The sequence below is a fragment of the Rhodococcus sp. 5G237 genome (genome assembly GCF_053764735.1).
The window spans coordinates 399434-457104 of the sequence record NZ_JBSNCD010000006.1 but is presented as its reverse complement, the minus strand read 5'-3'; the positions used below and the strand labels follow the sequence as shown (position 1 = coordinate 457104).

General features: G+C 68.2%; 48 protein-coding genes and 3 tRNA genes (2 of these 51 running past the window's edge). 35 read left to right on the top strand and 16 right to left on the bottom strand.

Annotated elements, in window-relative coordinates:
* The 3 genes in view from ACWPOC_RS17050 to ACWPOC_RS17040 are tightly spaced (at most 26 nt apart) and all read right to left on the bottom strand, a layout consistent with a single transcriptional unit that may run on beyond the window.
* Positions 1–812: the 5' portion of a glycosyltransferase family 4 protein gene (locus tag ACWPOC_RS17050; protein ID WP_120279771.1), read on the bottom strand. Its footprint begins 436 nt before the window's first position; 812 of the gene's 1248 nt are visible here — the first part of the coding sequence; the start codon lies at positions 810–812; the stop codon falls past the left edge of the window.
* Complete coding sequence (locus ACWPOC_RS17045) at positions 809–2329, bottom strand: 1,4-alpha-glucan branching protein domain-containing protein (RefSeq protein WP_120279770.1); 1521 nt, start codon at positions 2327–2329, stop codon at positions 809–811. The genes ACWPOC_RS17050 and ACWPOC_RS17045 overlap by 4 nt, the downstream gene beginning before the upstream one ends.
* 26 nt (positions 2330–2355) lie before the next feature.
* Positions 2356–3156, bottom strand: a complete 801-nt coding sequence (locus tag ACWPOC_RS17040) for a class I SAM-dependent methyltransferase (protein WP_120279769.1) — start codon at positions 3154–3156, stop codon at positions 2356–2358.
* A gap of 223 nt (positions 3157–3379) precedes the next feature.
* Between ACWPOC_RS17040 and ACWPOC_RS17035 the strand changes: the two genes are divergently transcribed.
* From ACWPOC_RS17035 to ligA, 8 genes are all read left to right on the top strand, one after another.
* Positions 3380–4165, top strand: coding sequence for an electron transfer flavoprotein subunit beta/FixA family protein (locus tag ACWPOC_RS17035; protein WP_019288406.1), 786 nt, complete (start codon positions 3380–3382; stop codon positions 4163–4165).
* 45 nt (positions 4166–4210) lie between these two features.
* Complete coding sequence (locus ACWPOC_RS17030; RefSeq protein WP_006554564.1) at positions 4211–5167, top strand: electron transfer flavoprotein subunit alpha/FixB family protein; 957 nt, start codon at positions 4211–4213, stop codon at positions 5165–5167.
* Between the two features lie 148 nt (positions 5168–5315).
* Positions 5316–6146, top strand: coding sequence for a GNAT family N-acetyltransferase (locus ACWPOC_RS17025; RefSeq protein ID WP_120279768.1), 831 nt, complete (start codon positions 5316–5318; stop codon positions 6144–6146).
* A 32-nt stretch (positions 6147–6178) separates the two neighbouring features.
* On the top strand, positions 6179–7033 hold the full coding sequence (locus ACWPOC_RS17020; protein ID WP_455408995.1) for a lysophospholipid acyltransferase family protein: 855 nt from the start codon (positions 6179–6181) through the stop codon (positions 7031–7033).
* Positions 7034–7090: 57 nt separating this feature from the next.
* Positions 7091–8326, top strand: a complete 1236-nt coding sequence (locus ACWPOC_RS17015) for a cysteine desulfurase family protein (protein ID WP_120279767.1) — start codon at positions 7091–7093, stop codon at positions 8324–8326.
* Positions 8323–9402: a tRNA 2-thiouridine(34) synthase MnmA gene (gene mnmA, locus ACWPOC_RS17010; RefSeq protein ID WP_120279766.1), complete on the top strand. Its 1080-nt coding sequence runs from the start codon at positions 8323–8325 to the stop codon at positions 9400–9402. Before ACWPOC_RS17015 ends, mnmA begins: the two co-directional genes overlap by 4 nt.
* Positions 9399–10424 (top strand): methionine synthase, encoded by a 1026-nt coding sequence (locus ACWPOC_RS17005; protein WP_120279765.1) that lies wholly within the window; start codon positions 9399–9401, stop codon positions 10422–10424. The genes mnmA and ACWPOC_RS17005 overlap by 4 nt, the downstream gene beginning before the upstream one ends.
* 37 nt (positions 10425–10461) lie before the next feature.
* Positions 10462–12570 carry an NAD-dependent DNA ligase LigA gene (gene ligA, locus ACWPOC_RS17000; RefSeq protein WP_159417951.1) on the top strand — a complete coding sequence of 703 codons (2109 nt, stop codon included), beginning with the start codon at positions 10462–10464 and terminating at the stop codon, positions 12568–12570.
* Between the two features lie 37 nt (positions 12571–12607).
* Here the strand turns inward: ligA and ACWPOC_RS16995 are convergent, their stop codons facing one another.
* Complete coding sequence (locus ACWPOC_RS16995; RefSeq protein ID WP_120279763.1) at positions 12608–13249, bottom strand: hypothetical protein; 642 nt, start codon at positions 13247–13249, stop codon at positions 12608–12610.
* Positions 13250–13468: 219 nt separating this feature from the next.
* Between ACWPOC_RS16995 and ACWPOC_RS16990 the strand changes: the two genes are divergently transcribed.
* From ACWPOC_RS16990 to ACWPOC_RS16970, 5 genes are all read left to right on the top strand, one after another.
* Complete coding sequence (locus ACWPOC_RS16990; protein WP_372473362.1) at positions 13469–14704, top strand: metal-dependent hydrolase family protein; 1236 nt, start codon at positions 13469–13471, stop codon at positions 14702–14704.
* A 58-nt stretch (positions 14705–14762) separates the two neighbouring features.
* A complete protein-coding gene (locus ACWPOC_RS16985) occupies positions 14763–15638 on the top strand; it encodes a hypothetical protein (RefSeq protein ID WP_120279761.1) in 876 nt (291 codons plus the stop codon).
* Positions 15639–15641: 3 nt separating this feature from the next.
* Positions 15642–17627 carry a YhgE/Pip domain-containing protein gene (locus ACWPOC_RS16980; RefSeq protein ID WP_120279760.1) on the top strand — a complete coding sequence of 662 codons (1986 nt, stop codon included), beginning with the start codon at positions 15642–15644 and terminating at the stop codon, positions 17625–17627.
* A 69-nt stretch (positions 17628–17696) separates the two neighbouring features.
* On the top strand, positions 17697–19076 hold the full coding sequence (locus ACWPOC_RS16975; RefSeq protein WP_225623580.1) for a glutamate decarboxylase: 1380 nt from the start codon (positions 17697–17699) through the stop codon (positions 19074–19076).
* 226 nt (positions 19077–19302) lie between these two features.
* On the top strand, positions 19303–21777 hold the full coding sequence (locus tag ACWPOC_RS16970; protein ID WP_455408994.1) for a LuxR C-terminal-related transcriptional regulator: 2475 nt from the start codon (positions 19303–19305) through the stop codon (positions 21775–21777).
* 24 nt (positions 21778–21801) lie between these two features.
* On the opposite strand, the gene ACWPOC_RS16965 is transcribed toward ACWPOC_RS16970, so the two are convergent.
* The gene (locus ACWPOC_RS16965; RefSeq protein WP_120279757.1) at positions 21802–22452 is read right to left on the bottom strand and encodes an ACT domain-containing protein; all 651 of its coding nucleotides are present in this window, start codon (positions 22450–22452) and stop codon (positions 21802–21804) included.
* 368 nt (positions 22453–22820) lie between these two features.
* Here ACWPOC_RS16965 and gatC point away from each other — a divergent pair, with 368 nt between their 5' ends.
* Together gatC and gatA are read left to right on the top strand one after the other, a co-directional pair.
* Complete coding sequence (gene gatC, locus ACWPOC_RS16960) at positions 22821–23120, top strand: Asp-tRNA(Asn)/Glu-tRNA(Gln) amidotransferase subunit GatC (RefSeq protein ID WP_006554549.1); 300 nt, start codon at positions 22821–22823, stop codon at positions 23118–23120.
* The gene (gatA, locus tag ACWPOC_RS16955) at positions 23117–24592 is read left to right on the top strand and encodes an Asp-tRNA(Asn)/Glu-tRNA(Gln) amidotransferase subunit GatA (protein WP_120279756.1); all 1476 of its coding nucleotides are present in this window, start codon (positions 23117–23119) and stop codon (positions 24590–24592) included. The genes gatC and gatA overlap by 4 nt, the downstream gene beginning before the upstream one ends.
* An 83-nt stretch (positions 24593–24675) precedes the next feature.
* Here the strand turns inward: gatA and ACWPOC_RS16950 are convergent, their stop codons facing one another.
* Both ACWPOC_RS16950 and ACWPOC_RS16945 read right to left on the bottom strand, forming a co-directional pair.
* Positions 24676–25980, bottom strand: coding sequence for an alpha/beta-hydrolase family protein (locus tag ACWPOC_RS16950; RefSeq protein ID WP_120279755.1), 1305 nt, complete (start codon positions 25978–25980; stop codon positions 24676–24678).
* A complete protein-coding gene (locus tag ACWPOC_RS16945) occupies positions 25977–26588 on the bottom strand; it encodes a hypothetical protein (protein ID WP_120279754.1) in 612 nt (203 codons plus the stop codon). Before ACWPOC_RS16945 ends, ACWPOC_RS16950 begins: the two co-directional genes overlap by 4 nt.
* A gap of 104 nt (positions 26589–26692) precedes the next feature.
* Here ACWPOC_RS16945 and ACWPOC_RS16940 point away from each other — a divergent pair, with 104 nt between their 5' ends.
* The 5 genes from ACWPOC_RS16940 to ACWPOC_RS16920 all read left to right on the top strand — a co-directional run bounded on the left by ACWPOC_RS16940 (position 26693) and on the right by ACWPOC_RS16920 (position 32525).
* Positions 26693–27922 carry a sensor histidine kinase gene (locus ACWPOC_RS16940; RefSeq protein ID WP_455408993.1) on the top strand — a complete coding sequence of 410 codons (1230 nt, stop codon included), beginning with the start codon at positions 26693–26695 and terminating at the stop codon, positions 27920–27922.
* Positions 27923–27933: 11 nt separating this feature from the next.
* Positions 27934–28611 carry a response regulator gene (locus ACWPOC_RS16935; RefSeq protein WP_120279752.1) on the top strand — a complete coding sequence of 226 codons (678 nt, stop codon included), beginning with the start codon at positions 27934–27936 and terminating at the stop codon, positions 28609–28611.
* A 103-nt stretch (positions 28612–28714) separates the two neighbouring features.
* The gene (locus ACWPOC_RS16930; protein WP_120279751.1) at positions 28715–29743 is read left to right on the top strand and encodes a 6-phosphofructokinase; all 1029 of its coding nucleotides are present in this window, start codon (positions 28715–28717) and stop codon (positions 29741–29743) included.
* Positions 29744–29785: 42 nt separating this feature from the next.
* Positions 29786–31294 (top strand): Asp-tRNA(Asn)/Glu-tRNA(Gln) amidotransferase subunit GatB, encoded by a 1509-nt coding sequence (gatB, locus tag ACWPOC_RS16925; RefSeq protein WP_024101389.1) that lies wholly within the window; start codon positions 29786–29788, stop codon positions 31292–31294.
* 25 nt (positions 31295–31319) lie between these two features.
* On the top strand, positions 31320–32525 hold the full coding sequence (locus tag ACWPOC_RS16920; protein ID WP_120279750.1) for a cation:proton antiporter: 1206 nt from the start codon (positions 31320–31322) through the stop codon (positions 32523–32525).
* Here the strand turns inward: ACWPOC_RS16920 and ACWPOC_RS16915 are convergent, their stop codons facing one another.
* Positions 32526–33671: a PQQ-dependent sugar dehydrogenase gene (locus ACWPOC_RS16915; protein WP_039585117.1), complete on the bottom strand. Its 1146-nt coding sequence runs from the start codon at positions 33669–33671 to the stop codon at positions 32526–32528.
* A gap of 77 nt (positions 33672–33748) precedes the next feature.
* Between ACWPOC_RS16915 and ACWPOC_RS16910 the strand changes: the two genes are divergently transcribed.
* A complete protein-coding gene (locus ACWPOC_RS16910; RefSeq protein WP_455408992.1) occupies positions 33749–34510 on the top strand; it encodes a DoxX family protein in 762 nt (253 codons plus the stop codon).
* Between the two features lie 83 nt (positions 34511–34593).
* Here the strand turns inward: ACWPOC_RS16910 and ilvD are convergent, their stop codons facing one another.
* Together ilvD and ACWPOC_RS16900 are read right to left on the bottom strand one after the other, a co-directional pair.
* A complete protein-coding gene (gene ilvD, locus ACWPOC_RS16905) occupies positions 34594–36435 on the bottom strand; it encodes a dihydroxy-acid dehydratase (RefSeq protein ID WP_120279749.1) in 1842 nt (613 codons plus the stop codon).
* 141 nt (positions 36436–36576) lie between these two features.
* Complete coding sequence (locus ACWPOC_RS16900) at positions 36577–37098, bottom strand: PH domain-containing protein (RefSeq protein ID WP_120279748.1); 522 nt, start codon at positions 37096–37098, stop codon at positions 36577–36579.
* Between the two features lie 266 nt (positions 37099–37364).
* On the opposite strand from ACWPOC_RS16900, the gene ACWPOC_RS16895 reads away from it, so the two are divergent.
* The 6 genes from ACWPOC_RS16895 to ACWPOC_RS16870 all read left to right on the top strand — a co-directional run bounded on the left by ACWPOC_RS16895 (position 37365) and on the right by ACWPOC_RS16870 (position 45561).
* Entirely contained in the window at positions 37365–39305 is a 1941-nt protein-coding gene (locus tag ACWPOC_RS16895; RefSeq protein WP_120279747.1) for an acetolactate synthase large subunit, read from the top strand.
* On the top strand, positions 39302–39805 hold the full coding sequence (gene ilvN / locus ACWPOC_RS16890; protein ID WP_120279746.1) for an acetolactate synthase small subunit: 504 nt from the start codon (positions 39302–39304) through the stop codon (positions 39803–39805). The genes ACWPOC_RS16895 and ilvN overlap by 4 nt, the downstream gene beginning before the upstream one ends.
* Before the next feature lie 50 nt (positions 39806–39855).
* Positions 39856–40857, top strand: a complete 1002-nt coding sequence (gene ilvC, locus ACWPOC_RS16885; protein ID WP_016691198.1) for a ketol-acid reductoisomerase — start codon at positions 39856–39858, stop codon at positions 40855–40857.
* A gap of 119 nt (positions 40858–40976) precedes the next feature.
* The gene (locus ACWPOC_RS16880; RefSeq protein ID WP_120279745.1) at positions 40977–42749 is read left to right on the top strand and encodes a SulP family inorganic anion transporter; all 1773 of its coding nucleotides are present in this window, start codon (positions 40977–40979) and stop codon (positions 42747–42749) included.
* Positions 42750–42877: 128 nt separating this feature from the next.
* The gene (serA, locus tag ACWPOC_RS16875) at positions 42878–44470 is read left to right on the top strand and encodes a phosphoglycerate dehydrogenase (protein ID WP_120279744.1); all 1593 of its coding nucleotides are present in this window, start codon (positions 42878–42880) and stop codon (positions 44468–44470) included.
* 80 nt (positions 44471–44550) lie between these two features.
* Positions 44551–45561, top strand: a complete 1011-nt coding sequence (locus ACWPOC_RS16870) for a 3-isopropylmalate dehydrogenase (RefSeq protein WP_120283497.1) — start codon at positions 44551–44553, stop codon at positions 45559–45561.
* 99 nt (positions 45562–45660) lie between these two features.
* Here the strand turns inward: ACWPOC_RS16870 and ACWPOC_RS16865 are convergent, their stop codons facing one another.
* Positions 45661–46857 carry an MFS transporter gene (locus ACWPOC_RS16865; protein ID WP_455408991.1) on the bottom strand — a complete coding sequence of 399 codons (1197 nt, stop codon included), beginning with the start codon at positions 46855–46857 and terminating at the stop codon, positions 45661–45663.
* Between the two features lie 110 nt (positions 46858–46967).
* On the opposite strand from ACWPOC_RS16865, the gene ACWPOC_RS16860 reads away from it, so the two are divergent.
* The 5 genes from ACWPOC_RS16860 to ACWPOC_RS16840 all read left to right on the top strand — a co-directional run bounded on the left by ACWPOC_RS16860 (position 46968) and on the right by ACWPOC_RS16840 (position 49916).
* Positions 46968–47744, top strand: a complete 777-nt coding sequence (locus tag ACWPOC_RS16860) for a fumarylacetoacetate hydrolase family protein (RefSeq protein ID WP_060651453.1) — start codon at positions 46968–46970, stop codon at positions 47742–47744.
* Between the two features lie 66 nt (positions 47745–47810).
* Positions 47811–49283: a glutamate--tRNA ligase gene (gene gltX, locus ACWPOC_RS16855; protein ID WP_120279742.1), complete on the top strand. Its 1473-nt coding sequence runs from the start codon at positions 47811–47813 to the stop codon at positions 49281–49283.
* Between the two features lie 246 nt (positions 49284–49529).
* Positions 49530–49601 (top strand) — tRNA-Gln (locus tag ACWPOC_RS16850).
* A gap of 86 nt (positions 49602–49687) precedes the next feature.
* Positions 49688–49760 (top strand) — tRNA-Glu (locus ACWPOC_RS16845).
* 83 nt (positions 49761–49843) lie between these two features.
* A tRNA-Glu gene (locus ACWPOC_RS16840) sits at positions 49844–49916 on the top strand.
* Between the two features lie 53 nt (positions 49917–49969).
* Here ACWPOC_RS16840 and ACWPOC_RS16835 read toward each other — a convergent pair.
* Together ACWPOC_RS16835 and ACWPOC_RS16830 are read right to left on the bottom strand one after the other, a co-directional pair.
* Complete coding sequence (locus tag ACWPOC_RS16835) at positions 49970–50482, bottom strand: pyridoxamine 5'-phosphate oxidase family protein (protein WP_060651455.1); 513 nt, start codon at positions 50480–50482, stop codon at positions 49970–49972.
* Between the two features lie 154 nt (positions 50483–50636).
* Positions 50637–51338, bottom strand: coding sequence for an IclR family transcriptional regulator (locus ACWPOC_RS16830; protein WP_120279741.1), 702 nt, complete (start codon positions 51336–51338; stop codon positions 50637–50639).
* A gap of 116 nt (positions 51339–51454) precedes the next feature.
* On the opposite strand from ACWPOC_RS16830, the gene leuC reads away from it, so the two are divergent.
* The 3 genes from leuC to ACWPOC_RS16815 all read left to right on the top strand — a co-directional run bounded on the left by leuC (position 51455) and on the right by ACWPOC_RS16815 (position 54392).
* Positions 51455–52882: a 3-isopropylmalate dehydratase large subunit gene (leuC, locus tag ACWPOC_RS16825; protein WP_120279740.1), complete on the top strand. Its 1428-nt coding sequence runs from the start codon at positions 51455–51457 to the stop codon at positions 52880–52882.
* 28 nt (positions 52883–52910) lie between these two features.
* Positions 52911–53507: a 3-isopropylmalate dehydratase small subunit gene (gene leuD / locus ACWPOC_RS16820; protein WP_016935315.1), complete on the top strand. Its 597-nt coding sequence runs from the start codon at positions 52911–52913 to the stop codon at positions 53505–53507.
* A gap of 171 nt (positions 53508–53678) precedes the next feature.
* On the top strand, positions 53679–54392 hold the full coding sequence (locus tag ACWPOC_RS16815) for an HU family DNA-binding protein (protein ID WP_088897189.1): 714 nt from the start codon (positions 53679–53681) through the stop codon (positions 54390–54392).
* 95 nt (positions 54393–54487) lie between these two features.
* Here the strand turns inward: ACWPOC_RS16815 and ACWPOC_RS16810 are convergent, their stop codons facing one another.
* The 3 genes in view from ACWPOC_RS16810 to cofC are tightly spaced (at most 13 nt apart) and all read right to left on the bottom strand, a layout consistent with a single transcriptional unit that may run on beyond the window.
* On the bottom strand, positions 54488–55444 hold the full coding sequence (locus ACWPOC_RS16810) for a bifunctional NUDIX hydrolase/histidine phosphatase family protein (protein WP_120283495.1): 957 nt from the start codon (positions 55442–55444) through the stop codon (positions 54488–54490).
* Between the two features lie 13 nt (positions 55445–55457).
* Positions 55458–57653: an RNA degradosome polyphosphate kinase gene (locus ACWPOC_RS16805; protein WP_120279739.1), complete on the bottom strand. Its 2196-nt coding sequence runs from the start codon at positions 57651–57653 to the stop codon at positions 55458–55460.
* A protein-coding gene (gene cofC, locus ACWPOC_RS16800) for a 2-phospho-L-lactate guanylyltransferase (protein WP_120279738.1) crosses the window boundary here: on the bottom strand, positions 57650–57671 show its 3' end. 680 nt of this gene lie beyond the right edge of the window; 22 of the gene's 702 nt are visible here — the last part of the coding sequence; the start codon falls outside the window, past its right edge; it ends in the stop codon at positions 57650–57652. Before cofC ends, ACWPOC_RS16805 begins: the two co-directional genes overlap by 4 nt.

Genomic DNA, 57671 nt, shown 5'->3' with positions numbered 1-57671 from the left:
ACGCGGTGCACGCGTGCCTGCTCGCGCAGCCACTCGAACTGGGTGCCCTCACCGGCGACCACAAGGGTCGTGCCGGGATGCGAGCGGCGGATGCGGGGGAGCGCGGCGATCGCGTCCTGCACACCCTTCTCGTATTCGAGGCGACCGACGTACAGCAGTCGTGCCGGCCCGGGACGCGGTTCGCGTTCGCGGTACGACCAGGTGGTGATGTCGATGCCGTTGCGGATCACCGAGATCTCCGGCAGATCCGGACCGTACAACTCGGTGACCTCGTCGTGCATCGACGCCGAACACGTGATGAGACGGTCGGATTCGTTGGCGAGCCACCACTCGACGGAATGCACCTGCCGGTTGATCCGGCCCGACAGCCAGCCGCTGTGGCGACCGGCCTCGGTCGCGTGCAGGGTCGACACGAGCGGCACGTCGAAGTACTCGGCCAGCGCGATCGCCGGGTGGGCGACGAGCCAGTCGTGGGCGTGGACGACGTCCGGATACCAACCCTCGCCGATACCGCCACGGCTCAGTCCGATCCCGGCGCGGACCATCGCGTGGCCCATCGCCAAGGTCCAGGCGATCATGTCTTCGCCGAAGTCGAAGTGGGGTGCGTCCTCCGCGACCGCGACTACGAGCACGCCGTCGGCGATGTGGCTGATCGTGGGGTGGGTCGAGGCATCGGTTCCGGTCGGGCGACGTGACAGCACCACCACTTCGTTGCCTGCCGCGGCGAGTTCGGTGGCGAGGTGGTGGACGTGTCTGCCCAGGCCGCCGACGACGACGGGTGGGTACTCCCATGAGACGAGCAGGATCTTCATCGCGGGCCTCCGTGGCGTCCGGGCAGTCGTCGGGCGTCGAGTCCTGGGAAGAGATTGTCGGCGCGGTTCCATCCGTCGGCCAGACGCTGTGCCGTCTCGGTGCGTCCGGAATCCACCGCCTCGGCGATCTCACGCAGGGCGTGGGCGTGTTTGTGCGCGCGGTCGCGGGCGTAGGCGGCGGCGGTGTCCTTGCTGACCATGAACGCCCAGTCGCTGGAGACCGTCAGCAGCGCTTCGCGCACCATCTGGTCGTGCACGCGGTTGCGGAGCGCGACCGACGACGTGCTCTGCTCGCGGGACTTGTCGATGCTGTCGAGGGTCGTGCGCACCACTTCGTCGTTGAGACGCACGAGATCGGCGACCTGGTCGCCGGCCCAGACCCGCCAGTCCTTGCCCGACCCCCACGACGAGTTCTCGAGATCGACGGAGGCACCGACGTATCCGCGGTCGCGCGCATCGGCGAGGGTACCCACCTCGATGCCGGCCTCGGGAAGAGCGCGGAGCAGTCGTTCGAGGAAGATCGGGCCCTCGAACCACCAGTGGCCGAACAGTTCCGTGTCGAAGGCCGCGACGACGAGTGCGTCCCGGCCGATGCGGTCGGATTCGCTGCGCAGTCGCTGCCGGACGGTCTCGACGAAGTCGGCGACGTGCCGGTCGACGGCCTGTGACGCGAGTTCGGGGTCGTATGGGGCCTTCTCGTGGGAGGGCACCGTGCGGCCCGTGACGCGGGACGGCTTGAGTCCGGTGTCGTGGCAGTAGGTGTGGAAGTCGCGGTAGGCGGAGTGGCCGGGATAGCCGGACTTCGGCGACCACACGCGATACGAGACTTGCAGGTCGCGGCCGAAACATACGACGTCCGAGTCGCGGACCGTGCGGCCGAGCGAGGTGTCGCCGCGCAGCGCGGGACCGTCGACCATGAAGTGCTCGACTCCCGCTGCGGCGTAACCCTTCTCCATGCCCGGGGTGTAACCGCATTCCGGACCCCAGATGCCGCGCGGGCGATGGTTCCAGCGGGCGTGCGCGTCGGCGAGACCCTCGGACAGGGAGAAGGCGCGCAGTCGCGGGTCGAGGAGGGGCTGGAACGGATGGGCGAGGGGGCCACCGAGCAGTTCGATCGCGTCGGCGTCGATCAGTTGTCGCACGACGGGGGATCCGCCGTGGCGCCAATGGGTTTCGAAGTCCTCCAGTGCGGCAGTGGCGGCGCGGTGCTCGCGGGCGCCGAGCGCGCGGTAGGACTCCTCCCGCATGCCGGCGGCCTCGTGCGCGCGCAGCTGCCAGTTGCCGAGCCAGTGGTGCATTCCGGCGAGGCAGTGCGGGTCGTCGAGTTGCGCGGCCAGTACCGGGGTGATGCCGAGTGTGAGCATCCGGGTCCGGCCTTCGGCGGCGAGCCGCCGCAGGACGTCGGTGACGGGCAGATAGGTCGCTGCCCACGACTGGTAGAGCCATTCCTCGCCGACTGGCCACCGGCCGTGATGGGCGAGCCACGGGAGGTGGGAGTGGAGGACGAGCGCGAACATGCCGGGTTCGCGAGATGATGCGGCACTCACGGAGCGGTGTCCTTCGCTGCGGGGTCCTTCACGGCGATCGCGACGAGATCGAGGCTGGCGTCGATGTTCTCGGGGACGATGGTGAAGTCGTCGGTGGAGACCATGGCGACGTCGGCGGTGAGATCGTCCGGCCACGGTTGTCCGGCGAGGGCGCGTTCGATCTGGGCATCGATGAACGATCCGCCGTGCTTGGCATCGAGTGCGCGCAGCGTGGGGCCGTGGTGCACGCCGGTCATGAGTTCGACGCGGAAGCCGGCGTCCTCGAGAAGTTCGGTCAGTTCGGCAGCGTTCAGCTCACGGGTGTGGAAGGGGTTGAGCGGGGTGTCGCGGCCGGGGGAGAAGGTGATGCGGTTGGGAGTGCTGATCAGCAACTCGCCGCCGGGAGTGAGAACGCGGTGACACTCGCGTAGGAACTGTGTCTGATCCCACAGATGCTCGATCACCTGGAAGTTCACGACCGTATCGACCGATTCGTCCTCGAGGGGAAGTTCGGCGAGATTTCCGTGCCGGATGTCCACGCGGGGGTAGCGCGCGCGGATGTGTGCGACGGCGCTCTCGTCGTAGTCGAGGCCGATCACGCGCGTCGCCACGTCGGCGATCATGTCGGCTCCGTAGCCTTCGCCGGCACCGGCCTCGAGCACGGTCCGGTTCTCACAACGGGAGAGAAAGTGCTGGTAGACGACCTCGTGACGTCGGAACCAATAGTTCTCCTCGGCGATGCCGGGGACCGTCCGTTCGCCGGTGAGGGGGAGGGTGTGCGCGTCATCGGCGCGGGCGGGGGTGTCGCTCACCGCCACGACATTAGACCTCTCCCCGGAGGGGTGGTCTCCGGTGTTCCAGATCACAGGTTTCGTCGTCCTTTCGTACGGCTATGGTGAACCGGGAATCCCGTCAAGTTACTGGCTGGTAACTTAGCGGCTGATAATCTATCGCACACGCCGTGCGAAAGACACGAGTGCTCGGTTCAGGCAGCGCCTTGCCGACCAAAGGCAGCTACACACAGGAGGTCGACGCAGACCCATGACGAACATCGTCGTTTTGATCAAGCAGGTCCCCGACACGTGGTCCGAGCGCAAGCTCAGCGACGGCGACTACACGCTCGACCGTGAGGCCGCCGACGCCGTGCTCGACGAGATCAACGAGCGCGCCGTCGAGGAAGCTCTGCTCATCAAGGAGCGCGACGGCGGCGAGGTCACCGTTCTGACCGCCGGCCCGGACCGCGCCACCGACGCCATCCGCAAGGCGCTGTCCATGGGCGCCGACAAGGCGATCCACCTCAACGATCCCGCCATGCACGGCTCCGACTCGATCCAGACCGCGTACGCGATCGCCGCTGCACTCGGCCAGATCGAGGGTGTCGAGCTGGTCATCGCCGGTAACGAGGCCACCGACGGTCGCGTGGGCGCCGTGCCCGCGATCATCGCCGAGTACCTGGGCCTGCCCCACCTGACGCACCTGCGCAAGCTCACGATCGCGGACGGCAAGGCCTCCGGCGAGCGCGAGACCGACGAGGGCGTCTTCGGCATCGAGGCTCCGCTCCCCGCCATCGTCTCGGTCACCGAGAAGATCAACGAGCCCCGCTTCCCCTCCTTCAAGGGCATCATGGCCGCCAAGAAGAAGGAAGTTCAGACCCTCACCCTCGCCGATATCGGTCTCGATCCCGAGATCTTCGGTGTTGCGAACGCTGCGTCCACCGTCACCGGTGTGACCCCGAAGCCCCCGCGCACCGCGGGTGAGCGCGTCACCGACGAGGGCGACGGCGGCAGCAAGATCGCTCAGTACCTGGTCGGCCAGAAGATCATCTGATCGCGCCCCGCGACAACATCTGACATATCTAGGAGAGAAGTAGTAATGGCAGAAGTACTCGTGCTCGTCGAGCATGCCGAGGGCGCGCTCAAGAAGGTCAGCACCGAACTCATCACCGCCGCGCGTGTGCTCGGCGAGCCCTCCGCCGTCGTCGCAGGTGCCCCCGGCACCGCCGACGCGCTGCAGGACGCCCTCGCCGCCGCCGGTGCGGTCAAGGTCTACGCCGCCGAGTCCGAAGACGTCGACAACTACCTGGTGACCCCGAAGGTCGACGTCCTCGCGTCGCTCGTCGAGTCCACCAGCCCCGCCGCCGTCATCACCGCCGCGTCCGTCGAGGGCAAGGAGGTGTCGGGCCGCCTCGCCGCCCGCATCGGCTCCGGTCTGCTCGTCGATGTCGTCGACGTCAAGGCCGACGGCTCCGCCGTGCACTCGATCTTCGGTGGCGCGTTCACCGTCGACGCCAAGGCCAACGGTGAGGTCCCCGTGATCTCCATCCGCCCGGGTGCCATCGAGGCCAAGCCCGAGGCTGCCGCCGCCGAGCGCGTGGCCGTCGAGGTTCCGGCCCAGGAAGAGAACGCCGTGAAGATCGTCTCGCGCGATCCGATCGTCGGCGGCGACCGTCCGGAGCTGACCGAGGCGTCGATCGTCGTCTCCGGTGGCCGCGGTGTCGGTTCGGCCGACAAGTTCTCCGTCGTCGAGGAGCTCGCCGACTCGCTCGGTGCCGCCGTCGGTGCTTCCCGCGCCGCCGTCGACTCGGGCTACTACCCGGGCCAGTTCCAGGTCGGTCAGACCGGTAAGACGGTCTCCCCGCAGCTGTACGTCGCGCTCGGCATCTCCGGCGCCATCCAGCACCGCGCCGGCATGCAGACGTCGAAGACCATCGTCGCCGTCAACAAGGACGAAGAGGCTCCGATCTTCGAGATCGCGGACTACGGCGTCGTCGGCGACCTGTTCAACGTCGCTCCGCAGCTGACCGAAGAGGTCAAGAAGCACAAGGGCTGATCCGCTCCGGCAGATCGATCCCTGCGCGGCCCCGCTCCTTCGAAAGGAGCGGGGCCGCGTGCATTCTGCGGGAGTGTTCATCGGCGATGCATCGCCGCGACACCCCGTCGCCGCCGACGCGCCTCCCACGGTCGTTACACCTTGGGGCATGACCACATCGCCGGTGCTGTACCGCCCGAGTGGATTCACCGCTCCCGTCCTGTCCGGCCCCCGCTACTCCCTCGTCGTGTCGACCGAAGCGTCGGATCGCCTGGCTGCGCAACGTCTTCGGTACCGGGTCTTCTCCGGTGAACCCGGCTTCCGGATCCCCGATGCGGGGGACGGATCCGACGCCGACCGGTTCGACGAGTTCTGCGACCACGTGCTGGTGCGCGATCGGGTCACCGACGACGTCGTCGGCTGTTACCGGATGCTGCCGCCCGAAGCCGCCCGCGAGGCCGGTGGGTACTACACCGCCACCGAATTCGATCTCTCCGCACTCGACCCACACGGGCGCGGCCTGGTGGAGATGGGCAGGGCCTGCGTCGATCCCGCTCACCGTTCCGGGTCGGTCCTGACCCTGATGTGGGCCGGCATCCTGCACTATCTCGAGGCGACCGGACACAACGAGGTCGTCGGATGCGTCTCGGTGCCCATGCGCACGACGCCCGACGAACCCGAGGCATCGAACGTCCGGGCCGTGCGCGACCTGCTGCTCGAACGACACGCCGTCGAACCCGCAGCGCGGGTCCGACCGCTGAATCCCGTGATGGTCGACGGCCACCCGCTCGACGAGATCGTTCCGTTGCCGCGCCCGGTCGTCCCACCGCTCCTGCGCGGATACCTGCGGCTCGGTGCCCGGATCTGTGGTGAACCGGCCCACGACCCGGACTTCGGGGTAGCCGACTTCGTCGCGGTCCTCGCCGTGGACCGGGCGGACACCCGTTATCTCGCCCGCCTGCGCGCGGCCGCCGAGCGTGCCGAGCGGGGGTCGTGGTGACTCGGGCCGGTACGACACCGGTGCACGCGTGGATGCCGTCGAGTCCGTGCGGGATCCGGTGCCTGCCGGACAGGACGGACCGTGTGGGTCTGCCGACGGTGTGGTTGCGCATCGCGATCGTCACGGTCGTGCTGATGATGGTGCCGCTCCTGCCGGCCGGGCGGATGATTCCCGCGACGTGTCGGGAGAGCGCGGTGCGCCGCAGTGCGCGCGTGTTGTTGTGGTGCGTAGGCATCCGTCCGACGATCGACGACCGGCATGACCGGCGGGCGCACGCAGGGGGCGTGCTCGTCGTTGCGCCGCACGTCTCGTGGACGGATGTCCTCGTCCTCACCGCGGTCGCTCCCGCGGAGTTCGTCGCACGAGCGGATCTGCTCGACTGGGGTCTGCTGGGCGCACTCGCACGCCGGATGCGTGTCATCACCATCGAACGGGAACGATTGCGACTGCTGCCCGACGTGATCGAGCGAGTTCACACCCGCCTGGTGGAGGGTGGACGCGTCGCGGTCTTCCCCGAGGGCACGACCCGATGCGGCCGGTCCCACGGCGGTTTCCGCCCCGCACTGCTGCAGGCGGCCGTGGACGCGCAGTGCCCCGTCCAGCCCGTGGGCCTGCGATACGGCGAGCGCGGGGGAGAGCTCACCGCCGTGCCGGCCTTCGTCGGCGACGAGACGATAGGTTCCTCGATCCGGCGGATGATCCGGAACCGCGGTGTCGTCGTCGAAGTCGTGCTCGCTCCGCTCGAACATCCGGGTCGGGACCGGCACGATCTCGCAGCCCGATGCGCCCGCGCGGTCCGTGACGAGCGCCCGGTCGAGGCCGTGACGTTCCTGCCGGTCGGCGGCTCACCGGTCGGTGGAGCGGCACGGACGGTGGACGCCGCCTGACGGGCGACCCCCTGAGCGCGGCGGGCACCTGCGCCGACCCGCTATCCTGGATCGGTCATGACCTCGCCCGCCGCCGGTCCCTCCGGTACCTCCACGACCGTCTACCTCGATCACGCCGCGACGACGCCGATGCTTCCTGCGGCCGTCGAGGCGATGACGTCGGTCCTCACCACCGTCGGAAACGCATCCTCCCTGCACGGATCGGGGCGCGCAGCGCGCCGGCGCGTCGAGGAATCGCGGGAGTCGATTGCGGCCGCCCTCGGCGCCCGACCCTCCGAGGTGATCTTCGTCTCCGGTGGCACCGAGGGCGACAATCTGGCCGTCAAGGGCATCTATTGGGGACGCCGCGCCCAGGACCCCCGGCGTCGCCGGATCCTCGCGAGTGCGGTCGAACACCACGCCGTGCTCGACGCCGTCGAATGGCTCGTCGAGCACGAGGACGCCCAAGTGACGTGGCTGCCGGTGGACGGGTCCGGCCGCGTCGATCCCACCACGCTCCGCGAGGAACTCTCGCGCCACGCCGACGAGGTCGCCCTCGTGTCCGTGATGTGGGCGAACAACGAGGTCGGCACCGTCATGCCGATCACCGAACTCGCTGCGGTCGCCGCCGAGTTCGACGTCCCGATGCACAGCGACGCCGTGCAGGCGGTCGCGCATCTCCCGGTCGACTTCACCGCGAGCGGACTGGCGGCACTGACCCTGGCCGCTCACAAGTTCGGTGGTCCGCAGGGAGCGGGAGCGCTGCTGCTCGGCAGGCAGGTACCGTGCGTGCCGCTCGCCCACGGTGGGGGCCACGAACGCGACGTGCGGTCCGGGACGCAGGACACCGCGTCCATCGTGGCGATGGCCGCCGCGCTGCGCGAGGTCACCTCGGATCTGCCCGGCCGCACCGCCGAACTCGCGCACCTGCGCGATCTTCTCGTCGCGGGTGTCGAGGCGGCGATCCCCGACGCGATCCTCAACGGTCCTCGCGAGGCCGGACGACTGCCCAACAACGCGCACTTCACGTTCCCCGGATGCGAAGGGGATTCGCTGCTGATGTTGCTCGACGCGGCCGGTATCGAATGCTCGACCGGTTCGGCGTGCACCGCCGGGGTCGCGCGGGCGAGTCACGTACTCGTCGCGATGGGGGCGGACCCGATCACGGCACGCGGTTCGCTCCGATTCTCGTTGGGGCACACCACAACCCGCAGTGACATCGACAAACTGATCGAAACTCTCCCTTCCGTGGTGGACAGGGCTCGCGCCGCCGGACTGGCGAGCGCCGGTGGACGAGGAGGTGACCGGAGATGAGGATTCTTGCGGCAATGAGCGGCGGTGTGGACTCGGCGGTCGCCGCCGCCCGTATGGTCGAGGCCGGACACGACGTCGTGGGAGTGCATCTCGCGTTGTCGACCGCGCCGGGCACACTGCGCACCGGCTCGCGCGGATGCTGCTCGAAGGAGGACGCCGGCGACGCCCGCCGAGCCGCCGACGTGCTCGGAATTCCCTTCTACGTCTGGGATTTCGCAGACCGCTTCAAGGAGGACGTGATCGACGACTTCGTCGCGTCCTACGCCGCCGGCGAGACCCCGAACCCGTGCCTGCGCTGCAACGAGAAGATCAAGTTCTCGGCGCTCGCCGACCGTGCCGTCGCGCTCGGCTTCGACGCCGTCGCCACCGGTCACTACGCGCAATTGAACGACGGGGTGCTGCGTCGCGCCGTCGACGCCGACAAGGACCAGTCGTACGTGCTCGCCGTGCTCACCGCGGAGCAGTTGTCGCGCGCGGTGTTCCCCGTCGGCGACACCCCCAAGAGCCGGATCCGCGAGGAGGCCGCCGAACGCGGACTCGCGGTGGCGAACAAGCCCGACAGTCACGACATCTGCTTCATCCCGTCGGGCGACACCCGCGCCTTCCTCGGGGCCCGGATCGGTGTGCGTCCCGGCGCCGTCGTGGACGACCGTTCGGGTGAGGTGCTCGCGCAGCACGAGGGCGTGCACGGTTTCACCATCGGCCAGCGCAAGGGACTCGGTATCGCCGGGCCCGGGCCGGACGGCCGCCCCCGCTACGTCACCGCGATCGAACCGGAGAGCGGCACCGTCCGGGTCGGCAGCGCCGAACAGTTGAAGGTCGAGTCGATCCGGGCCGAACGCGCCGTGTGGACATCCGGCACCGCTCCTGTCGGACCGATCGAGTGCGTCGTCCAGGTCCGCGCCCACGGTGGCCTGGCCCCGGCCGTCGCCGAAGCGGTGGGTCCGGGCATCGAGATCTCGCTGCGCGAACCGCTCACCGGTGTCGCCGCCGGTCAGGCCGCCGTGCTGTACCGGCCCGACGCCGCGGGCGACATCGTCCTCGGCAGCGGCACCATCACGGCAGGGGACCGGTGACCGCACCTGCCACCGGCCGCGAGGTGTGGTCCGGTCTCGCGACAGGCATCGGTTCGTGGCCCGGGACGGACCCGCGTGAGGCCGCGGCGGTCGTCGTCGGCGAACTCATGGATCTGCCCCACCTCGTCGAACTGCCGGCACGCGGCCTCGGTGCCGACATGATCGGGCGGGTCAGCGCCCTGCTCGTCGACATGTACCTCGACACCTCGACCACCGGCTACCGCCTCGTGTCGCGACGCGGCGGCGTGGCCGCCCGGGCGCGCGACCTGCTCGCCCAGGACCTCGACGCGCTCGAAGAGGCCTGGGAACGCGCCGGACCGGCCGCCGACCGTCCCGTGAAGGTGCAGGCCGCCGGGCCGCTGACCCTCGCCGCTCACGTCGAACTCGCCACCGGACGACGGGTGCTCACCGACCGTGGCGCCGTCCGCGACCTGGCCGAATCGCTCGCGGAGGGCCTGGCCCGACACGCCGCCGAGATCACCCGCCGGCTCGGGGTGCGCGTCGTCGCGCAACTCGACGAACCGTCGCTGCCGGACGTGCTCGCCGGGACGCTGAAGGGCCGGACCGTCCTCGAGACCGTCCCTGCCGTGCCGGACCCGGAAGCGCTGGACGTGCTCGACACGACGATCCGGGGCACCGGGCTCTCCGTCGCGGTGCACTGCTGCGCGGGCACCTTCCCGGCCGACTTCCTGCGACGCAGCGCTGCCGACGCCGTGGCCTTCGACGTCGGACGCGTGCGACGCTCCGAACTCGACGGACTCGGCGAATTGTTCGACTCCGGCACGGTCCCGATCCTGGGGATCGTGCCCGCCACCGCATCGGCCTCGACGGGCTGGCGCGAGTACGCGGCACCGGCCGTCGAACTGATCGACCGGCTCGGCTTCCCCCGGAAGGTGCTGCAATCGGTGGCGGTGAGCCCGGTCTGCGGGCTGGCCTCGGCCTCCACGGAGGGAGCACGGACCGCTCTGCGTTCGCTGCGCGACGTCGCGTCGGCCTTCGCCGAGGAAGCCGACACGCTCTGAGTATTCCGGTCGGTCCCCTCGACTAGGCTTGCAGGCTGTGAGTGAACCGACGGACGCACCCATCACCGCTCCTCCGGAGGCGCGTGAGCGCTGGCAGGATCTCGCCGAACAGGTGCGCGAGCATCAGTTCCGCTACTACGTGCGCGACGCCCCCATCATCTCCGACGGTCAGTTCGACGCGCTCCTCGGCGAACTGCAGGCACTCGAGGAGCAGTACACCGAACTCCGCACGCCGGATTCGCCCACCCAGCTGGTCGGCGGCGGCTTCGCCACCGAGTTCGGTGCCGTCGAGCATCTCGAACGCATGCTCAGCCTCGACAACGTCTTCGACGAGGACGAACTGCGCGCGTGGCTCTCGCGCGCCGAGGCCGAGACCGGCACCCACCCCGACTATCTGTGCGAGGTGAAGATCGACGGCGTGGCGCTCAGCCTCGTCTACGAGAACGGCAAACTCGTCCGCGCGGCCACCCGCGGCGACGGGCGTACCGGGGAGGACGTCACCCTCAACGCCCGCACGATCGACGACGTTCCCGAAAAGCTCACCGGCACCGGCGAATACCCGATTCCGACATTGCTCGAAGTGCGTGGCGAGGTGTTCTTCCGGCTCGAGGACTTCCAGACTCTCAACGCCGGGCTGGTGGCCGAGGGCAAGCCGCCCTTCGCGAATCCCCGCAATTCCGCCGCCGGTTCCCTCCGGCAGAAGAACCCGGCCGTCACCGCGCGCCGGCGTCTGCGCATGTACTGCCACGGCTACGGCCGCATGGAGGGCTTCCAACCCCGCTCGCAATCCGACGCCTACGCGGCCTTCGCGGCCTGGGGCCTGCCCGTCTCCCCGCACACCGTTCGCGTGCAGGGCGCCGAGGCGGTCGTCGAGCGGATGCGCTACTGGGGCGAACACCGCCACGACATCGAACACGAGATCGACGGCCTGGTGGTCAAGATCGACGACATGGGGCTGCACCGCCGTCTCGGTGCCACGTCCCGCGCCCCGCGGTGGGCGATCGCCTACAAGTACCCGCCGGAGGAGGTCACCACCAAGCTCCTCGACATCCGCGTCAGCGTCGGGCGCACCGGACGCGTGACCCCCTTCGCCTACATGGAGCCGGTCACCGTCGCCGGGTCCACCGTCTCGCTGGCGACGCTGCACAACGCGTCCGAGGTGGCGCGCAAGGGCGTGCTCATCGGCGACACCGTGGTCATCCGCAAGGCCGGCGACGTGATCCCGGAAGTGCTCGGCCCGGTCGTCGACCTGCGCGACGGTTCCGAGTACGCCTTCGAGATGCCCACGCAGTGCCCCGAATGCGGTACCACCCTCGCCCCGGCGAAGGAGGGCGACGTCGACCTGCGCTGCCCCAACTCGCGGTCGTGCCCGGCGCAGTTGCGCGAGCGGGTCTTCCACGTCGCGGGCAGGGGAGCGTTCGACATCGAAGCGCTCGGCTACGAGGCGGCCACGGCACTGCTCGAGGGGAAGATCATCGTCGACGAGGGCGACCTGTTCTCCCTCACGACGGAAGATCTCGAACGTATCCCGTTCTTCCGCACCACCAAGGGTGTGCTGTCGAAGAACGGCGAACGCCTGCTGCAGAACCTCGACAAGGCGAAGGAACAGCCGCTCTGGCGCGTGCTCGTCGCCCTGTCGATCCGGCACGTCGGACCTACCGCTGCGCGTGCGCTGGCCACCGAGTTCGGCAGCCTCGACCGGATCCGGGCCGCGTCCGTCGACGAGCTCGCGGCCGTCGAGGGCGTCGGACCGACGATCGCCGCGGCGGTGACCGACTGGTTCACCGTCGACTGGCACGTCGCCATCGTCGACAAGTGGGCGGCAGCCGGCGTGCGGATGGCCGACGAACGCGACGAATCCATTCCACGAACCCTCGAAGGACTGTCGATCGTGGTCACGGGCACGCTCGCGGGATTCTCCCGCGACCAGGCCAAGGAGGCAGTCCTCGCGCGCGGAGGCAAGGCGGCCGGATCGGTGTCGAAGAAGACGGCTTTCGTCGTCATCGGCGACAACCCGGGTTCGAAGGCCGACAAGGCCGCCGATCTCGGAGTACCCGTGCTCGACGAGGACGGTTTCCGTATCCTGCTCGACGAGGGACCGGACGCTGCTCGCGCCTATCTCGAAGGGCGCGAAGGGGAGAACTGAGACGCTTTCCGCCGGCAGGTGCCCTGTCGGCGGATTCTCAGGTGGCCGTTGCGGATTCGGTTTCCTCGGCGCTGCGCCTGCCGAGGAACACCGCCGCGGCGAGCAGGAAGCAGATCGCCCCGACGAATGTGCCGACGTTGGCCAGGCTCGGGTCGAGAGTGTTTCCGTCGTCGAGGACGAACGAACCGACGGCGGAGACCCCGAAGGCGATCGATCCGAGCATGTTCAGCCACCCGCTGATCCAGTCCTTCGAGCCCGGCGCCCAATGCGAGCCGGACCGCCAGAGGATCGCGCACGCGATAGCGCTCGACACCAGGAAGCACAGGGACCCTTCGAGATTGGGGTTCCACACCAGGTGCATCTCACCCTTGACGGTGTGGGCGTGCAGGGCTGCTCCCGTGCTGACGTTGAACAACAGTGTCCCGATGAACTGGATCAGCGACGCGAGCCAGTCGGCGCGGATCGCCGGGTTGCCCTTGTCGGAGACGGTGGCCGGCCCGCTGAGCATCAACTGGACGAATGCTGCACCCGTGAAGAACCAGGAACCCACGAAGAACGAAGTATTTGCACCGGCGGTGCCGAGAAGCGTTGCAATTCCGGGTGCCGAACCCAATGCGAACAGGGCGGCCCCGATGGCGAATCCCCAGGACTGCATGCGCAATGTCGGGTGAATCAGCATTGGCGCAGTATAAGTCGGAGATCGGAAATTTGTGCGTTTTCGGAAAAAGCTATCCGATCGGATAGGTGCTGTTCAGAATGTTTTTTCGAAAAAGGGTGAACGGGTGGGGTGAATTGGTTCGGGATCCTTTCGGTTGGTCGGAAGTCGTGTTCGATGCGCGTTAGCGTCCCAGCCATGACGGAAACCGGCAAGTCCCCTCATCGAATTCTTTTTCGTAATGTGCGAGTTTTCGACGGAATTTCCGGAGAGCTCGTCACCGGCGACGTACTGATCGACGGAGACCGCATCGTCGCCGTATCCGAATCGCCGATCGGCGACGAACCCGGCCGCGAAACCGACGTGATCGACGGCGGCGGACGGGTCCTCATGCCCGGCATGTCCGACGCGCACGTCCACCTCGTCGGCAACGCGAACTCCTACATCGACATGGTGATGGGCAGCGAAGCACACATCGCGCTCAACGGCCTCGCCGAGGCCCGCAACATGCTGCTGCGCGGCTTCACCGCCGTCCGCGACATGGCCGGCGACACCGGCAGCATCAAATCGGTGATCGACCGGGGACTGTTCGACGGACCCCGCATCTACCCGTCCCAGGCCGCGATCTCGCAGACCTCCGGGCACGGCGACTTCGGCTTCGTCTACGAATGCCCCACCGCCCTCGGCGGAAATCAGGCCCGGGCCGAACAGATCGGCTTCATGCGGGTCGCCGACGGTGAGGACCGGGTCCTCGCAGCCGTGCGCGAGCAACTCAAGAAGGGTGCATCGCAGATCAAACTGATGGTCGGCGGCGGAGCGGCGTCCATGTACGACCCGCTGTACACCGTCCAGTTCATCGACAGGGAACTGCGGGCCGCGGTCCAGGCCGCATCCGACTACGGCACCTACGTGGCCACCCACGTCTACAACGTCACCGGCATCCGCCGCGCGGTCGCGGCCGGGGTGAAGTCGATCGAGCACGGCCATCTCGCCGACGAGGAGACCGTCGCACTGCTCGCGGAGAAGGAGGTGTGGTTGTCGATGCAGCCCTTCGCGCTCGGCGACCACCACTATCCCGATCCGGATCGTGCGGAGAAGGACAAGCAGATCTGCACCGGCACCGACCAGGTCTACGAGTGGGCACAGAAGCACGGTGTGAAGACGGCCTGGGGAACCGATCTGCTGCTCGAACCGCAGATCGCGCCGCGCCAGAGCGAGATGGCCGCGCGGCTCGGCGACCACTACAGCAACCTCGACGCGCTGAGGATGCTCACCTCCGGCAACGCCGAACTGTTCCGGCTCGCAGGCGAACGCGATCCCTACCGTCAGGCCCGATGGGGTGTGATCGACAAGGGCGCCTGGGCGGACGTGCTCCTCGTCGACGGCAACCCGCTCGAGGATCTGAGTCTGATCGCCGATCCGGCAAAGAACCTGTCGGTCATCGTGAAGAACGGTCACGTCGTCAAGAACAGCCTGTGACCGTGGCGGCGCATCGGACACGGCACCACGCCCCACTCGCTCGGCGCAAGGACGGTCGGTGACTCATTACGGACAGCACAGCGACGCAGAGGCATGGGACGAGTTGTCGGACGAGCAACTCGAGGATCCTTTCGTCGCGGACGGAAACTACGGCGGAACACCGGTGGGCGCAGCCGAACCGGATGATCTCGAGACTCCGCCGTACGGCACTCCGGTCGTGCAGCGGGCAACCGCACGGCAGACGCCGGGCACACTCGTGTCGGCGCGCGGGATCGAACTCCACGGACCGTGGGGTCATGTCTTCGGCCCCCTCGACCTGGACCTCGACGCCGGGGGAGTGACGGTTCTGGCCGCGCAGGCCGGTGCTGCGCGGACCGCTCTGCTCATGGCTCTGTGCGGACGGATGCGACTGACCCGAGGATCGCTGACGGTTCTCGGCGAGGACAGACCGCAGAAGATCATCGCGCGGTCGGCGATCGCCTGCATGAACGAACTCGACGAGGTACGCCCATCGGTCACCGTGCGCGATCTCGTCACCGAGCAGAAGCGGTGGGATTCCCCCTGGTACCGGTTCGTTCCGCGGGTCCGTGAGGACGGTGTCGCCGAGATGTGCGAGGAGATCTTCGGCGACGTACCGCTGCCACCGCTCGAGGCGTTCGTCGACGATCTTCCCGAACTCCAACAGTTGCTCCTGCGGATCTCGGTGGCGAACACCCGGCGTCCCCCATTGCTGGTGGTCGGCCGGATCGATCGGATCGCCGACGACGTCGAGCGTGCCACCCTGCTCGACCGGCTCGTCGCACTCGGCGAGAACCAGTCGGTGATCATCGGCGACGTGAACCCCGTCGAACCCGGTGTCCGGGTGCGAGCCGTGGTGGACATGCACGATCTGCTCGGACCCGGTGACATCGGCGTCCTGACGAAGAGGAAGTGACGAGTGCTCGCAGGCGTCTCTCTCGGTAGCGACTCGAAGCGATATTTCCGCGGCACGATGCCGCGCATCGCGATCGCGACGATCATTCTCATGCCATTGCTGTACGGCGCCATGTACCTGTGGGCCTTCTGGAACCCGTTCGGTGCGGTGAACAAGATTCCCGCGGCGATCGTCAACAACGACACCGGTCGTTCGTCGACGGGGGAACAGGTCGACGCCGGCGATCAGGTCGTGAAGTCCCTCATCGCATCCGGCCAGCTCGATCTGGCGGAGGTGTCGGAAGAGGACGCCGTCGCGGGTCTGGCCGACGGAAAGTACTACTACACCATCACGATTCCGGAGAATTTCACCGAAGCGGTCGAATCCCCCAACGGCGACAACCCGGAGAAGGCGAATCTGGTCTTCACTTTCAACGATGCGAACAACTATCTCGCGACGATCATCGGGCAGGACGCGTCCGAACAGGTGATCGGACAGGTGAACTCCACGATCGGTGCCCAAGGTGTCGGGACCGTGCTCACCGGTCTCGAGAGCGCAGGCTCGGGTCTGAAGCAGGCCGCCGACGGTGCCGGGCAGCTCGCCGACGGCATCGACACGGCCAAGAGCGGCGCGGACCAGCTCGCCTCGGGATCGCAGGAGCTCGCGACGAACATGGTCACGGCGCGAGACGGGTCGGCGCAGCTCGCCGCCGGCGCGAACGAACTCGCGACCGCGATCGACGGCGTGGCGGGTCCGCTGCTCAGCGCGCTCGACAGCGGTGCCCTCTCGGGTGTCGCCGGACAGGCGGCGGAGCTGCGGGCCTCGCTCGACGCCCTCGAATCGCGGGTACCGCAGACCACGCAGTCGACGGTGAACCAGGCCGTACAGCAGGTCGTCGACATCCTGAACCGGAGCTCCGATCCGGTCGTGCAGCAGGCGATCACCGCGTTGACACCGCTGACGGCGCAACAGGCGGCCTCCGATGCCGACGCCCTACGCGCTGAGATCGTGCGTCTGCAGGCAGACGCCGAACAACTCGAGTATCAACTCGGCAACCCGAACAGTCCGCTGCAGGGAGCCCTGGCGACGTTGTCGAACGGGGGACTGGCGGCGGAGGTGAACCGACTCCGCAGCGGTGTCGACGAACTGAGCTCCGGTGCCGCCACGCTGAACTCCGGTCTCGTCCAACTCACCGACGGCAGTGTCCAGTTGGCCGACGGAGCAGGAGAGCTGTCCTCGGGGATGGTCGAGTTGCAGTCGGGTTCGCAAGAACTCGCGCAGGCCTTGAGCCAGGGTGCCACCCAGGTGCCGAGCTGGACGGACGAACAACGCACCGCCACCGCCGAGACGTTGTCGACTCCGGTTGCTCTGCAACAGAACTACACGAACGAGGCACCCACCTTCGGTACCGGTTTCGCCCCGTTCTTCCTGTCGCTCGCCCTGTTCGTCGGCGGCATCATCACCTGGATGCTGCTCACCCCGTTGCAGTCGCGGCCCACCGTCGCGGGACTCGGTGCCTACCGCACGGTCCTCGCGTCGTACTGGCCGGCTCTGCTGGTGGGCATCCTGCAGGTGGTCGTGATGTACACGGTCGTCCATTTCGGCGTCGGACTGGACGTGAAGCACGTGGTGGGGACGATCTTGTTCCTGATGTTGATCTCCGCGACGTATCTGGCCATGATCCAGGCATTCAACGCGATCTTCGGCGTCGCCGTCGGTCGGGTGGTGACCTTGGCCTTCCTGATGCTGCAACTGGTCTCGGCCGGCGGTATCTACCCCGTGCCGACCACCGCGAAGCCGTTCCAGTACATCCACCCGTTCGACCCGATGACCTACACCGTCAACGGTCTGCGGCAGCTCACCGTCGCCGAGAACATCGATTCGCGATTGTGGACCGCAATCGCTGTCCTGGCCGGAATCCTGCTCGTATCGTTGACCCTGAGTGCCCTGTCGGTCCGGCGCAACCGCCGCTACACGATGGAGAGGCTGTACCCGCCGATCGAGGTGTGAGGACCGCCCGAATACCCCGACGTCCACCGGATCGGACGAGTGTTCGATGCGCGAAAAATGGAGGTAGCCATGTCAGATCCCACCGCTCCGAGCGAGACACTCGCACCCGCCTACACGGGCCGGCTCGGTACCGACCCGATTCCCGCTCTGAGACTCCCGAAGTCGGAAACCGAACCCGAAGCGGCGTACCGGTTCATCCACGACGAGCTGATGCTCGACGGCAGCTCACGGCTCAACCTGGCCACCTTCGTCACCACGTGGATGGATCCGCAGGCCGATCGCCTGATGGCGGAGACGTTCGACAAGAACATGATCGACAAGGACGAGTACCCGGCGACGGCGGAGATCGAGACCCGGTGCGTCAACATGGTGGCGGCACTGTTCCACGCCGAGGATCTGTCTCCCTCCGATCCCGCGTCGGCGACGGGTGTCTCGACGGTCGGATCGTCCGAGGCCGTGATGCTGGCCGGTCTCGCTCTCAAGTGGCGCTGGCGTCAGGCACGGCAGGCGGCCGGCAAGGATGCGACCAAACCGAACCTCGTGCTCGGCAGCAATGTTCAGGTGGTATGGGAGAAGTTCTGCCGCTACTTCGATGTCGAACCGAAGTACCTGCCGATGGAGCCCGGCCGCTACGTCATCACCCCGGAACAGGTCCGCGACGCGGTCGATGAGAACACCATCGGGGTGGTCGCGATCCTCGGCACGACCTTCACCGGTGAACTCGAACCCGTCGCGGAGATCGCGGCGGTGCTCGACGAACTCGCCGGTTCCGGTGGTCCCGATGTGCCCCTGCACGTCGACGCCGCCAGCGGTGGATTCGTCGTCCCGTTCCTCCATCCGGAACTCGAATGGGACTTCCGAGTACCGCGCGTGGTATCCATCAACGTCAGTGGCCACAAGTACGGCATGACCTATCCGGGCATCGGCTTCGTGGTGTGGCGGTCGAAGGAACACCTGCCCGAGGATCTGGTCTTCCGGGTCAACTACCTCGGCGGCGACATGCCGACCTTCACCCTGAACTTCTCGCGCTCGGGTAATCAGGTGGTCGGGCAGTACTACAACTTCATCCGTCTCGGCGTCGCCGGGTACACCCAGATCATGGAGTCCCTCCGCGACACCGCACTGATGTTGTCGCAGATGATCTCCGAGATCGACGACATGGAGATCATCACCGACGGCTCGGCGATCCCGGTGCTGTCCTTCCGGGTGGTGGGAGATCCGGGATACACGGTCTTCGACATCTCCCACGAACTGCGGGCCCGCGGATTCCAGGTTCCCGCCTACACGATGCCGGCCGACGCCGAGGACATTGCGGTGTTGCGCATCGTGCTCCGTGAGGGATTCAGTCGCGATCTCGCGTACAAGCTCGGCAAGGACATCGCCGAGGTCGTCGAATATCTCCGTAAGGGGGTCGGCCGCGGCCACACCGACCAGGCATTCGCACACTGAACGATGTCACGGCGGGGGAGAAGCTCACCGAGTTTCTCCCCCGCCGGCGTGAAAACCGTTCGTGGACCGCGTGAACGGAGGTGCGGAATTACTCCGGTGTGATTCTCGACGCGTGAACGGAATTCCGGTGAAACCCGTCATTTCACCTGCAGGCTGCTAATATCTGCACATATCTGTGAGTCCGTTTCGGGGACGATGCTGCCCGGATGCGAAAGGGATAGTGGACGTGCCGAGAACGATGCCCTTGTCTCGTCGCCGATTGTTCTCCGTTCTGTCTGCACATTCCGAACTCGTCGTGCTCGTCGGTGGTCCCTTCTCGGGCAAGACGACACTCGTCAACACGTGGCTGGCGACCGACCCGTGTCCCGAGATGGTGCCCGTCGTGGTTCCCGAACCCGCGCACGATGTCACACCCGAGACGTACTGGGCGACGGTGGCGTCGTCGCTGTGCAACTCCCTCGGAATCGACGAACCCGTTGCAGCGGAACGCTCCTTCGACACGGTGTGTTCGGTACTGGTCCGGCACGCCCGACCGGTGATGTTCGTGCTCGACGGCGTCCGGTCGGTCGAGTCGATCGAGGACCGGGTCGGGCAGTTGCTGCAACTCGGTCCGCAGGTGCGGGTCGTGGCCACCAGCAGAGCTGCGGGATCGTGGACCGAACATGTCGACGGACACCCGCGCAGGACGATCGTCGGCGCCGACGACCTGGCGTTCACCGTGGACGAGACCGCTGCACTGTGTCGCCTCTTCGGACTCGCACGCGACGAACGCACCATCGAGTGGATCATCCGCCGGACCGAAGGATCAGCCGCGTTCGTCGCGGCGGTGTGCGCGACGTTGCGCGCCGAGAAGCCGCACCGGGCCTACGGCGCCGACGCCCTCGTCGACTCGGCAGTAGATCTCGTCGTCATGCATGTGGTGGCGGCGGAGTCCTCACCGGCACTGTCCTCCCGCTCGGTCCTCGTCTCCGCCGCACCGAACACGGTGACCCGGACGTCGATCTCGGCCCTACCGCACATCTCCGACAGCGACGCCTTCCTTGCCGCACTGGTCGAATCGGGACTGATCGAGGCCTGCTCGGCGGACGACGGCTCGACGGACGACGAGACCGGTTGGTGCTATCCCGAGGTCGTCCGAAGGTCACTCCTGCGGGTGGGCAACGCGGAATACCCGGACGAGTTGTGGGATGCGCAGTCGGCTCTCATCGACCACTGGCTGCAGCGCGCGCGTCCGGACATCGCCCTCGAACATGCCGTGGAGCGGCGCGACTGGCAGTGCGCGATCGGCATCGTCGAGAAGAACTGGGTGGCACTCTACGGGAGCGGATCACTCCGCTCCCTGGGGGTCGTGCTGCTCGAGTTGCTCCCCGACGACATGACGGCCGACGATCGCACCGTCGCATCGCTGCGAACGATCACCCGTGCCCGGAACGGCTCGGAAGAGCCGAGGGAGTGGACATTCCCGCAGTCCTTCGAAGCGGTCCTCCGCCTCGGAAGTCTCCGGATGCAGGGTTCCTACGACGAGGCGATGGAGGTGTGCGACGGCCTGGCCACCGAACCCGTGCCGGATTTCGAGACGCTCGACACCGCGACCCGGCACGCCCACGGACTGAGGTACCTCAACTTCGGCACCGTCTACCTCCTCGGCGGACGCACCACCGATGCCGGAACGATGCTGCGCCACGCCCACACGGCGGGGCGAGGGGTGTTCGTCGAGCGGGAGGCCGCAGGCAAACTCGCGCTCCTCGAAGCGCTCCGGGGCCGGACGCACGAGGCCACCCGGTGGATCGAGGAGGAACGCCGGCATCCGCCGATCCTGGGAGAGGCCGAGGTCCTCGTCCGTACGGCGGGTCTGGCCGCCGCCGCGCTCGTGGCACTCGACCGGCTCGACACCGGCACGGCCTTCCGCGCGCTCTCCGAGCTCGGCACGCCCCGCCACACGGAAGAGCTGTGGGCGTCCGTCCTGTACGCGCGCGGTCGACTGGCGTTGCTGAGTGGTGTGCCCGCCGACGGCCTGCTGTACATAGATTCGGAGTTGCAGCACTTCTCCCATCGCCTCATCGGTATCTCCGCGCTGTTGGTCGATGCCGCGCGTGCCGATCTGCACCTCGCGCTCGGGGAGGCCGGCGCGGCGCGCGAGTTGCTCGCCGGGTCGACGCATCCCCTCACGGCTCCGGCCCGTGCGCGATTGCGGCTGCTCGGCGGTGATCCCGGAGGTGCCGAGGTGATCGTGCATCGCGGGGATGCGGCCCGTGAGCACTGTCCGGCCGTCGGTGCGGAACTCGCCCTGATCGGCTCGGTGGCGGCGCTGCGACTCGGTCGCCGCACCGACGCGCGACGGCATCTCCAGCGGGCCGTGGTGCTGGCGGAACATGCAGGAGTGACGCGGCCGTTCGTCGGTGTCCCACCGTCGGCCGTGCGCGACATCCTGTCCCTGGGTGTCGAACTGCCGATCGATCTCGACTCGGCGATGGCCGAGTACGGCATCTTCCGCGAGATCCGTGTCGTCGTACGGCTGACTCCGCGCGAGCGCGCGGTCCTCGACGCATTGCTCGCCGGCGGGACGGCGAGCACGATCGCCAAGGAACAGTTCGTCACCCTCAACACCGTCAAGACCCAGTTGCGTTCCCTCTACCGGAAACTGGGCGTGCATTCGCGTGAGGAAGCGATCGCGCAGGCACGCAGGCTCGTCGTCGGCTGAATCCTGTCCCAGACCCTCGGGGGACTATCGGAGGACGGTGCCGACGATGCCCGCGAAGTAACCGATGCGTGCGATCTCGGACGGACGGAACTCCGGTCCGCCGGGACGGCCGAGGACGAGGACGCGTTCGGGCGAGCCGAGGGGAGCCGCCGCGAGCATCGTGTCCATGTCGCGCCAGAGCTGCGGCACCCACTCACCGTCGTGGTCGAGCAGGGTGGCCTCGGCGAGAGGCATCCAGGGGACGCCGTCGAGGTGGGTCTCCGGCGAACCCGGGCTCCCCGCGATGCGGAAGACGCCGTTCGGGCCGACTCCGAGCACGGTCGCCCAGCCCACACGAAGCACCCGGGGAGCGCCGTCGACGAGGATCTGGATGCGGTCGTCGCGGGCGGCGGCGACGTGATCGATCAGTTCGAGTTCGCGATGGGTGTCGAGGATTCCGGCGTAGGGACGGATCGAGTCGACCGTCACACCGGGCAGGGCCTCGGCCGCGGTGAGCAGCGTGTCGGGGAGCTTGCCCGGCTCGACGTCGACGACGAGATCGTCGATCGCGAAGTCCGTGCCGCGTTCGACGACGTCGAGCGACAGGATGTCGGCGCCGACCGAACCGAGTGCCAGGGCGAGCGAGCCGAGGCTGCCGGGACGATCGGGGAGCCTGACACGCAAGAGGTACGACACGTGAGTCCTTTCCCCAGTCGGTTTCGTGCCGTCGACGAACGCCGCATCGACGGCACGTGGTGCGCCGGCATCCGCATGCCGGCCCAGGGGCCCGTGTCGACCTCTGGCAGACCACATCCTTGCACCTCGTCGACGGCGCCAGGGACGGTGCAGACCCGAAAATATGCCGACCCCACCGAAAATCCCCGGTCGCGACGGGGCATGTCACACGAACGCAACACAGCGTTGCGAAGCTGGCAACATCGGCGGGTCGGATGCGGCGCCGACCGCGCGACGAGTGATGTCGCCCGAACCGCGTGCGCCGTCGCTTCCAGGACGCATTACCCTGGACAGGACGTTCACTCTCCATCGGAAAGGGGCCATTCACGGTGCCTGCCATCTCCCGTGACGAGGTCGCGCATCTCGCCCGGTTGTCCCGGCTTGCGCTGACCGATGCCGAACTCGACGAGTTCGCCGGTCAGTTGGATTCGATCCTCAACCACGTCAAGGCGGTGTCGGAGGTGGCCGCGGACGATGTGGCTCCCATGGCGAACCCGAACGCCGTCACCAACGTGACGCGACCCGACGTCGTCGTCCCCGGTCTCACGCCCGAGCAGGCGCTCTCCGGTGCGCCGGCCGTCGAGGAGGACCGCTTCTCGGTCCCGCAGATCCTGGGAGAGGGCGAATGAGCACGGATACGACACGCCTCGACGCCGCGACCCTGGCGTCGAAGATCCATGCCGGCGAACTGTCGTCGGTGGAGGTCACCCAGGCACACCTCGATCGCATCGCCGAGGTGGACGGCGAATACAACGCCTTCCTGCACGTCGCCTCCGAGCAGGCGCTCGCCGCCGCGGCCGAGGTCGACCGTGCTGTCGCCGCAGGCGAGAAGCCGGCCTCGGCGCTCGCCGGTGTGCCGCTCGCGCTCAAGGACGTGTTCACCACCACGGACATGCCCACCACGTGCGGTTCGAAGATCCTCGAGGGCTGGGTCTCGCCCTACGACGCGACGCTCACCACGAAGCTGCGCGAAGCCGGGATCCCCATCCTCGGCAAGACCAACATGGACGAGTTCGCGATGGGTTCGTCCACCGAGAACTCGGCCTACGGTCCCACCCGCAACCCGTGGGACACCAGCCGTATCCCGGGTGGCTCCGGTGGTGGTTCCGCTGCGGCGCTCGCGTCGTACCAGGCCCCGCTCGCGATCGGCACCGACACCGGTGGCTCGATCCGCCAGCCCGCCGCCGTCACCGCCACCGTCGGCACCAAGCCCACCTACGGCACGGTCTCGCGGTACGGCCTGGTCGCCTGCGCGTCGTCGCTCGACCAGGGTGGACCCTGCGGCCGCACCGTCCTCGACACGGCACTGCTGCACGAGGTCATCGCCGGGCACGATCCGCGCGACTCGACGTCGGTGAACGCCCCCGTGCGTCCCGTCGTGGAGGCGGCGCGCCAAGGTGCGGCCGGCGACCTGAAGGGCCTGAAGGTCGGCGTGGTCAAGGAGCTGCACTCCGACAGCTACCAGCCCGGCGTGCTCTCGTCGTTCGATGCGGCGGTCGAGATGCTCACGAAGCTCGGCGCGGAGGTCGTCGAGGTGTCGTGCCCGCACTTCGAGTACGCGCTCGCCTCGTACTACCTGATCCTGCCGTCGGAGGTCTCCTCGAACCTGGCCCGCTTCGACGCCATGCGGTACGGCATGCGCGTCGACGACGGCACGATGAGCGCCGAGCAGGTCATGGCCGCGACCCGCGCCGCCGGTTTCGGCAAGGAGGTCAAGCGCCGCATCATGATCGGTACCTACGCGCTGTCCTCCGGCTACTACGAGGCCTACTACGGTCAGGCCCTCAAGGTCCGGACCCTCATCGCGCAGGACTTCGAGAAGGCCTACGAGCAGGTCGACGTTCTGGTCTCGCCCACGAGTCCGTTCACACCGTGGAAGCTCGGCGAGAAGGTCGACGACCCGCTGGCGATGTACCTGTCCGATCTGTGCACGCTCCCGACCAACCTCGCGGGACACTGCGCGATGTCGGTGCCGTCCGGTCTCTCGGCGGACGACGGTCTTCCCGTCGGCCTGCAGATCATGGCCCCGGCTCTCGCCGACGAGCGTCTGTACCGGGTGGGTGCGGCCTTCGAGGCGGCACGAGGACCCATCGTCGCCTGATCCTTTCCACACCACGACCCGCCGTGCCGTTCGTCGGCCGGCGGGTCGCGGTGTATCCGGGCGCCGATCCATCCGGATGCGATCTATCCGTGGGCGGAGGTGCACCGCGCCTGATCGTCGCCGTAGCGGTGCCCGTGACCGGGTGGGGCCTCGAGCGAGGTGAGCAGGTCCACCGTCGTGTTCACGAACGACACCACCGGCAGCCACGGCGGGATCGGGGCATCGGCGCGCGCATGCGACAGATCCGGCGGCGACCACAGCAGCGACGGCCGCCACCACACCACAGGGTCGGAGGTGTTCGCCCGGACACTCGCGCCGTCGGTGCGGACACCCGCGGGCGGCCCCGCGAGGAACAGTGCACACGGCTCCGGTTCGTTGTCGAAGACGGCGCTCGCACCGGTCGCGCCCAGGGACTGCCCGTAGACGTGCAGGGCGGGACGTTGCTCGTCGGGCAGCGTGGACAGGTGTGCTCGCAGTGCGGTGACGAGCGCCCGGGCCTCCTCCTCCGCGGCACCGTGGTCGAGGACGAAGGTCGCCCAGCTCGGCATGTCCGAGTACTGCTGGGCGACGATGGCGACGTCGTCGCCCCACCGGTGCTCGAAGCCGCGGACCGCAGCGGCATCGACCCAACCCGAGCCGGTCGGCACGGCCACCACGAGATGCGGTCGGTCGAAGGCTCTCGACCGTCGGAGTTCGTCCACTGCGAACTCCGCGCGCGCAGACGGATCCGGCGCGGCCGACAACGGCACGTAGATCCGGATCGGGGACCCCTCGGCGGGCAGGGACACGAACTTCTGCCCCTCGCGGCCCAACCGGTTCCACGACAGTGCCGATCCCGCACCGCCCGACAGCCCCGCCGAGAGCGCGGTGGGGGAGGCGACCGTGTCGATCGTCCCTCCGGGGGAGAACGCCATCGTGGCTGTGCCGATCCCAACCGTGACGCCGATCCCGACCGTGGCGCCGATCGCCAGCGTCACGGTGACGGCCGCCACCGCCACCCGGCGCCGCGACAGGAGATGCACGAGACGCGGAACGGCGAGCACCGCGGCGACGACCACGATCGCGACCGCCAGTGCTTCGAGCCACCAGCGCACATCCACAGCGGGAACCGACATCACCTCGCGCAGACCGTTCTGCCACCGATGCGCACCGGATGCCGCGACCAGCACGACGGACCCGCCGACGAGCGCGACCGGCACACGCAGTTCCGGCCTCGCGGGTCGCGGAGGTCGCCCGGCCCGCCGTCGCGCGGCCATGACGATGCGAAGCACCGCCAGCGCGATCACCACTGACAAACCTGTGACGACGCCCTGTACGACCGACTGTCGCGGCAGCAGGGGAGGGGCGAGGGAGATCACCGTCGCGAGAACCACCGTGAGGACCGTCATCGCCGCACCTTTCGTGCCGTGAAGCCCAGGGCGACCGAGCCCGCAGCGACGGCCAGGGCCCACGGCGATTCCGCGACAGGCGTCCGGTGACCCTGTCGCCACGAATTGAATTCCACTGCTGCAGAAGAGATTCCTGCGACCGGCATGCACGACGCGATGTCGGGTTCGGAACGACAGACGGTGTCGAGATGTCGCGCGAACAGCCCGTCGAGTTCGCGCCGGGCATCGGTGACCAGCTCGCCACCGGTGATGTGGGCGTACCGCAGGAGGTCGTATCCGAAATCGTGGACCCGGCACGCCGATTCGAACGCCGCCGGCACCGGAACCGGCGTGGAGCAGTCACCCTCCGGATCGGCGAGGACGGTCGTTCCGTCCGCCCACTGTTCGACGATCGGCGTGTACCCCATCACGGCGGTGAAATCGGTCGGCAGGGACGACAGTGCTCGCTCCGCGTCGTCGGCGACGAGCGCCGTCACCGTCGCTGCGGTCGCGGCGTCTTCCGTCGGGGGCGCGGCAGAGTGGGCGAGCGCCCCCGGCACGGCGGCATATGCCGCGGTGGCGAGGAAGGCGACCGACGCGACTCGGACCACTGCGGATTTCACTGTCATGCCGGCGACGCTAGGAACGCACAGCCCTCCACCGGACCCCGCGCCGGAGCGATCTCGATCAGGCCGGCACCACCTGCAGAGCTACGCGGATCTCACCCCCAGGTATGAGGACAGTCGAGACCGAGGCTCCTAGCGTGGGTGAGGTGAAAGAGCTTGCGAAGTCCGGCGTGAGAACCGCGGGACGCCTGGGCCGGGGACGGTGGAGCGTCGTCACCGTGGTCACCGTGACGTTGATCCTCTATGCGATCGCGTGGCCGACGCTGCCCCTGACCCACGACATCTCCCCACCGCTGTTGCCGCTGATCTCGGGGATGGCGGTGTTCCCGTTCCTCCTCGTGCTCGTCCGGCCGGCTCTGGGGTGGGCGGTGGCCGCGGCGGCCGGACTCGTCATCCCGATAGCGTTCGACCTGGTTCCCGGCTACGACTATCCGTGGCAGGTCGTGCACATCCTGGTGATGCTTGCGCTGGTGTTCGCCGTTGCGATCCGCGAGGAGATCCGCCTCGTGCTGGTCGTGTGGGTCGCGACCGTCCTGTTGTTCGCGGCGTTCGTTCCCGGCCGCAACGGCTGGGGATGGGGCATCGGTATCACCGCCGTCGTCGTCTTCGGGTTGCTGGTGCGCTGGCTGCTGATCTCCCGACGGCAACTCGCGCGGGAGGAGGAGGTCAGCGAGCTCGAACGTGCGCGTCGCGCCATCCTCGAGGAGAAGGCGCACATCGCACGCGACCTGCACGACATCGTCGCCCACCACATGTCGATGATCGTCGTGCAGGCACAGAGCGCCCCTTATCGGATTCCGGACGTGAACGACGACGTGCGCGCCGAATTCGACGCCCTCGGTGCGACCGCGCGGGAGGCACTGAACGAGGTCCGCACCCTGCTCGGGGTGCTCCGCAGCGACGGGCAACTCCCCGAGCACGAACCCCAGCCGGGTCTCGACCGCATCGACGACCTGTTCGAGTCCTCGCGTCGCGCGGGGATGTTGCTCGAGACCCGGATCGACGGAGTGCCGGGGCGTGTCTCCGACGGTGTCGGCCTGACGGTCTACCGGATCCTGCAGGAGTCGCTCGCGAACGCGGCCCGGCACGCTCCCGGTGCCCGCGTGTGCGCGCGGCTGTTGTGGGAGCCGGCGACCGTCACGGTGGAGGTGACCAACGGACAGTCGTCGGTCGACGGCCTCGTCGCCACCGTTCGGCCGTCGGACCGCAGCGGCGGCAACGGAATCCTGGGCATGGTCGAACGCGCGTCCGTCGTGGGCGGACAACTCGTCGCCCATCCCCGGCCCGGCGGAGGTTTCGAGGTCCGAGCGGTTCTCCCGGTGCTGACCGGGGCCTAAGGTGGGTGCCGATGACCGAACCGCACCCTCCCATCACCGTGTTCATCGCCGACGACCAGGCCATGGTCCGGCAGGGCTTCGGAGCACTGCTCGGAGCCCAGCCCGACATCAGCGTCGTCGGCGATGCCCCCGACGGTCGAGCGGCCGTCTCGGAGGTCGCGCGCCTGCGACCCGACGTCGTCCTCATGGACGTGCGCATGCCCGAGATGAACGGTCTCGACGCGGCGCGGCACATCCTCGCCGACACCCGTGAACCGCGGTCGAAGGTGCTCATGCTCACCACCTTCGATCTCGACGACTATGTCTACGAGGCGCTGGGGATGGGAGCGAGCGGGTTCCTGCTCAAAGACGCGCCGGCCGACGAACTCGTGCGTGCCGTGCGGGTGGTCGCCGACGGACAGGCACTGCTCGCGCCGACCGTCACCCGCCGCCTCATCGCCGACGTCACCAGCCGGCGCCGACCGGCGAGAGGACGCGACCGCGTCCTCGATCCTCTCACCCCGCGCGAACTCGAAGTGCTCGAACTGATCGCGCACGGCCTGTCGAACACCGAGATCGCGGAGCGGTTGTTCGTCGCCGAACAGACCGTCAAGACCCACGTCGGAAAGGTGCTCGGGAAGCTGCATCTGCGCGACCGCGCGCAGGCCGTGGTGCTCGCCTACGAGTCCGGTCTCGTCACACCCGGCTGAATCGGGCTGCCGTCGCGACTGCGAACGGGCAGGATTGGCACTGCAGCACCGGTCCGGGCAGTACCGGTTCTGCGGTACTGGTCCATCCGACGGGAGGTAGTGCGTGACGAGGATCGGAATTCTCACCAGTGGCGGGGACTGCCCCGGTCTCAACGCGGTCATCCGCGGAGCGGTGCTCAAGGGGACCGAGGTGCACGGACAAGAGTTCGTCGGATTCCTCGACGGCTGGCGCGGTCTCGTCGAGGGCGATGTGATCCCGTTGGACCGCAGCCGTGTTCGCGGTCTCGCCCAGCAGGGTGGCACGATCCTCGGCACGAGCCGGTTCGGCCCGTACCAGGGACCCGACGGCGGGGCACAGAACATCCAGAAGACCCTCGACCGCCTCGGGATCGACGCCGTGATCGCCATCGGGGGAGAGGGCACCGCCGCAGCCTCGAAGCGGCTCTTCGGTGAAGGGATCCGCATCGTCGGTGTGCCGAAGACGATCGACAACGACCTCAGCCACACCGACTACACCTTCGGTTTCGACACGGCCGTCGAAATCGCGACGGTGGCGATCGATCGCCTCCGCACCACCGGCAACTCCCACAAACGCTGCATGGTGCTCGAGGTCATGGGCCGGCACGCCGGATGGATCGCACTGCACGCGGGCACCGCGGGCGGGGCACACGCCATCCTCATCCCGGAACACCCCGAGAGCCTCGAACAGATCTGCGAGTGGGTGATGAGTGTCCGCAACCGCGGGCGCTCGCCGATGGTCGTCGTCGCCGAGGGCTTCACACTCCCCGAGATGGAGGAGGCATACTCCACCAAGGGACTCGACGGATTCGACCGGCCGCGCCTCGGTGGGATCGCCGAGGTGCTCGCGCCGCTCATCGAGAAGCACACCGGCATCGAGGCCCGCGCGACGGTCCTCGGGCACATCCAACGAGGCGGTGTCCCCACGGCATTCGACCGGGTGCTCGCCACCCGACTCGGCATGGCGGTGACCGATCTCGTCGCCGAGGAGGACTGGGGGCACATGGTCGCACTGCACGGCACCGACATCGCCCGGGTCGATTTCGACGAACTCGCCGAACCGAAGTACGTGCCCGACGAGCGCTATCAGGAGATGCGGATCCTGTTCGGGTGAGGCCGCGCGTCGGCACTCCCGGCGCCGTCTAAAATCGACACCATGACTGCCTCCGTGTCCGCTGACCTGCTCGCCTACGACGACGTGCTCGCGAAGTTCGAGCCCGTGATGGGCATGGAGGTGCACGTCGAGCTGCACACCGCCACCAAGATGTTCTGCGGCTGCCCGACCGCCTTCGGCGCCGAGCCCAACACGCAGGTGTGCCCGGTCTGCCTCGGTCTGCCGGGGGCACTGCCCGTCGTCAACCAGGCTGCCGTCGAGTCCGCGATCCGCATCGGCCTCGCGCTGAACTGCTCGATCACCCCGTGGGGTCGCTTCGCGCGGAAGAACTACTTCTACCCGGATCAGCCGAAGAACTACCAGATCTCGCAGTACGACGAGCCGATCGCCACCGACGGATATCTCGACGTCGTGCTCGACGACGGCACCACCTGGCGCGTCGACATCGAGCGCGCGCACATGGAGGAGGACACCGGCAAGTCGCTGCACGTCGGTGGCGCCACCGGTCGCATCCACGGTGCGAGCCACTCGCTGCTCGACTACAACCGCGCCGGTGTGCCGCTCGTCGAGATCGTCACCAAGCCGATCGTCGGTGCCGGCGAGCGCGCCCCCGAGGTCGCCCGCGCCTACGTCACCGCCCTGCGCGACCTGCTCGAGGCCCTCGATGTCTCCGACGTCCGCATGGACCAGGGTTCGATGCGGTGCGACGCGAACATCTCGCTGATGCCCATCGGCGCGAAGGAGTTCGGTACCCGTACCGAGACGAAGAACGTCAACTCCCTCAAGTCCGTCGAGGTCGCGGTGCGTTACGAGATGCGCCGCCAGGCGGCCGTGCTGGTCTCCGGTGGTGAGGTGATCCAGGAGACCCGGCACTTCCAGGAGGCCGACGGCACCACCTCGCCCGGTCGCCGCAAGGAGACCGCCGAGGACTACCGCTACTTCCCGGAGCCCGACCTCGAGCCGATCGCGCCCGACGCCGCCTGGGTCGAGGAGCTGCGCGCGACGCTGCCCGAGCTGCCGTGGCTGCGCCGCGCCCGCATCCAGGCCGACTGGGGTGTCTCCGACGAGGAGATGCGCGACCTCGTCAACGCCGGTGCGCTCGATCTCGTCATCGCGACCACCGAGGCCGGCGCCCCCGCCTCGGAGGCCCGCTCGTGGTGGGTCGCCTACCTGGCCCAGCAGGCCAACACCCGCGGTGTCGAACTCGCCGAACTGCCCATCACGCCCGAGCAGGTCGCCCGCGTCATCGCACTGGTGGCCGACGGCAAGCTGACGAACAAGCTGGCCCGTCAGGTCGTCGACGGTGTGCTCGCCGGTGAGGGCGAGCCCGACGAGGTGGTCGCCGCTCGCGGTCTCGAGGTCGTGCGCGACGATTCGGCGCTGCAGGCCGCGGTCGACGCCGCTCTGGCCGCCAACCCCGACATCGCCGACAAGATCCGCTCCGGCAAGGTTCAGGCGGCCGGCAAGATCGTCGGCGACGTCATGAAGGCCACTCGCGGACAGGCCGATCCGGCGCGCGTGAAGGAACTCGTCATCGCCGCGTGCAGTTGATCTTGCGCGGCTAGAGTAGCGGCGCATGGACGCTGCTGTAGCCACCTCGCTGTTCTGGATCGCCGTCGCGGCGGTGCTGGCACCGCTGATCGCCGGCGCCGTTCCGCGTCGGCTGGTCCCCGAGGTCGTGCTGCTGCTGGTGGCCGGTGTCCTCATCGGTCCCTACGCGCTCGACCTCGCGGAGACGGGCAGCGAGATCGGTATCCTGCGCGAACTCGGCCTGGGGATGCTCTTCCTGCTCGCCGGATACGAGATCGACCCCGCCGAGCTGCGCGGGCGGGGTGGGCGTCGCGCGATGTTCACCTGGTGCGTGTGCATGTTGTTGGCTCTCGGCACCGTCGCCGCACTGGGAGCGGCGGGTCAGGTGCACGCCGAGATCGCCGTGGCGATCGCGCTGACGTCCACGGCGCTGGGGACGCTCCTGCCGATCCTCGCCGACCGCGGACTCGTCGCAACCCCACTCGGACGCTCGGTGCTCAACCACGGGGCCTTCGGAGAGCTGCTGCCCGTCGTGGCCATGGCGACCCTGCTCGGTGCGCGCGGCGCACTCGGCTCGCTGATCGTCCTGCTGGCGTTCGCGGTCGTGGCCGTCGTCGTCGCCGTGCTGCCGACCTGGATCCTGCGGGAGGGCTCACGGTTCACCCAGTTCGTCCGGCTCGGTTCCGACACCACCGCCCAGATCCCGGTGCGCCTGACGATGCTGCTGCTCGTCGGACTCATCGCCGTCGCGGCAGTCTTCGATCTCGACATCATCCTCGGTGCCTTCGCGGCCGGTTTCATCCTGCGCCGCACGATCCCGGCGGGCGACGAGCGGCTCGAGAAGAAGCTCGACGGTCTGGGCTACGGCTTCCTCATCCCGATCTTCTTCGTCACCTCGGGCATGGCGATCGACGTCGGTGCCGTTGTGAGTGCCCCGGGGATCCTGCTGGCATTCCTCGGACTGCTCGTCCTGGTGCGGGGTGTGCCGGTTTTCGTCGCATCGCGCCTCAAACGTGACGAGACCGGAAAGCGGATGTTCGGAACCGCGGAGCAGTTGCAGATCGCCCTGTACTCGACGACGGGTCTTCCCCTGATCGTCGCGGTCACGGGCGTGGCGGTGAGTGCCGACCAGATGTCGAACGCGAGCGCGTCGATCCTCGTGGCGGCGGGCGCCGTCACCGTCCTCGTGCTCCCGATGCTCGCGGGACTGCTCCACCGCACCGAACCGGTGGAGACGCCGGAGCGGGCGTGATCAGTCGAATCCACCGCCACCGGCCGGGAACTGGATGCGGACGACGCGGTCGTCGTTCGGTCCCGGTTCGGAACCGGACTTGTTGACCGTCGAGACCCACAGCAGGCCGTCGGGCGACGACGCGGCGCCGCGCAGCATGCCGTAACGGTCCTCCGCTGCGAGGACGGGCGACGCCGTGACCGCTCCGGTGCCCGGATCGGTGGCGACGACCGCGACGGCCTTCGCGTCGGTGAGCGAGATCGCGATCCCGTCGGGGGCCGCTGCGCACCCGGCGACACCGGGCCGCTCGGGCCACGTCCAGGCCGGGCCGGTGCCGGTCGAGCCGTCGACCCCGACCCGCTGGAGCCGGTCTTCGAGGGGAGTGCGGTCGGTGACCCACAGATTGCCGTTGGGGTCGCGGCACACATCGCCCGCGGTGCCGATGCCCGACAACATCACCGACGGGGCGGGTGCCGCGCCGGGGGCTGGGAGCGGCAGGTTCAGGAGCTTGCCGGACAAGACGTTCGGATCGTTTGCGGCCGCTGCGTTTCCGGCGTCGCCGGTCAGGACGGCGAGTTCGGTGGGTGAGACGAACTCGATGGCGCCGGAATTGCCCGTCGCGCCGCGGGGGATCCCTGTCAGCACGTCCTTGGGAGTGTCACCCGCGGCGATGCGGACCACGCGGTTGTCGGAGGCCGTGGTGATGTAGGCGTAGAGCAGTCGGTCCTCGGCGAAAGTGGGGGAGAGCGCCACGTCCAGCAGCCCACCGTCCCCGGAGCCGTCGACCGGGATGGTCGCGATCTCCACCGGCTCGGTCTCCGGGGCGACCTGCAGTATCCGGCCCGTCCGACGCTCGGTGACGAGCGCGGAGTTGCCATCGGGCATCGTCACCAGGCCGCCGGTGACGTCGAGGCAGGTCGCGATCACGGACGGATCGGGGTCGACACAGGGCCCCGGTGGCTTGGGGGAGGCGCTCGGCGTCGTCGTCTCGGTGGGGTCCTGGGGTCCGACGCCCGGTCCCGGGTCGAAGGTGGGCTCGGGAGTGAACGGGGTCGACGCGGAGTCGTCGAAGCGGGCGCAGGACGGGACGGCGAGGACTCCGACGGCGAGCACCGCCGCTGCCGCACGTACGCCCCACGAACCCGTCCATCGCGTACCCCGTGTCATGCCGCAAACGTTACCGGCACGACGCGCGCACCCGCGGATGCCGGGTGCGGGGACGGTCACGGGCATAGGCTGAGGACGTGGCCGACAACAAGAACGGTGGCATACCGGACGCGGGTTCGAATCCCTACGGCGACCAGCCCGACGAACACACACTCGAGATGCGCCGACCACGCGAGTCGTATCTCGGATCCGACGATGACTTCGGCGCAGGCGGAGCTCCCCTCGGCAGCGACGCCTACGCCGCTCCCACCGAGCAGATGTACCGGCCGGAGCCGGTCTACGGTGCGGATACGGGCGGCGCGGTGGTCGCCGGCGAACAGGCCCCGGCGAAGGTGCGCCGCGGAACGCTCGACCTCGGTCTGTTCGTCCTGCGTGCGGCGGTCGGGGCGATCCTCGTCGCCCACGGACTGCAGAAGCTGGTGGGTCTGTGGAACGGGCCTGGACTCGACGGTTTCGAGTCGTTGCTCCGCGATGCGGGATACCAGCAGCCCGCCGTGCTCGCGATCGTCGGCGCGGTCGGTGAGATCGCAGCCGGAGGACTGCTCGTCCTGGGTCTGCTCACCCCGTTCGCCGCTGCCGCGATCGTCGCGATCATGGTCAACGCGGTGCTGTTCAAGCACGAACTCGAACCGGGCGTCCAGTTCTTCGCCGCCGAATCGTCGGGCTTCGAATTCGAGGCCCTCCTCGTCGCCTGCGCGGTGGCGATCACCCTCACCGGACCGGGACGCATCGCGATCGACGGACGACGCGGGTGGGCGACGCGTCCGTTCCTGGGCTCGTTCGTCGTGCTGCTGCTGGGTGTGGCGGCCGGCGTGTGTCTGTGGATCTTCGGACGCTGAGACACGGCAAGCCGGATATTACGAAGGGCGAGGGCCCCGCGATCGGATGATCGCGGGGCCCTCGCCCTTACTGTCGTCAGGTGTTACGGCACGCGCCGCACGGCACCCTTGTCGGCGGAGGTCGCCAGAGCGGCGTAGGCGCGCAGTGCCTTCGAGACCGTGCGCTCACGGTCGACGGGCTGCCACGGACGCTCGGAGGCCTCCATCTTCGCGCGACGGTCCGCGAGCACCTCGTCGTCGACGAGCACCTCGAGGGTGCGGGTCGCGACGTCGATGCGGATCCGGTCGCCCTGCTCGATCAGGCCGATCACACCACCGGAAGCGGCCTCGGGGGAGACGTGCCCGATGGACAGACCGGAGGTGCCGCCGGAGAAGCGGCCGTCGGTGATCAGGGCACACACCTTGCCCAGACCGATGCCCTTGAGGAAGGAGGTCGGGTGCAGCATCTCCTGCATGCCGGGGCCGCCGGCCGGGCCCTCGTAGCGGACGACGACCACGTCGCCGGCCTTGATCTTCTTGCCGAGGATGACCGAGACGGCCTCCTCCTGCGACTCGACGACGTAGGCCGGGCCCTCGAAGTGGAACAGGTCCTCGTCGATACCGGCGGTCTTGAGGATCGCGCCGTCCGGTGCGAGGTTGCCGCGCAGCACGCACAGGCCGCCCTCGACGGTGTAGGCGTGCTCGATGTCGCGGATGCAGCCGTTCGCGGCATCGGTGTCGAGCGTCGACCAACGGTTGTCGGTCGAGAACGGTTCGGTGGTGCGCACACCGCCCGGTGCGGCGTGGAACAGCTCGAGGGCCGTCTCGGACGCCTTGCCGGAACGGATGTCCCAGGTGTCGAGCCACTCGTCGAAGCTCTTCGTGTGGACCGTGGAGACGTCGGTCTCGAGCAGGCCACCGCGGCGCAGCTCGCCGAGGATCGCGGGGATACCGCCGGCGCGGTGCACGTCCTCCATGTGGTAATCGGAGTTCGGGGAGACCTTGGCCAGGCAGGGCACCCGGCGGCTGATCTCGTCGATGGTGGACAGGTCGAAGTCGACCTCACCCTCCTGCGCGGCGGCGAGGGTGTGCAGCACGGTGTTCGTGGAACCACCCATCGCGACGTCGAGCGCCATCGCGTTGCGGAAGGCGGCCGGGGTTGCGATGTTGCGCGGCAGCACCGACTCGTCGTCGTCGCGGTAGTAACGCAGGGCCGCTTCGACGATCGTGGTGCCGGCGGTCTCGAACAGTGCGCGTCGCGCCTCGTGGGTGGCGAGGGTCGAACCGTTGCCGGGCAGCGCGAGACCGAGGGCCTCGGTGAGGCAGTTCATCGAGTTGGCGGTGAACATACCCGAGCACGAACCGCAGGTCGGGCACGCGCTGCGCTCGACCTCGTCGAGACCCGCGTCGTCGACGGCCTCGCTGGCGGAGGCCGAGATGGCGGTGATGAGGTCGGTGGGGGCGTGGGCGACACCGTTGACGACGACCGCCTTGCCGGCCTCCATCGGACCGCCGGAGACGAAGATCGTCGGGATGTTCAGGCGCATCGCGGCATTGAGCATGCCCGGCGTGATCTTGTCGCAGTTCGAGATGCACACCAGCGCGTCGGCGGTGTGCGCGTTGACCATGTATTCGACGGAGTCGGCGATGATCTCGCGGCTCGGCAGCGAGTAGAGCATGCCCCCGTGGCCCATCGCGATGCCGTCGTCGACGGCGATGGTGTGGAACTCGCGTGCCACGCCGCCTGCTTCGCGCACGGCCTTCGCGACGATCTCACCGACGTCCTTGAGGTGGACGTGACCGGGTACGAACTGCGTGTAGGAGTTCGCGATCGCGACGATCGGCTTGCCGAAGTCGGAATCGGTCAGGCCGGTGGCGCGCCACAGGGAGCGCGCTCCCGCGGCGTTTCGTCCGACGGTGGTGGTGCGTGACCTCAACGGGGGCATGGGCTGACTTCCTTGACGGTGGCTGTGTGCGCAATCGGCCGGGCCGCGTGCGGTCGCCGGGCTGGGGCGGATCCGGGCAGCGGCACCGACGAATCTACTCGCGTGCGTCCGGATGCACCTATTCGCACCCGGTCGCGAGGATCAGGAGGAGCGGTCGTCCTTCTTCTCGACGGTGACTGCGTCGTCGGTGGTTTCGGCGTCCGAGCCGGCTTCGGCGGCCGCCTCCTCGCGGTGTGCCTTCTCCTCGGCGCGCTGTGCGGCCGCATACGGATCGGGGATGCGGCCCCCACTCGCCTCCGACAACTGCGGCAACCGGCCGAAGGTGACGACCGGCAGTGCGACCTCGCTGCCGTCGGTGAGCCGCGCGCGGGCCCAGCCCCGCTTCGGGAACCGAAGGCCGTCGAGTTCGTCCCACTTCAGGCTCGTGGTCTTGAAGGTCGCCCGCGCGACGATGCCCTCGGGGCCGACGACGGTGCGTACCCGCACGACCCAGGCGGCGACGAGGAACGGAATGATCAGCGTCCATGCGAAGGCCTCCGGCCACGCGAGCGCGGGCGAGGCGAGGGCGAGGAACAGCAGAGCACACGCGAGGAACGACAGTCGCGAGATCTGGATGACCTGCGTCGCCGAATCGGGCGTGTGGGATGATGGAGTCGGTGGCACGGGCTGCTGGGAAGATGACACCTCTACATCTTCGCACTGCAGCCGCGGCATCTCACATTCTGGGACAGTGGACCGCACCAAGTTGACTGTCTGGACACCATGCGCCTACCGTCGAGCGCGTGAATCAGAATGGGTTGCTCGTAATCGGCCGGCGCGTCGTCGCCTGAGCCGCATTTCGCAACTCGCCCACGACGCGCCACCCTCGTACAGCAGACTTGCTGACGAGGGTTTTTTGTTGCCCGGAGCCAGAATCAGAGGAATTCGCAGTGAGCGCACCAACCGCACGGCCTCAACCCTCGCCGCGAAAGCCGGGGTCCGCCACCCCGACTCCCGCAGCTGCCGCAACGCAGCCCGCCAACCGACGCCAGGTCGCCCCCGAGCGGGTCACCGGCGCCCAGTCGGTGGTCCGCGCACTCGAGGAACTCGAGGTCGACACGGTATTCGGCATTCCCGGCGGCGCGATCCTGCCCGTCTACGACCCGCTCTTCGATTCGCGGCGCGTGCGCCACGTGCTCGTCCGTCACGAGCAGGGCGCCGGGCACGCTGCCACCGGTTACGCCCAGGCCACCGGCAAGGTCGGCGTGTGCATGGCCACTTCCGGTCCGGGCGCGACGAACCTCGTCACCCCGCTCGCCGACGCGCAGATGGACTCCGTGCCCGTCGTCGCGATCACCGGTCAGGTCGGTCGCCCGCTCATCGGCACCGACGCCTTCCAGGAAGCCGACATCTCCGGCATCACGATGCCGATCACAAAGCACAATTTTCTGGTCACCGACGGCGCCGACATCCCGCGCATCCTGGCCGAGGCGTTCTACCTCGCCTCCTCGGGCCGCCCGGGCGCGGTCCTCGTCGACATCCCCAAGGACATCCTCCAGGCACAGACCACCTTCAGCTGGCCGCCGGAGATGCACCTGCCCGGCTACCGCCCGGTGACGAAGCCGCACGGCAAGCAGGTCCGCGAGGCCGCGCGACTGATCGCCGACGCGAAGAACCCGGTGCTGTACGTCGGCGGCGGTGTCATCAAGGCCGAGGCATCGGCCGAACTGCTCGAGCTCGCCGAGCTGACCGGCATCCCGGTCGTCACGACGCTCATGGCCCGCGGTGCGTTTCCCGACAGCCACAACCTGCATTGCGGCATGCCCGGCATGCACGGCAACGTCGCCGCGGTCGCCGCGCTGCAGAGGAGCGACCTGCTCATCACCCTCGGTGCCCGCTTCGACGACCGGGTGACCGGCCAGCTCGACTCGTTCGCACCCGACGCCAAGGTCATCCACGCAGACATCGATCCTGCGGAGATCGGCAAGAACCGGCACGCCGACGTGCCGATCGTCGGTGACTGCAAGGAGGTCATCGTCGAACTGCTCGAGGCCATCCGCGCCGACCTGGCGACCGGCACGAAGCTCGACTACACGGCATGGTGGGCCTACCTCGACGACATCCGTCGCACCTACCCGCTGAGCTACGACCGTCCCACCGACGACACCCTGTCGCCGCAGTACGTCATCCAGGCCGTCGGCAAGCTCGCCGGTCCCGACGCGATCTACTGCGCAGGTGTCGGTCAGCACCAGATGTGGGCGGCGCAGTTCGTCGCCTACGAGAAGCCCCGCACGTGGCTCAACTCGGGCGGTCTCGGCACCATGGGTTACGCGGTTCCCGCCGCTCTGGGCGCCAAGATGGGTCGTCCCGACACCGAGGTGTGGGCCATCGACGGCGACGGCTGCTTCCAGATGACCAATCAGGAACTCGCGACGTGCGCCGTCGAGGGTGTGCCGATCAAGGTCGCGCTCATCAACAACGGCAATCTCGGCATGGTCCGGCAGTGGCAGACCCTCTTCTACGAGGAGCGGTACTCGAACACCGACCTGGCGACGCACTCGCTGCGCATCCCCGACTTCGTCAAGCTCGCCGAGGCCCTGGGCTGCGTGGGCATCCGCGTCGAGCGCGAGGAGGACGTCGAGCCGGCGATCCGCCGGGCACAGGAGATCAACGATCGTCCCGTCGTGATCGACTTCATCGTCGGCAAGGACGCGCAGGTGTGGCCGATGGTCGCCGCCGGCACGAGCAACGACGAGATCATGGCGGCCCGCGATATCCGGCCGCTGTTCGACGACGACGCCGCTGCCGACGACCCCGCCGTCATCCACGAGACCATCGACGCGCTCGAAATCCGCAGCGAGAACGCTGCGGCCCAGGAGGAGACCAAGTGAGCACGAGTCACACCCTCAGTGTTCTCGTCGAGGACAAGCCGGGCGTGCTCGCCCGAGTCGCATCGCTGTTCTCGCGACGCGGCTTCAACATCGAATCCCTTGCCGTCGGTGGCACCGAGGTGCCCGACATCTCGCGGATGACGATCGTGGTGACCGTCGACGAGTTCCCGCTCGAGCAGGTCACCAAGCAGCTCAACAAGCTCGTCAACGTCATCAAGATCGTCGAGCAGGAGGGCGAGGCGTCCGTCGCCCGCGAACTCGTGCTCATCAAGGTGCGCGCCGACGCGAGTGTGCGCACCCAGGTCATCGAGACGGTGAATCTGTTCCGCGCCAAGGTGATCGACGTCTCGCCCGAGTCGCTGACCATCGAGGCGACCGGTACGCGGTCCAAGCTCGACGCGCTGCTGCGCATGCTCGAACCGTACGGAATCCGCGAAATCGTCCAGTCCGGTGTCGTCGCCGTCGGACGCGGTCCGAAGTCCATCACGGCTACCCGTTAGCCTTAACACACCCATACTTGCTGAAAGAGGTAATCACTGTGGCAGTCGAGATGTTCTACGACGACGATGCCGACCTGTCGATCATCCAGGGTCGTAAGGTCGCCGTCATCGGCTACGGCAGTCAGGGACACGCGCACTCGCTGAGCCTGCGCGACTCGGGCGTCGACGTTCGCATCGGTCTGAAGGAGGGCTCGAAGTCGCGGGCCAAGGCCGAGGAAGCCGGTCTCACCGTCGGCACCCCCGCCGAGGTCTCCGAGTGGGCCGACGTGATCATGGTCCTCGCTCCCGACACCGCCCAGGCGTCGATCTTCACCAACGACATCGAGCCCAACCTGAAGGACGGCGACGCGCTGTTCTTCGGCCACGGTCTCAACATCCACTTCGGTCTCATCACCGCTCCCGAGAACGTGACCGTCGCGATGGTCGCCCCCAAGGGCCCCGGCCACCTCGTGCGTCGTCAGTTCGTCGACGGCAAGGGCGTTCCCGCGCTCATCGCCGTCCACCAGGACCCCAAGGGTGAGGGTCAGGCGCTCGCGCTGTCCTACGCCAAGGGCATCGGCGGCACCCGCGCCGGCGTCATCAAGACCACCTTCAAGGAAGAGACCGAGACCGACCTCTTCGGCGAGCAGGCCGTGCTCTGCGGTGGCACCGAGGAGCTCGTCAAGACCGGCTTCGACGTCATGGTCGAGGCGGGCTACGCCCCCGAGATGGCCTACTTCGAGGTTCTCCACGAGCTCAAGCTCATCGTCGACCTCATGTACGAGGGTGGCATCGCCCGCATGAACTACTCGGTGTCCGACACCGCGGAGTTCGGCGGCTACCTCTCCGGCCCGCGCGTCATCGACGCCGGCACCAAGGAGCGCATGAAGGAGATCCTGAAGGACATCCAGGACGGCACCTTCGTCAAGCGTCTCGTCGCCAACGTCGAGGGCGGCAACAAGGAGCTCGAGGGTCTGCGCAAGCAGAACGCCGAGCACGGCATCGAGGTCGTCGGCAAGCAGCTGCGCGACCTGATGAGCTGGGTCGATCGCCCCATCACCGAGACGGCCTGACAGCCACCCGATCCGGTCACGGCGGCCCGGTACCCCTACGGGGGTGCCGGGCCGCCGTCGTCGGTGCGGCGTGAGCGATGTCGCATCCACGAGCCGGGGCGGCGGAGGATAATCGGCTGATGTGGCTCCGCGCCGCGTTCGGGCGGCTCCCGGGTGTCGCCACCGCACGGTCCTACCGGCGGGGGTGGCTGCGGAGCGATGTCACGGCGGGCCTCGCGCTCAGCGCCCTGCTCGTCCCCACCGGCATGGGATACGCCCAGGCCGCGGGACTGCCGCCCTACACCGGCCTCTATGCGACCGTCGTGCCGATGCTGGTGTATGCGGTGGTCGGTCCGTCCCGGATCCTCGTGCTCGGGCCGGATTCCGCGCTCGCCCCGCTCATCGCGGCAGCGGTGATCCCACTCGCCGCCGACGGCGATCCGCAGCGCGCGGTCGCCCTCGCCGGTGTGCTCGCGCTCCTCGTCGGAGCGATCCTCCTGGTCGGCGGGATACTCCGCCTCGGATTCCTGACCTATCTGCTCTCCACACCGATCCGGATCGGTTTCCTCAATGCGATCGCGATCATCGTCATCGTCGGGCAGCTGCCACTCCTCCTCGGCACCTCGGACGACGAATCCGGCGTCGTCGCCGAGATTCTCGACATCGTCGACGACGTCTTCGAGGACGGTGTCGAGCCGGCCGGATTCCTTCTCGGCGTCGGCACCCTCGCCGTCATCCTCGTGCTGCAGAAGATCGTTCCCCGCATACCCGCGGTGCTCGTCGCGGTGATCGTCGCCTCGGCGGCGGTCGCGGTGTTCGGGCTCTCCGATCGCGTGGAGATGGTGGGGGCGTTGCCCTCCGGGATCCCCGCCCCCGTTCTCGGCGGTATCGAACGGGAAGACGTGATCGAACTGTTCGTACCCGCCGTCGCCGTCGCCGTCATCGCATTCGCCGACACCGCGGTGTTGTCGCGCTCGTTCGCGCTGCGACGGGGCGAGGACGTGGACGGCAGCTCCGAGATGCGCGCCCTCGGTGTGGTGAACATCGCAGCCGGTGCGACGGGCGGATTCCCGATCTGCGGTAGCGGCAGCCGCACTCCCGTCCTGGAACAGGCCGGAGCGCGTACCCAGTTCGCGGGTGCCGTCGGAGCGGTGACGGTCGCGATCTTCCTGCTGGTGGCCCCGGGAGCGACGGCGTACCTACCGCAGGCGGCGCTCGGTGCAGTCGTGATCGTCGCGGCGAGCGCGCTCGTCGACGTGAGGGCGCTCGGTCGCCTGTGGCGGGTCAACAAGATCGAATTCTGTTTGTCCTTCGCCGCATTCGTGGCGGTCGGTCTCGCAGGTGTGCTGAAGGGTGTGCTCGTCGCGATCGCACTGTCGCTGGCGGCCGTCGTCGTACGCGCGTGGCAGCCCCACCGGACCGAACTCGTCGAACTCGAGGACGTCGCCGGATATCACGATCGGGAGCGGCATCCCGAGGGTCACCGGATCCCGGGTCTCGTGCTCGTGCGGTTCGACGCCCCGCTGTTCTTCGCGAACGGTGTGATCCTCACGAAGTTCGTCCGCGAACTCGTCCGCGAACGCGAGGACCGCATCGAGTGGGTGGTTCTCGCGGCCGAACCGATCACCGATCTCGACATCAGTGCCGTCGAGGAGATCGAACGCCTCGACGACTATCTCGCCCACCGGGGGATACGGCTCGCCTTCGCCGCCATGAAGGGTCCCGTCAAGGACAAGTTGCACCGGATGCAGACGGGGAATCGCTTCCGGGACGGTCGATTCCACCCGACCGTCCGCACCGCCGTGGTGGCCTTCCGGCACCGGAACCAGCCCGGCATCGAGCGCAGTGTGCTCGACGCACCCCCGCGGGACGTCGTCCCGCCCCCGCGGAAGGATGGGCCCGCACCACCGTGATCCCGATCCCGGTGGCCCCGTGGGAAGGGCTGGGGCACTAAACTGTGGGCGGTCGCGGGTGCCCATGCATGCTGTCGGGCGCGAGCGCCGTCGACCACTCACACATTCACGACACAGGGAGTCCGCACGTGAGCCAGAATGGCCGTCCAGTAGTCCTGATCGCCGACAAGCTTGCGCAGTCGACCGTCGACGCGCTCGGTGACGGTGTCGAGGTGCGCTGGGTCGACGGCCCCGACCGCCCCGCCCTGCTCGCGGCCGTGCCCGAAGCCCAGGCGCTGCTGGTCCGCTCCGCGACCACCGTCGACGCCGAGGTGCTCGCTGCGGCGCCCAACCTCAAGATCGTCGGTCGCGCCGGTGTCGGCCTCGACAACGTCGACATCGCCGCTGCCACCGAGCGCGGTGTGATGGTCGTCAACGCGCCCACCTCCAACATCCACTCCGCCGCCGAGCACGCGGTCGCGCTCCTCATGTCCGCGGCGCGTCAGGTTCCCGCCGCCGACCGCACCCTGCGTGAGCGGACCTGGAAGCGGTCGAGCTTCAACGGCACCGAGATCCTCGGCAAGACGGTCGGCGTCGTCGGCCTCGGCCGCATCGGCCAGCTGTTCGCCCAGCGTCTCGCGGCGTTCGAGACCCACGTCATCGCGTACGACCCGTACCTGCCGGCCGCCCGCGCCGCACAGCTCGGCATCGAGCTCGTCGACATCGACGAACTCGTCGCCCGCGCCGACTTCATCTCGGTGCACCTGCCCAAGACCAAGGAGACAGCCGGCCTGATCAACGCCGAGCGTCTGGCCAAGGCCAAGGACGGCGTCATCATCGTCAACGCCGCCCGCGGTGGCCTGATCGACGAGGACGCGCTGTACGACGCGCTCGTCGAGGGCAAGGTCCGCGCCGCCGGCCTCGACGTCTTCGAGACCGAGCCGTGCACCGATTCGAAGCTGTTCGACCTCGACAACGTCGTCGTCACCCCGCACCTCGGTGCATCCACCGCCGAGGCCCAGGACCGCGCCGGTACCGACGTCGCCAAGAGCGTGCTGCTCGCCCTCGCCGGCGAGTTCGTGCCCGACGCCGTCAACGTCTCCGGTGGCCCCGTGGGCGAAGAGGTCGCACCGTGGCTCGAGCTCGTCCGCAAGCTCGGTCTGCTCGCCGGCACCCTCTCGCCCGAGGCCGTGCAGAACGTGCAGGTCGTCGTCAGCGGTGAGCTCTCGGCCGAAAACACCGACATCCTCGGCCTGGCCGCCCTCCGCGGCCTGTTCTCCGCGAGCAGCGACGAGCCCGTCACCTTCGTCAACGCCCCCAAGCTCGCGGAGCAGCGCGGCGTGACCGTCGAGGTCGAGAAGGTCAGCGAGGCCACCACGCACCGCAGTGCCGTCGAGGTCCGCGCCGTGTCGCCGGACGGACACGTCACCTCCGTCGCGGGTGCGCTCACCGGCTTGCAGCAGGTCGAGAAGATCGTCAACATCAACAGCCGCAGCTTCGACCTTCGCGCCGAGGGCCACAACCTGATCGTCCACTACCAGGACCGCCCGGGTGTCCTCGGAACGCTCGGCACCGTGCTCGGCAACGCGAGCATCGACATCCAGGCCGCGGCGCTCAGCCAGGACGCGGAGGGCCCCGGCGCCACCGTGATCCTGCGTGTCGACCGCGTCGTCGGCGACGCCGAGGTCGGACAGATCACCGAGGCACTCGACGCTCGCGTCGCCCAGGTCGACCTGTCCTGATCGTTCGGTTCTCCATCATTTGGTGGCCGCGACCGTCTGCACGGTCGCGGCCACCGTCGCACAGGAAGTGAGTAGTGCTCATGAAACTTGCGGTCATCCCCGGTGACGGCATCGGTGTCGAGGTCACGGCGGAAGCGCTCAAGGTGCTCCGCGCCCTCGTCCCGAATCTCGAGACGACCGAATACGACCTCGGCGCCCGCCGGTACAACGCGACCGGCGAACTCCTGCCCGATGCCGATCTCGCCGCGATCCGCGAGCACGACGCGATCCTCCTCGGTGCCATCGGCGATCCGTCGGTCACGCCCGGAGTCCTCGAACGCGGTCTCCTCCTGAACATGCGGTTCGCGCTCGACCACCACGTCAACCTGCGTCCGTCGCGCCTGTACCCGGGCGCGAAGTCGCCGCTCGCCGCCGACCACGACATCGACTTCGTCGTCGTCCGCGAGGGCACCGAGGGCCCGTACACCGGCAACGGGGGAGCGATCCGCGTCGGCACCCCGCACGAGATCGCCACCGAGGTCTCGGTGAACACCTGGTTCGGCGCCGAGCGCGTGGTCCGCTACGCCTTCGAACTCGCACAGACCCGCCGCAAGCACGTCACGCTCATCCACAAGACGAACGTGCTGTCGAACGCGGGTGCCATCTGGACCCGCGCCGTCGAGACCGTGGGCAAGGAGTTCCCCGAGGTCACCACGGCCTACTGCCACATCGACGCCGCGACCATCTACATGGTCGACGACCCGTCGCGCTTCGACGTCATCGTCACCGACAACCTGTTCGGCGACATCATCACCGACCTCGCCGGCGCCGTCACCGGTGGTATCGGCCTGGCCGCGAGCGGCAACATCGACGCGTCGGGCGCCAACCCGTCGATGTTCGAGCCCGTCCACGGCTCGGCACCGGACATCGCCGGCAAGGGCATCGCCGATCCCACTGCGGCGATCCTGTCCACCGCCCTGCTGCTGCGCCATCTCGGGCGCGAGGAGGACGCTGCACGCGTCGAGCGGGCCGTCGAGGCCGACCTCGCGAACCGTGGCACCGGTCCGATCGTGACCACCGAGATCGGTGATCGGATCGCGGCTTCTCTCTGATCTCTGAGCGCGGATTCTCTCTGGACACGGAGTTCTTCGGCACAAACGCGCGTGGCGCCGGCGGGTACGTCCCGTCCGGCGCCACGCGCGTTTCGCGTATCAGTCCTTCGGTACCACCGGGACCGCCGCTGCGGGAGCGATGGCGGCCAGGGCGAACGCCGCGGGGAATCCGACCGCGGCGATGAGCCCACCGAAGACCGGTCCGACGGCCGCGGCGAACACGAACTGTCCGGTGTTCTGGATCCCGAGTGCGCGGCCGCCCCAGAACGGGCCGGCGATCTCCGCGACGGCAGTGAACGCCAACCCGTTCGGCGCCGAGGTCAGGATCGACGCGACGAGCAGGACACCCACCGCGATCGCCGAATCGGTCCACGCCGTGACGGACAGCGCGACCATCGACACGACGACCGATGCGGCGACGAGGCGCATCGGTCCCAGCCTGCTGCCCACCCGATCGGACCAGGCCCCGGTGACGACACGCCCGAGGGCGCCGAGGATCTGGGCAGCGGTGATGACGAGACCGGCACCGACCTCGTCCCAACCGCGGTCGGCGATGAGCCAGACCAGTGCGTAGGTCCACACGACGTACTGCGGCACCACGAGCAGGATCGACGCGAGATGGATCCGCGTGAGCGACATCGAACTCCGGTACGGATTGCCGAGCACGCCTGCGCGCTCGGCCTCCGCCCGCCCGGGTCGCGGCGGATCCACCACGCCGACCGCGCAGGCGACGGCTGCGAGCCCGCACGCGAGCATGGGAAACGCGAGTGCCCAGGCGATCCCGTGGTCGCCCGCGAGCGTCGGGATGACGAGTGCGCCCGCGGCGACACCCAGCGGCACCGACATCTGCCGGATGCCCATCGCGAGGCCGCGCTGGTGGGGCGGGAACCATCCGACCACCACGCGTCCGCTCGCCGAATTGGCGCTCACGGCGCCGGCTCCCGCACACATCAGCAACAGGCCGAGCAGTGCGGCGGAGGCGGTGTGGGACAGGTCCACCGAGGTGGTCGCGCTCGCGAGCCCCATCGCGACGGCCGCGATCCCGAGCCCGGCGGCCAGCGCGAGACGTTCGCCGAATCGGTCGGCGATCGCGCCCCACACGACGAGCGTGAACACGCCGCCGAGGATCGGTGCGCCGGCGAGGGTTCCGGCCTGGGCGAGGGTGAAGCCGCCTTCCTGGTTCAGAGTCGGGATGAGGAAGGCGATGCCGTTGATGACGGTGGCCTGGGAGGCCTGTGCGAGGACGCCGAGGGCCAGGATCAACCATCGACGCCGACCGATGTCCGGAGTGTCCATGAGTCCCGCTATCTGAGAAAGCCGTACCGTTATGTGAAATCCGAGTCGGACTCTATACCCGCGGCACCCGGGCGTCGATCGCAGTGAGCGCGCACCGATAGACTCCGGACATGCGCCTTGGTCGAATTGCCAGCCCGGATGGTGTCGCGTTCGTGAGCATCGAAGGGGAGGGGGAGTCCGCGACGGCGAAGGAGATCGCCGAGCATCCCTTCGGGAACCCCACCTTCACGGGCCGGAGTTGGCCCCTCGCCGACGTGCGGATTCTCGCTCCGATCCTCGCCACCAAGGTGATCGCGGTGGGCCGCAACTACGCCGCCCACGCTGCCGAGTCGGGCAACGAGGTCCCCGACGAGCCGATGATCTTCCTCAAGCCCAACACGTCGATCGTGGGCCCGGGCGCTCCCATCGTGATTCCGCCCACCACGTCGCTCGTCCACCACGAGGCCGAACTCGCCGTGGTCATCGGACGCCCCTGCAAGGACGTCCCCGCCGCGAAGGCCCGGGAGGCGATCCTCGGCTACACGATCGCCAACGACGTGTCCGCGCGTGACCACCAGCGCAAGGACGGACAGTGGGGCCGGGCCAAGGGCCACGACACCTTCTGCCCGCTCGGCCCGTGGATCGAAACCGACATCGACGCTTCCGATCTCGAGATCTCCGCGGAGGTCGACGGACAGACCCGCCAGCGCAGCCGCACCTCGAAGATGGTGCACGACATCCCGAAGCTCGTCGAGTGGATCTCCGGTGTCATGACCCTGCTGCCGGGCGACATCATCCTCACCGGCACCCCCGAGGGCGTCGGACCGATCGAGCCGGGCAACACCGTCTCGATCACCGTCGAGGGCATCGGGACGCTCACGAACCCCGTCGTCGCCAAGGGATCCTGACCGGAGCTCGCAGCGGGGCGGATAGCCTGGGATGGTCTCCCGTCGATCCTCAACCCTGAGCGAGTCATGACCACCAGCGAAGTACGCGTACGTTTCTGCCCGTCACCGACCGGAACCCCGCATGTGGGTCTGGTGCGCACCGCCCTGTTCAACTGGGCTTTCGCGCGTCATCACGGCGGCACCTTCGTGTTCCGCATCGAAGACACCGACGCCGCACGCGACACCGAGGAGTCGTACCAGGCGATCCTCGACGCCCTCCGGTGGCTGGGTCTCGAATGGGACGAGGGTCCGGAGGTCGGCGGACCGTACGAGCCGTACCGGCAGTCGCAGCGACGCGACCTGCACCTCGAGATCGTGCAGAAGCTCGTCGACGCCGGTGAGGCCTACGAGTCGTTCTCGACGCCGGAAGAGGTCGAGGAGCGGCACAAGGCCGCCGGCCGCGATCCGAAGCTCGGCTACGACAACTTCGACCGCGACCTCACCCCGGAGCAGCGGCAGGCCTTCCTCGACGAGGGCCGCAAGCCGGTCGTGCGACTGCGCATGCCCGACGAGGACCTCACCTGGAACGACCTCGTCCGCGGGGAGACCACTTTCAAGGCAGGCTCGGTGCCCGACTTCGCGCTCACCCGCGGCAACGGCATCCCGCTCTACACGCTCGTCAATCCCGTCGACGACGCGTTGATGAAGATCACACACGTCCTGCGCGGCGAGGACCTGCTGTCGTCGACCCCGCGCCAGCTCGCGCTGTACGCGGCGCTGCAGCGCATCGGCGTCACCGATTTCACACCCGAGTTCGGCCACCTGCCGTTCGTGATGGGGCAGGGCAACAAGAAGCTCTCCAAGCGCGACCCGGAGTCGAACCTCTTCCTGCACCGCGATCGCGGTTTCATCCCCGAGGGCCTGCTCAACTACCTCGCCCTGCTCGGCTGGGGTCTCGCCGACGACCGCGACGTGTTCTCCCTCGACGAGATGGTCGCGGCCTTCGAGATCTCCAAGGTCAACTCGAACCCGGCCCGGTTCGACCAGAAGAAGGCCGACGCCATCAACGCCGAGCACATCCGCCTGCTCGAGCCGGAGGAGTTCGCGGCGCGGCTGAAGTCCTATCTCGTCGAGCACGGCCGGATCGGGGCCGACGTCGACGAGGCGCTCTTCCGGACGGCCGCCGACCTCGTACAGACCCGCATCGTCGTCCTCGGGGACGCATGGGACCTGCTGAAGTTCCTGTTCGTCGACGAGGCCGACTTCACGCTCGACGAGGCGTCCGCAGCCAAGAATCTCAAGGAGGACGCCGCGCCCGTACTCGACGCCTCCGTCTCCGCCCTCGAGGGGCTGTCCGAGTGGACCACGCCGGAGATCGAGGAGGCGCTCAAGAGCGCACTGATCGAGGGCCTCGAACTCAAGCCGAGGAGGGCTTTCGCTCCCGTGCGGGTCGCGGTGACGGGCTCGCACATCAGCCCGCCGCTCTACGAGTCGATGGAACTGCTCGGCCGTGAGCGCACCCTCGCGCGCCTGCGTGCGGGACGGGCTCGTATCGCCTGACCCTTCGCCGGTTGCTCTCGGCCCGTCGTCGGCACCCGCCGGCGACGGGCCGAGCTCGTTCCGTGCTCGATTTCAGGCCGCCGAGCTTGTTCCGTGCTCGATTTCAGGCCGCCGAGCTTGTTCCGAGCTCGATTTCAGGACTCTGACCAGCCGATTTGTAGTTGGTGGCGGGGTTGGTGCTAATCTTCTTCTCGGTTCGGAACGGAGGCCACAACGCCCGCAGGGCAGGCCGAAGGAACAGGCCATTGGGGTATGGTGTAATTGGCAACACAGCTGATTCTGGTTCAGCCATTCTAGGTTCGAGTCCTGGTACCCCAGCTGAGACGCGGCGGTTTGCCCGCAACGTCTCGGCCAGCTATGCTGGCTGAGCTTCCTTCGGGAAGCGAAGAGAAGAAGTTCCATAGGCCCCCGTCGTCTAGCGGCCTAGGACGCCGCCCTCTCACGGCGGTAGCGTGGGTTCGAATCCCATCGGGGGTACAACGGACTACCCACCGATCTCCGGGTCGGTGGGTGTTCTTCTCTCGGAGGTATCGATTCGTCGATTCCTCGGAAAGTTCCAGGCCCCCGTCGTCTAGCGGCCTAGGACGCCGCCCTCTCACGGCGGTAGCGTGGGTTCGAATCCCATCGGGGGTACAACAACGAAGGCTCTCCGATCATCGATCGGAGAGCCTTTCGCGTATGTGCGGTCAGTGCGCAGCGGACGGAAGATAGGCGGCCGTCGTGCCGCCGATCTCCATGGCGGGCATCCCGAGCTTGCGGTGATCCCACGAACGCACCCGCGCGGGCACCACCCGGACGGCCACCCGCTTGTGCATCATCTGTTCCACCGCGGGGCGCGCTTCGTCGGTGTACGGGGCGGTGTACCGCTCCCACACATCGCGGCACACCTCGAACAGGCGGTCGTGGTCGTCCAGGATCTCCGCGCGCCCCTCGATCGAGACGCCGCGCAACTGGTCGTAGGTGTCGCCGGCCTCGACGAGGACGGTCACGCGATCGTCGCGCCGGAGGTTGACGACCTTCTGTGATTTCGCTTTCGTCTCGAACCAGATCTCCCCGTCGAGCACGGCGTACCACATGGCGACGAGGTGCGGGGTGCCCGTCGGTCCGAGGGTCGCCAGGTTCGCGACCCGGCTGCGGCGGAGGAACTCGTCGATCTCCGAGTCCGTCATCGTGATGTCTGCGCGGCGGTTGGTTCCCATGCGAAGCACTCTGGCACAGCGTGGGGCCGCACGGCTGTGTTCGATCCCGCCGCCCTACCCGTGTTCGATCCCGCCGCCCTACCCGTGTTCGATTCCGCCCCGCCCGTGTCCCTCCTGGGCTCCACACGGGAGGGACACGGTCATGCGGTCGGCCTCAGAGACGCTTCTGGAGCGCTTCTGCGGCGGCGAGGAGGTCGGCTGCCCAGCGGGCGCCCGGTCGGCGGCCCATGCGGTCGATGGGGCCCGATACGGAGATCGCGGCGATCACGCCGCCGGTGCTGTCGCGCACGGGTGCTGCGACCGACGCCACACCGGGTTCGCGTTCGGCGGCGCTCTGCGCCCAGCCGCGGCGGCGGACCTCGACGAGCACGCGTTCACCGAAGGCCGCGTCGGGGAGGATGGCGCGCTGGGTCGCCGTATCGGCCCACGCGAGCAGAACTTTCGCGCCGGAGCCGGCCGTCATCGGAAGGCGGGCGCCGACGAGGACGGTATCGCGCAGACCGGTCGGCGGTTCGAGAGCCGCGACGCAGACCCGCTGGGTGCCCTCGCGGCGGTACAACTGCACGCTCTCGCCGGTGATCTCGCGCAGGCGGGGGAGGACGAGCGAGGCGGCCTCGACGAGCGTGTCGCCTGCGCCCGCGGACAATTCGGCCAATCCGGGGCCGGGGCGCCACTGTCCGTCGCTGTCGCGCATGAGGAGACGGTGGACCTCGAGGCCCACGGCGAGACGGTGCGCCGTGGCACGGGGCAGGCCGGTCCGCGCGCACAACTCGTTGAGGTTGCACGGCTGTTCGGCAACCGTATGGAGGACTGTCATCGCTTTGTCCAGCACTCCGATCCCGCTATGCTGTCTCATAGGTCGATACCTCCGTCTCGCATAATGGGAAGCATATCGCATACCGAGAACGGTGGGGACGACGCCATACGCGGCCGGACAGCCCCCGGGATCCCGCGTTCGTCACGTACGACAAGGTGGAGAAGATGGCTGGAAAGACTCTGGCGGAAAAGGTGTGGGACCAGCACGTGGTCGTGCGCGGTGAAGGAGAGGGATCGGCGCGACAGCCGGACCTGATCTACATCGACCTGCATCTCGTGCACGAGGTGACCAGCCCGCAGGCCTTCGACGGTCTGCGGCTGGCCGGACGCCCGCTGCGGCGTCCCGATCTCACGATCGCCACCGAGGACCACAACGTCCCCACGGTGGACATCGACAAGCCGATCGCCGACCCGGTCTCGCGCACGCAGGTCGAGACCCTGCGTCGCAACTGCGAGGAGTTCGGTGTCCGTCTGCACCCCATGGGCGATCTCGATCAGGGCATCGTCCACGTGGTCGGCCCGCAGCTCGGTCTCACGCAGCCCGGCATGACGGTGGTGTGCGGCGACAGCCACACCTCCACCCACGGCGCCTTCGGCGCGCTGGCGATGGGTATCGGCACCAGTGAGGTCGAACACGTCATGGCGACACAGACGTTGTCGCTGCGGCCGTTCAAGACGATGGCCATCAACGTCGACGGCACCCTCGCGCCGGGAGTGACGAGCAAGGACCTCATCCTCGCGATCATCGCGAAAATCGGCACCGGCGGCGGACAGGGCTACGTCCTCGAGTACCGCGGCGAGGCGATCCGCGCCCTGTCGATGGAAGCGCGGATGACCATCTGCAACATGTCGATCGAGGCGGGCGCCCGCGCCGGCATGATCGCTCCCGATGAGACCACCTACGAGTTCATCAAGGGTCGCCCGCACGCCCCGAAGGGCGCCGACTGGGACGCCGCCGTCGAGGCGTGGGAGCAGCTGAAGACCGACGACGACGCGGTTTTCGACGCCGAGGTCCACATCGACGGCAGCGCTCTGACGCCCTTCGTCACGTGGGGCACCAACCCGGGCCAGGGTGCTCCGCTCGGGTCCAGCGTTCCGGTACCCGCGGAAATCGCCGACGAAACCGAGCGGTCTGCAGCGGAGAAGGCGTTGCGCTACATGGATCTCGAACCGGGCATGCCGCTGCGCGATGTGAAGATCGACACCGTCTTCGTCGGCTCGTGCACCAACGGCCGCATCGAGGATCTGCGCGCCGTGGCGGATGTCCTGCAGGGCCGGAAGGTCGCCGACGGCGTCCGGATGCTCGTCGTGCCGGGTTCGATGCGGGTGCGCGCACAGGCGGAGGAGGAGGGTCTCGGCGAGATCTTCACCGCCGCAGGCGCCGAGTGGCGTCAGGCCGGGTGCTCGATGTGCTTGGGCATGAACCCCGACCAGTTGGCGCCGGGCGAACGCTCCGCGTCGACCTCGAACCGGAATTTCGAAGGACGGCAGGGCAAGGGCGGACGGACGCATCTCGTCTCGCCGGCCGTGGCCGCCGCAACCGCGGTGCGGGGAACGCTTTCCGCACCGGCGGATCTGGACTAGACCACAGGACCGACGAGGAGAATTTTCGATGGAAGCCTTCACCACTCACAAGGGCATCGGCGTCCCGCTGCGCCGCTCCAATGTCGACACGGATCAGATCATCCCGGCCGTGTACCTGAAGCGCGTCACCCGTACGGGATTCGAGGACGGTCTGTTCGCCGCATGGCGCAACGACCCGTCCTTCGTCCTCAACACCCCGCCCTTCGACCGCGGCAGCGTTCTCGTCGCCGGACCGGATTTCGGCACCGGCTCCTCGCGTGAGCACGCCGTGTGGGCGTTGTCGGATTACGGATTCCGGGTCGTGATCTCGTCCCGCTTCGCCGACATCTTCCGCGGCAACGCCGGAAAGGCCGGTCTGCTCGCCGCTCAGGTCTCGCAGGACGACGTCGAACTGCTGTGGAAGCTCATCGAGCAGCAGCCCGGACTCGAACTGGAAGTGGATCTCGAGAACCGGACGGTGACCGCCGGAACCACAGTGGTGCCGTTCACCATTGACGACTACACGCGGTGGCGTCTGCTGGAGGGTCTCGACGACATCGGATTGACATTGCGCCAGGTAGACGCGATTTCCGAGTACGAAAAGTCAAGGCCGTCATGGAAACCGAGTACCCTTCCGGCGCCCTGAAAACACCCCCCGAACGCGCCTTCTCCGGGCCCGGTCCGACGCTCCCGTCGGGCCGGGCCCGGAGGTTATTTGCATGAGAATCCGCGTGGCACATAGACTCTTGCCCGTTTGCGGGTCTACCGTGGACTGGAGTCGGTCTGACGGTGGACCGTGTATGTGCGGAGGAAATCAATGAACAAGGCAGAACTGATCGACGTTCTGACCGAGAAACTCGGTTCGGACAGGCGCACCGCCACCGCGGCCGTCGAGCACATCGTGGACGCGATCGTTCGCGCCGTGCACGACGGTAAGAGCGTCACCATCACCGGATTCGGTGTCTTCGAGAAGCGTCGCCGGGCCGCTCGTGTCGCGCGGAACCCGCGCACGGGTGAGACGGTCAAGGTCAAGCCGACCTCGGTGCCGGCCTTCCGTCCCGGCCAGTCCTTCAAGAACATCATCGCGGGCACCCAGAAGCTTCCGGCTTCGGGTCCGGCCGTGAAGCGCGGTGCGGCCGCAGCGGCCAAGAAGACCGCGGCAGCGAAGAAGGCGGCCAAGAAGACTGCGGCCAAGAAGACCACGGCGACCAAGTCGACCGCGGCGAAGAAGACCACCGCAGCGAAGAAGACCACGGCGGCGAAGAAGACCACCGCCACCAAGTCGACTCCGGCGAAGAAGACCACGGCAGCCAAGAAGACCACGGCGGCCAAGTCGACTCCGGCGAAGAAGACCACCGCCACCAAGTCGACCGCGGCGAAGAAGACCACCGCGGCCAAGAAGACCACGGCGGCCAAGTCGACTCCGGCGAAGAAGACCACCGCCACCAAGTCGACCGCGGCGAAGAAGACCACCGCGGCCAAGAAGAGCCCGGCCAAGAAGACCACGGCCCGCAAGAGCACCAAGAAGTAACACCCACCCGCGATGCGGCTCGCACATGTGCGAGCCGCACAGGTGAGACGACGGCGGCCACCGGACATCCGGTGGCCGCCGTCGTGTGTACTCGGTCAGATGCTCTCGTCGTCCGCCGGCGGTCGGCCCGTGGGAAGAGGGCTGTCGATGTGGTCGGCCGCGACGAGACGATCGCCGCGCAGTGACAACACCCACATGCTCGCCTTGCGGTTCCGTGCCGGAGGCAGCACGAGACCGTCGCGCTCGGCCCACCACTCCAGCAGCGGCGGGATCACTTTGCCCTGACTGGAGATCACGGGAGTGCCGGGACCGGACGCGATCTCCAGCGCCCGCTTGCGGCCGCGGTCCGGATCGGCGCGGTACTCCTCCTCCGACAGGGCCGGCTCGATGGCGATCTCGAACCCGTTCCGGGAGGCGAAGGGTTCGACCGTCGCGATGCACCGCGTGCGGTCGGCGGACACCACGCTGTCGCCGCCGAACGCCGTCAACTGCGGAACGAGAGCCTCGGCCTGTGCCCGTCCGGACGCATCGAGGGGCCGGTAACGGTCGTCGCCCTTGTACTTCTTGCGACTACCCGCCTTGGCGTGCCGCACGATCAGCGCCGTGGTCGTGTCCAGCGGCACCCGGCGGAACCGGCGCAGGATACTGCGGTCCATCGGATAGGACAACAGATCGAATGCCTCTTCGGGGGACACCCAACGCAATTCGTCCACCTCGTCGTTGGGCGCGAACTGCCCGTCGAGGCACCGCGCGGCCCAGTAGTCCACCCGTTTGAGTTTGCGGTGCCCCGGCACGGGGTAGACGACCTTCCCGAGACTACTGCCGAGCGCGGCGCGGAATCCGGTCTCCTCCTCGATCTCCCGCACCGCGGCGACCACGGCCGTCTCACCCGCGTCGAGCTTGCCCTTCGGGAAGGACCAGTCGTCGTAGCGTGGGCGATGCACGAGCGCGACCTGTGCATCGCCCGGAGCGTTCTCGTCGACAGGACGCCACAGGACGGCGCCCGCCGCGAAGATGTTGGCCTTCACGGGCTTGTCGCGTGATTCGGTCAACGTTCCCTCCACCTCAGGACGCACGGCTACGCATGAGTTCGACCTGGTGGTCGCGGGCAGCGGTTCCCGGCTCGGGGGACGCCGTCCAGGTGCCGTCGCCCTCGAGAATCCAGCAGCGGGTGACCGGGTCGAGCGCGGAATCGAAGATGCCGTCCAACTGCGCTGCGAGCCGGGTGTTCTTCACCTGCACCATCACCTCGACGCGACGGTCGAGGTTCCGGTGCATCATGTCGGCGCTGCCGATCCAGTACTCGTCGCTGCCCCGGAAATGGAACAACCGCGAATGTTCGAGGAACCGCCCCAGAATCGAGCGCACCGTGATGTTCTCGCTCAGGCCGGGCACGCCCGGCTTGAGGGCACAGATCCCGCGCACGACCACCTCGGTCCGTACCCCCGCCCGCGACGCACGGTAGAGCGCGTCGATCACCTGCTCGTCGACGAGAGCGTTGGCCTTGAGCCGGATCCCGCTGGGGCGACCGGCCGCGTGGTGCTCGATCTCACGCTCGACGCGTTCGATGATGCCCTTGCGGACTCCGTGCGGTGCGACGAGCAGATTGCGGTACTGCGCCTTCCGGGAGTATCCGGTGAGGGTGTTGAACAGGTCGGTGAGGTCGGCGCCGATCTCGGGTGACGACGTGAGCAGGCCGACGTCCTCGTAGAGACGGGCGGTCTTCGGGTTGTAGTTGCCGGTGCCGATGTGGCAGTAACGGCGGATCATCGAACCCTCGCGCCGCACGACCAGACAGGTCTTGCAGTGTGTCTTCAGACCCACGAGTCCGTATACGACGTGGACACCGGCCTGTTCGAGCTTGCGCGCCCACTTGATGTTGGCCTGCTCGTCGAAGCGTGCCTTGATCTCCACGAGCGCGACGACCTGCTTGCCCGCCTCGGCGGCGGCGACCAGGGCGTTGACGATGGGGGAGTCGCCCGACGTCCGGTACAGGGTCTGCTTGATCGCGAGGACCTGGCTGTCGGCGGCGGCCTGCTCGATGAACCGTTGCACGCTCGTGGAGAACGAGTCGTACGGATGGTGGACGAGGATGTCGCCCTCGCGCAGGGTGGAGAACACGCTCTTCGGTGTCTCACGCTCGCCGAAGGCGGGATGGGTCGCCGGCACGAAGGGGGCGTCCTTCAGATCCGGCCGGTCGACGGCGTGCACCTGCCACAGCGACGACAGATCGAGCAGACCGGGCAACTGGACGACGTCCACCCGATCGACGTCCAGTTCGCGCAACAGGAGGTCGAGCATGTGCTCGGTCATGTCGTCCGACACCTCGAGCCGCACGGGAGATCCGAAGCGCCGCCGGGCGAGTTCGCGTTCGAGGGCCTGGAGGAGATCCTCGTCGCGGTCCTCCTCGACCTCGAAGTCGGCGTTGCGGGTGACGCGGAATGCGTGGTGCTCGACGATCTCCATGCCCGGGAACAACACGTCGAGATGGGCGGCGATCAGCTCCTCGAGCGGGAGGAAGGCCGGCAGTCCGTGCGACGAACCCGCACGATCGACCCGGACGAACCGTTCGACGTTGTCGGGCACCTTCACGCGCGCGAAGTGTTCACCGGACGACTGCGAATCCTTGACCGTGACAGCGAGGTTGAGGGACAGGCCGCTGATGTAGGGGAAAGGGTGGGCGGGATCGACGGCGAGCGGCGTCAGGACCGGGAAGACCTGGTCGGCGAAATACTGTGTCAATCGTCGGCGTTCGTCCTCCGTCAGATCCGCCCATCGGATGATCGAGATGCCTTCGGCCGCCAGGGCGGGCATGACCGAGTCGAGGAAGACCTGCGCGTGGCGACCGGCGAGTTCGCGCGTGCTCGACGCGATGAGCGCGAGCTGGGCGCGCGGGGTCAGTCCGTCCGCGGACCGGACCGACAACCCCGTCTCGGCGCGACGTTTCAGCCCGGCGACCCGCACCATGTAGAACTCGTCGAGATTCGACGCGAAGATCGCGAGGAACTTGGCGCGTTCGAGCAACGGCTGCGAGGTGTCCTCCGCGAGCGCGAGAACGCGGGCGTTGAAATCGAGCCAGCTCTGTTCGCGGTTGAGATAGCGGTCGACGGGAAGCGTGTTGTCGTGATCGGTCCTCGACTGCAGTCCCGTCGCGGCCGGAGGGGCGCTGGTGGCGGTCGCCACGCGACCGGCAGGTCGTGCGGCACCGGACGGTGCCGCGTGCTCGGAACTCGTGGGATCGGGGGAATCGCCGTTGGTCACCAGTTCATTGTTGCAGAG

Bases quoted from the DNA above. Each gene is read 5' to 3' on its own strand.
- ACWPOC_RS16880 (WP_120279745.1), top strand. From the start codon at position 40,977: ATGTGGCTCCGCGCCGCGTTCGGGCGGCTCCCGGGTGTCGCCACCGCA.
- ACWPOC_RS16975 (WP_225623580.1), top strand. From the start codon at position 17,697: ATGTCAGATCCCACCGCTCCGAGCGAGACACTCGCACCCGCCTACACG.
- ilvC (WP_016691198.1), top strand. From the start codon at position 39,856: ATGTTCTACGACGACGATGCCGACCTGTCGATCATCCAGGGTCGTAAG.
- ACWPOC_RS16940 (WP_455408993.1), top strand. From the start codon at position 26,693: ATGAGGACAGTCGAGACCGAGGCTCCTAGCGTGGGTGAGGTGAAAGAG.
- ACWPOC_RS17045 (WP_120279770.1), bottom strand. From the start codon at position 2,329: ATGTTCGCGCTCGTCCTCCACTCCCACCTCCCGTGGCTCGCCCATCAC.
- ACWPOC_RS17035 (WP_019288406.1), top strand. From the start codon at position 3,380: ATGACGAACATCGTCGTTTTGATCAAGCAGGTCCCCGACACGTGGTCC.
- ACWPOC_RS16945 (WP_120279754.1), bottom strand. From the start codon at position 26,588: ATGACAGTGAAATCCGCAGTGGTCCGAGTCGCGTCGGTCGCCTTCCTC.
- gatA (WP_120279756.1), top strand. From the start codon at position 23,117: ATGAGCACGGATACGACACGCCTCGACGCCGCGACCCTGGCGTCGAAG.
- ilvD (WP_120279749.1), bottom strand. From the start codon at position 36,435: ATGCCCCCGTTGAGGTCACGCACCACCACCGTCGGACGAAACGCCGCG.
- ACWPOC_RS16830 (WP_120279741.1), bottom strand. From the start codon at position 51,338: ATGAGACAGCATAGCGGGATCGGAGTGCTGGACAAAGCGATGACAGTC.
- ACWPOC_RS16815 (WP_088897189.1), top strand. From the start codon at position 53,679: ATGAACAAGGCAGAACTGATCGACGTTCTGACCGAGAAACTCGGTTCG.
- ACWPOC_RS17020 (WP_455408995.1), top strand. From the start codon at position 6,179: ATGCCGTCGAGTCCGTGCGGGATCCGGTGCCTGCCGGACAGGACGGAC.
- ACWPOC_RS16935 (WP_120279752.1), top strand. From the start codon at position 27,934: ATGACCGAACCGCACCCTCCCATCACCGTGTTCATCGCCGACGACCAG.
- ACWPOC_RS16995 (WP_120279763.1), bottom strand. From the start codon at position 13,249: ATGCTGATTCACCCGACATTGCGCATGCAGTCCTGGGGATTCGCCATC.
- mnmA (WP_120279766.1), top strand. From the start codon at position 8,323: ATGAGGATTCTTGCGGCAATGAGCGGCGGTGTGGACTCGGCGGTCGCC.
- ACWPOC_RS16915 (WP_039585117.1), bottom strand. From the start codon at position 33,671: ATGACACGGGGTACGCGATGGACGGGTTCGTGGGGCGTACGTGCGGCA.
- gltX (WP_120279742.1), top strand. From the start codon at position 47,811: ATGACCACCAGCGAAGTACGCGTACGTTTCTGCCCGTCACCGACCGGA.
- ACWPOC_RS17015 (WP_120279767.1), top strand. From the start codon at position 7,091: ATGACCTCGCCCGCCGCCGGTCCCTCCGGTACCTCCACGACCGTCTAC.
- gatB (WP_024101389.1), top strand. From the start codon at position 29,786: ATGACTGCCTCCGTGTCCGCTGACCTGCTCGCCTACGACGACGTGCTC.
- ACWPOC_RS17025 (WP_120279768.1), top strand. From the start codon at position 5,316: ATGACCACATCGCCGGTGCTGTACCGCCCGAGTGGATTCACCGCTCCC.
- ACWPOC_RS17030 (WP_006554564.1), top strand. From the start codon at position 4,211: ATGGCAGAAGTACTCGTGCTCGTCGAGCATGCCGAGGGCGCGCTCAAG.
- ACWPOC_RS16860 (WP_060651453.1), top strand. From the start codon at position 46,968: ATGCGCCTTGGTCGAATTGCCAGCCCGGATGGTGTCGCGTTCGTGAGC.
- ACWPOC_RS16835 (WP_060651455.1), bottom strand. From the start codon at position 50,482: ATGGGAACCAACCGCCGCGCAGACATCACGATGACGGACTCGGAGATC.
- ACWPOC_RS16865 (WP_455408991.1), bottom strand. From the start codon at position 46,857: ATGGACACTCCGGACATCGGTCGGCGTCGATGGTTGATCCTGGCCCTC.
- ACWPOC_RS16920 (WP_120279750.1), top strand. From the start codon at position 31,320: ATGGACGCTGCTGTAGCCACCTCGCTGTTCTGGATCGCCGTCGCGGCG.
- ACWPOC_RS16950 (WP_120279755.1), bottom strand. From the start codon at position 25,980: ATGACGGTCCTCACGGTGGTTCTCGCGACGGTGATCTCCCTCGCCCCT.
- ACWPOC_RS16870 (WP_120283497.1), top strand. From the start codon at position 44,551: ATGAAACTTGCGGTCATCCCCGGTGACGGCATCGGTGTCGAGGTCACG.
- leuD (WP_016935315.1), top strand. From the start codon at position 52,911: ATGGAAGCCTTCACCACTCACAAGGGCATCGGCGTCCCGCTGCGCCGC.